This is a genomic window from Enterobacter cloacae complex sp. 394F7 (assembly GCF_057320385.1).
Genome location: NZ_JBXWCS010000001.1, coordinates 170,561 through 225,756, shown reverse-complemented (window position 1 = coordinate 225,756; position 55,196 = coordinate 170,561). Strand labels below are relative to the sequence as shown.

General features: G+C 55.8%; 56 protein-coding genes, 1 tRNA gene and 1 pseudogene (1 of these 58 cut by a window edge). 21 read left to right on the top strand and 37 right to left on the bottom strand.

Annotated elements, in window-relative coordinates:
- Nucleotides 1–249, bottom strand: the 5' portion of a protein-coding gene (locus AC2FAK_RS01140) for an antibiotic biosynthesis monooxygenase family protein (RefSeq protein ID WP_023620659.1). Its footprint begins 75 nt before the window's first position; only the first 249 of its 324 coding nucleotides appear in the window; its start codon is at nt 247–249; its stop codon lies off the left edge, out of view.
- Nucleotides 250–463: 214 nt separating this feature from the next.
- On the opposite strand from AC2FAK_RS01140, the gene AC2FAK_RS01135 reads away from it, so the two are divergent.
- Nucleotides 464–733, top strand: coding sequence for a type II toxin-antitoxin system TacA family antitoxin (locus tag AC2FAK_RS01135; RefSeq protein ID WP_013095428.1), 270 nt, complete (start codon nt 464–466; stop codon nt 731–733).
- Between the two features lie 12 nt (nt 734–745).
- Nucleotides 746–1,258 (top strand): GNAT family N-acetyltransferase, encoded by a 513-nt coding sequence (locus AC2FAK_RS01130; protein WP_201745556.1) that lies wholly within the window; start codon nt 746–748, stop codon nt 1,256–1,258.
- 49 nt (nt 1,259–1,307) lie between these two features.
- On the opposite strand, the gene AC2FAK_RS01125 is transcribed toward AC2FAK_RS01130, so the two are convergent.
- Nucleotides 1,308–2,723: an aldehyde dehydrogenase family protein gene (locus AC2FAK_RS01125; protein WP_095455093.1), complete on the bottom strand. Its 1,416-nt coding sequence runs from the start codon at nt 2,721–2,723 to the stop codon at nt 1,308–1,310.
- 100 nt (nt 2,724–2,823) lie between these two features.
- Between AC2FAK_RS01125 and AC2FAK_RS01120 the strand changes: the two genes are divergently transcribed.
- Nucleotides 2,824–3,726 carry a LysR family transcriptional regulator gene (locus tag AC2FAK_RS01120; protein WP_023620661.1) on the top strand — a complete coding sequence of 301 codons (903 nt, stop codon included), beginning with the start codon at nt 2,824–2,826 and terminating at the stop codon, nt 3,724–3,726.
- Here AC2FAK_RS01120 and AC2FAK_RS01115 read toward each other — a convergent pair.
- The gene (locus AC2FAK_RS01115; RefSeq protein WP_013095424.1) at nt 3,713–4,192 is read right to left on the bottom strand and encodes a carboxymuconolactone decarboxylase family protein; all 480 of its coding nucleotides are present in this window, start codon (nt 4,190–4,192) and stop codon (nt 3,713–3,715) included. The two genes, AC2FAK_RS01120 and AC2FAK_RS01115, sit on opposite strands and share 14 nt — an antisense overlap.
- 102 nt (nt 4,193–4,294) lie before the next feature.
- Between AC2FAK_RS01115 and pdxR the strand changes: the two genes are divergently transcribed.
- A complete protein-coding gene (gene pdxR, locus AC2FAK_RS01110) occupies nt 4,295–5,683 on the top strand; it encodes a MocR-like pyridoxine biosynthesis transcription factor PdxR (protein WP_047023206.1) in 1,389 nt (462 codons plus the stop codon).
- Nucleotides 5,684–5,769: 86 nt separating this feature from the next.
- Here the strand turns inward: pdxR and AC2FAK_RS01105 are convergent, their stop codons facing one another.
- Complete coding sequence (locus tag AC2FAK_RS01105; RefSeq protein WP_020687816.1) at nt 5,770–5,931, bottom strand: DUF1127 domain-containing protein; 162 nt, start codon at nt 5,929–5,931, stop codon at nt 5,770–5,772.
- A gap of 176 nt (nt 5,932–6,107) precedes the next feature.
- On the opposite strand from AC2FAK_RS01105, the gene AC2FAK_RS01100 reads away from it, so the two are divergent.
- Nucleotides 6,108–7,526, top strand: a complete 1,419-nt coding sequence (locus tag AC2FAK_RS01100; protein WP_029882201.1) for an aminotransferase-like domain-containing protein — start codon at nt 6,108–6,110, stop codon at nt 7,524–7,526.
- A gap of 313 nt (nt 7,527–7,839) precedes the next feature.
- On the opposite strand, the gene AC2FAK_RS01095 is transcribed toward AC2FAK_RS01100, so the two are convergent.
- The 3 genes from AC2FAK_RS01095 to AC2FAK_RS01085 form a co-directional block, all read right to left on the bottom strand.
- The gene (locus tag AC2FAK_RS01095) at nt 7,840–8,961 is read right to left on the bottom strand and encodes a ribosomal protein uL16 3-hydroxylase (RefSeq protein WP_013095420.1); all 1,122 of its coding nucleotides are present in this window, start codon (nt 8,959–8,961) and stop codon (nt 7,840–7,842) included.
- Between the two features lie 136 nt (nt 8,962–9,097).
- Nucleotides 9,098–9,694: an ATP-dependent Clp protease proteolytic subunit gene (locus AC2FAK_RS01090; protein WP_013095419.1), complete on the bottom strand. Its 597-nt coding sequence runs from the start codon at nt 9,692–9,694 to the stop codon at nt 9,098–9,100.
- Between the two features lie 63 nt (nt 9,695–9,757).
- Nucleotides 9,758–10,528 (bottom strand): DeoR/GlpR family DNA-binding transcription regulator, encoded by a 771-nt coding sequence (locus tag AC2FAK_RS01085; RefSeq protein ID WP_095455094.1) that lies wholly within the window; start codon nt 10,526–10,528, stop codon nt 9,758–9,760.
- Nucleotides 10,529–10,609: 81 nt separating this feature from the next.
- Here AC2FAK_RS01085 and AC2FAK_RS01080 point away from each other — a divergent pair, with 81 nt between their 5' ends.
- Together AC2FAK_RS01080 and AC2FAK_RS01075 are read left to right on the top strand one after the other, a co-directional pair.
- Nucleotides 10,610–10,996 carry a VOC family protein gene (locus tag AC2FAK_RS01080; RefSeq protein WP_029882203.1) on the top strand — a complete coding sequence of 129 codons (387 nt, stop codon included), beginning with the start codon at nt 10,610–10,612 and terminating at the stop codon, nt 10,994–10,996.
- Between the two features lie 179 nt (nt 10,997–11,175).
- Complete coding sequence (locus AC2FAK_RS01075) at nt 11,176–11,793, top strand: response regulator transcription factor (RefSeq protein ID WP_023620669.1); 618 nt, start codon at nt 11,176–11,178, stop codon at nt 11,791–11,793.
- A gap of 3 nt (nt 11,794–11,796) precedes the next feature.
- Here AC2FAK_RS01075 and AC2FAK_RS01070 read toward each other — a convergent pair whose 3' ends face one another.
- From AC2FAK_RS01070 to AC2FAK_RS01050, 5 genes are read right to left on the bottom strand one after another with little or no spacing between them, the layout of a single operon-like run.
- On the bottom strand, nt 11,797–17,379 hold the full coding sequence (locus AC2FAK_RS01070) for a trifunctional serine/threonine-protein kinase/ATP-binding protein/sensor histidine kinase (protein ID WP_095455095.1): 5,583 nt from the start codon (nt 17,377–17,379) through the stop codon (nt 11,797–11,799).
- A 9-nt stretch (nt 17,380–17,388) separates the two neighbouring features.
- A complete protein-coding gene (locus AC2FAK_RS01065) occupies nt 17,389–17,769 on the bottom strand; it encodes a response regulator transcription factor (protein WP_013095414.1) in 381 nt (126 codons plus the stop codon).
- Nucleotides 17,770–17,791: 22 nt separating this feature from the next.
- Nucleotides 17,792–18,052, bottom strand: coding sequence for a XapX domain-containing protein (locus tag AC2FAK_RS01060; RefSeq protein WP_013095413.1), 261 nt, complete (start codon nt 18,050–18,052; stop codon nt 17,792–17,794).
- Nucleotides 18,049–18,261 (bottom strand): DUF1427 family protein, encoded by a 213-nt coding sequence (locus tag AC2FAK_RS01055; protein ID WP_013095412.1) that lies wholly within the window; start codon nt 18,259–18,261, stop codon nt 18,049–18,051. The genes AC2FAK_RS01060 and AC2FAK_RS01055 overlap by 4 nt, the downstream gene beginning before the upstream one ends.
- A 60-nt stretch (nt 18,262–18,321) precedes the next feature.
- Nucleotides 18,322–19,008, bottom strand: coding sequence for a hydrolase (locus tag AC2FAK_RS01050; protein WP_013095411.1), 687 nt, complete (start codon nt 19,006–19,008; stop codon nt 18,322–18,324).
- Between the two features lie 217 nt (nt 19,009–19,225).
- On the opposite strand from AC2FAK_RS01050, the gene AC2FAK_RS01045 reads away from it, so the two are divergent.
- Genes AC2FAK_RS01045 through AC2FAK_RS01030 form a run of 4 tightly spaced genes read left to right on the top strand, consistent with a single transcriptional unit; the run spans nt 19,226 to nt 23,972 of the window.
- Nucleotides 19,226–21,097, top strand: a complete 1,872-nt coding sequence (locus AC2FAK_RS01045; RefSeq protein ID WP_095440262.1) for an amidohydrolase — start codon at nt 19,226–19,228, stop codon at nt 21,095–21,097.
- A complete protein-coding gene (locus AC2FAK_RS01040; protein WP_020687449.1) occupies nt 21,097–21,504 on the top strand; it encodes a DoxX family protein in 408 nt (135 codons plus the stop codon). Before AC2FAK_RS01045 ends, AC2FAK_RS01040 begins: the two co-directional genes overlap by 1 nt.
- Nucleotides 21,501–23,120 (top strand): MFS transporter, encoded by a 1,620-nt coding sequence (locus tag AC2FAK_RS01035; protein ID WP_038981728.1) that lies wholly within the window; start codon nt 21,501–21,503, stop codon nt 23,118–23,120. Before AC2FAK_RS01040 ends, AC2FAK_RS01035 begins: the two co-directional genes overlap by 4 nt.
- Nucleotides 23,121–23,150: 30 nt before the next feature.
- Nucleotides 23,151–23,972, top strand: coding sequence for an alpha/beta fold hydrolase (locus AC2FAK_RS01030; RefSeq protein WP_033144516.1), 822 nt, complete (start codon nt 23,151–23,153; stop codon nt 23,970–23,972).
- Here the strand turns inward: AC2FAK_RS01030 and AC2FAK_RS01025 are convergent.
- Together AC2FAK_RS01025 and AC2FAK_RS01020 are read right to left on the bottom strand one after the other, a co-directional pair.
- On the bottom strand, nt 23,935–25,356 hold the full coding sequence (locus AC2FAK_RS01025) for an MFS transporter (protein WP_095455096.1): 1,422 nt from the start codon (nt 25,354–25,356) through the stop codon (nt 23,935–23,937). The genes AC2FAK_RS01030 and AC2FAK_RS01025 overlap by 38 nt on opposite strands.
- A gap of 50 nt (nt 25,357–25,406) precedes the next feature.
- Entirely contained in the window at nt 25,407–26,495 is a 1,089-nt protein-coding gene (locus tag AC2FAK_RS01020; protein ID WP_095455097.1) for a cellulase family glycosylhydrolase, read from the bottom strand.
- 185 nt (nt 26,496–26,680) lie between these two features.
- Here AC2FAK_RS01020 and AC2FAK_RS01015 point away from each other — a divergent pair, with 185 nt between their 5' ends.
- Nucleotides 26,681–27,688 carry a LacI family DNA-binding transcriptional regulator gene (locus AC2FAK_RS01015; protein ID WP_095455098.1) on the top strand — a complete coding sequence of 336 codons (1,008 nt, stop codon included), beginning with the start codon at nt 26,681–26,683 and terminating at the stop codon, nt 27,686–27,688.
- Here the strand turns inward: AC2FAK_RS01015 and fosA are convergent.
- Entirely contained in the window at nt 27,674–28,099 is a 426-nt protein-coding gene (gene fosA / locus AC2FAK_RS01010; protein ID WP_095455099.1) for a FosA/FosA2 family fosfomycin resistance glutathione transferase, read from the bottom strand. The genes AC2FAK_RS01015 and fosA overlap by 15 nt on opposite strands.
- 199 nt (nt 28,100–28,298) lie before the next feature.
- Between fosA and trpS the strand changes: the two genes are divergently transcribed.
- Complete coding sequence (trpS, locus tag AC2FAK_RS01005; RefSeq protein ID WP_095455100.1) at nt 28,299–29,300, top strand: tryptophan--tRNA ligase; 1,002 nt, start codon at nt 28,299–28,301, stop codon at nt 29,298–29,300.
- Nucleotides 29,301–29,386: 86 nt separating this feature from the next.
- Here the strand turns inward: trpS and AC2FAK_RS01000 are convergent, their stop codons facing one another.
- The 3 genes from AC2FAK_RS01000 to AC2FAK_RS00990 form a co-directional block, all read right to left on the bottom strand.
- Nucleotides 29,387–29,650 carry a hypothetical protein gene (locus AC2FAK_RS01000; RefSeq protein WP_045141658.1) on the bottom strand — a complete coding sequence of 88 codons (264 nt, stop codon included), beginning with the start codon at nt 29,648–29,650 and terminating at the stop codon, nt 29,387–29,389.
- Complete coding sequence (locus tag AC2FAK_RS00995) at nt 29,625–30,155, bottom strand: DUF2778 domain-containing protein (protein ID WP_095455101.1); 531 nt, start codon at nt 30,153–30,155, stop codon at nt 29,625–29,627. Before AC2FAK_RS00995 ends, AC2FAK_RS01000 begins: the two co-directional genes overlap by 26 nt.
- A gap of 164 nt (nt 30,156–30,319) precedes the next feature.
- The gene (locus tag AC2FAK_RS00990; protein ID WP_095455102.1) at nt 30,320–30,787 is read right to left on the bottom strand and encodes a SymE family type I addiction module toxin; all 468 of its coding nucleotides are present in this window, start codon (nt 30,785–30,787) and stop codon (nt 30,320–30,322) included.
- A 447-nt stretch (nt 30,788–31,234) separates the two neighbouring features.
- Here AC2FAK_RS00990 and AC2FAK_RS00985 point away from each other — a divergent pair, with 447 nt between their 5' ends.
- Both AC2FAK_RS00985 and AC2FAK_RS00980 read left to right on the top strand, forming a co-directional pair.
- On the top strand, nt 31,235–32,248 hold the full coding sequence (locus AC2FAK_RS00985) for an HNH endonuclease family protein (RefSeq protein WP_095455103.1): 1,014 nt from the start codon (nt 31,235–31,237) through the stop codon (nt 32,246–32,248).
- Entirely contained in the window at nt 32,248–32,832 is a 585-nt protein-coding gene (locus tag AC2FAK_RS00980) for a class I SAM-dependent methyltransferase (RefSeq protein WP_095455104.1), read from the top strand. Before AC2FAK_RS00985 ends, AC2FAK_RS00980 begins: the two co-directional genes overlap by 1 nt.
- Nucleotides 32,833–32,869: 37 nt before the next feature.
- Here AC2FAK_RS00980 and AC2FAK_RS00975 read toward each other — a convergent pair whose 3' ends face one another.
- The 10 genes and pseudogenes from AC2FAK_RS00975 to AC2FAK_RS00930 all read right to left on the bottom strand — a co-directional run bounded on the left by AC2FAK_RS00975 (nt 32,870) and on the right by AC2FAK_RS00930 (nt 41,811).
- Nucleotides 32,870–33,304 (bottom strand): hypothetical protein, encoded by a 435-nt coding sequence (locus AC2FAK_RS00975; protein ID WP_095455105.1) that lies wholly within the window; start codon nt 33,302–33,304, stop codon nt 32,870–32,872.
- A pseudogene (locus AC2FAK_RS00970) lies at nt 33,301–34,006 on the bottom strand (hypothetical protein). Before AC2FAK_RS00970 ends, AC2FAK_RS00975 begins: the two are co-directional and overlap by 4 nt.
- A gap of 519 nt (nt 34,007–34,525) precedes the next feature.
- The gene (locus AC2FAK_RS00965; protein WP_311379595.1) at nt 34,526–35,395 is read right to left on the bottom strand and encodes a DNA adenine methylase; all 870 of its coding nucleotides are present in this window, start codon (nt 35,393–35,395) and stop codon (nt 34,526–34,528) included.
- 70 nt (nt 35,396–35,465) lie between these two features.
- Nucleotides 35,466–36,893: a ParB N-terminal domain-containing protein gene (locus AC2FAK_RS00960; RefSeq protein WP_141236770.1), complete on the bottom strand. Its 1,428-nt coding sequence runs from the start codon at nt 36,891–36,893 to the stop codon at nt 35,466–35,468.
- 197 nt (nt 36,894–37,090) lie between these two features.
- Nucleotides 37,091–37,396, bottom strand: coding sequence for a hypothetical protein (locus tag AC2FAK_RS00955; protein WP_095455107.1), 306 nt, complete (start codon nt 37,394–37,396; stop codon nt 37,091–37,093).
- A gap of 714 nt (nt 37,397–38,110) precedes the next feature.
- Complete coding sequence (locus AC2FAK_RS00950) at nt 38,111–40,444, bottom strand: primase-helicase zinc-binding domain-containing protein (protein WP_095455108.1); 2,334 nt, start codon at nt 40,442–40,444, stop codon at nt 38,111–38,113.
- A gap of 14 nt (nt 40,445–40,458) precedes the next feature.
- Complete coding sequence (locus AC2FAK_RS00945) at nt 40,459–40,779, bottom strand: DUF5375 domain-containing protein (protein WP_058681597.1); 321 nt, start codon at nt 40,777–40,779, stop codon at nt 40,459–40,461.
- Nucleotides 40,776–41,003 (bottom strand): hypothetical protein, encoded by a 228-nt coding sequence (locus AC2FAK_RS00940; protein WP_032983269.1) that lies wholly within the window; start codon nt 41,001–41,003, stop codon nt 40,776–40,778. Before AC2FAK_RS00940 ends, AC2FAK_RS00945 begins: the two co-directional genes overlap by 4 nt.
- Nucleotides 41,000–41,548: a host cell division inhibitor Icd-like protein gene (locus tag AC2FAK_RS00935; protein WP_032983268.1), complete on the bottom strand. Its 549-nt coding sequence runs from the start codon at nt 41,546–41,548 to the stop codon at nt 41,000–41,002. The genes AC2FAK_RS00940 and AC2FAK_RS00935 overlap by 4 nt, the downstream gene beginning before the upstream one ends.
- Entirely contained in the window at nt 41,545–41,811 is a 267-nt protein-coding gene (locus AC2FAK_RS00930; RefSeq protein WP_032983267.1) for a helix-turn-helix transcriptional regulator, read from the bottom strand. Before AC2FAK_RS00930 ends, AC2FAK_RS00935 begins: the two co-directional genes overlap by 4 nt.
- A gap of 539 nt (nt 41,812–42,350) precedes the next feature.
- Between AC2FAK_RS00930 and AC2FAK_RS00925 the strand changes: the two genes are divergently transcribed.
- From AC2FAK_RS00925 to AC2FAK_RS00915, 3 genes are read left to right on the top strand one after another with little or no spacing between them, the layout of a single operon-like run.
- Entirely contained in the window at nt 42,351–43,094 is a 744-nt protein-coding gene (locus tag AC2FAK_RS00925; RefSeq protein WP_095455109.1) for a capsid protein, read from the top strand.
- A gap of 2 nt (nt 43,095–43,096) precedes the next feature.
- The gene (locus AC2FAK_RS00920) at nt 43,097–43,315 is read left to right on the top strand and encodes an ogr/Delta-like zinc finger family protein (RefSeq protein ID WP_014830132.1); all 219 of its coding nucleotides are present in this window, start codon (nt 43,097–43,099) and stop codon (nt 43,313–43,315) included.
- 28 nt (nt 43,316–43,343) lie between these two features.
- A complete protein-coding gene (locus AC2FAK_RS00915; RefSeq protein ID WP_095455110.1) occupies nt 43,344–43,907 on the top strand; it encodes a phage polarity suppression protein in 564 nt (187 codons plus the stop codon).
- A gap of 381 nt (nt 43,908–44,288) precedes the next feature.
- Here the strand turns inward: AC2FAK_RS00915 and AC2FAK_RS00910 are convergent, their stop codons facing one another.
- The 7 genes from AC2FAK_RS00910 to rraB all read right to left on the bottom strand — a co-directional run bounded on the left by AC2FAK_RS00910 (nt 44,289) and on the right by rraB (nt 50,049).
- Nucleotides 44,289–45,086, bottom strand: coding sequence for an endonuclease (locus AC2FAK_RS00910; RefSeq protein ID WP_095455111.1), 798 nt, complete (start codon nt 45,084–45,086; stop codon nt 44,289–44,291).
- The gene (locus AC2FAK_RS00905; protein ID WP_095455112.1) at nt 45,073–46,329 is read right to left on the bottom strand and encodes a DNA cytosine methyltransferase; all 1,257 of its coding nucleotides are present in this window, start codon (nt 46,327–46,329) and stop codon (nt 45,073–45,075) included. Before AC2FAK_RS00905 ends, AC2FAK_RS00910 begins: the two co-directional genes overlap by 14 nt.
- Before the next feature lie 95 nt (nt 46,330–46,424).
- On the bottom strand, nt 46,425–47,711 hold the full coding sequence (locus AC2FAK_RS00900; protein ID WP_095455113.1) for a tyrosine-type recombinase/integrase: 1,287 nt from the start codon (nt 47,709–47,711) through the stop codon (nt 46,425–46,427).
- A gap of 163 nt (nt 47,712–47,874) precedes the next feature.
- Nucleotides 47,875–47,959: transfer RNA gene (locus AC2FAK_RS00895), tRNA-Leu, on the bottom strand.
- Between the two features lie 106 nt (nt 47,960–48,065).
- Entirely contained in the window at nt 48,066–48,788 is a 723-nt protein-coding gene (locus AC2FAK_RS00890) for a topoisomerase II (RefSeq protein ID WP_095455114.1), read from the bottom strand.
- 30 nt (nt 48,789–48,818) lie between these two features.
- Nucleotides 48,819–49,577: a tRNA isopentenyl-2-thiomethyl-A-37 hydroxylase MiaE gene (gene miaE / locus AC2FAK_RS00885; protein ID WP_095455115.1), complete on the bottom strand. Its 759-nt coding sequence runs from the start codon at nt 49,575–49,577 to the stop codon at nt 48,819–48,821.
- Between the two features lie 46 nt (nt 49,578–49,623).
- Entirely contained in the window at nt 49,624–50,049 is a 426-nt protein-coding gene (gene rraB / locus AC2FAK_RS00880; RefSeq protein ID WP_006810300.1) for a ribonuclease E inhibitor RraB, read from the bottom strand.
- Nucleotides 50,050–50,148: 99 nt separating this feature from the next.
- Here rraB and argL point away from each other — a divergent pair, with 99 nt between their 5' ends.
- The 3 genes from argL (at nt 50,149) to xynR (ending at nt 52,115) form a co-directional block, all read left to right on the top strand.
- Nucleotides 50,149–50,244: a putative translational regulatory protein ArgL gene (argL, locus tag AC2FAK_RS00875; protein WP_213014347.1), complete on the top strand. Its 96-nt coding sequence runs from the start codon at nt 50,149–50,151 to the stop codon at nt 50,242–50,244.
- Complete coding sequence (argF, locus tag AC2FAK_RS00870) at nt 50,214–51,218, top strand: ornithine carbamoyltransferase (RefSeq protein ID WP_095455116.1); 1,005 nt, start codon at nt 50,214–50,216, stop codon at nt 51,216–51,218. The genes argL and argF overlap by 31 nt, the downstream gene beginning before the upstream one ends.
- 138 nt (nt 51,219–51,356) lie before the next feature.
- Complete coding sequence (xynR, locus tag AC2FAK_RS00865) at nt 51,357–52,115, top strand: DNA-binding transcriptional repressor XynR (RefSeq protein ID WP_095455117.1); 759 nt, start codon at nt 51,357–51,359, stop codon at nt 52,113–52,115.
- Nucleotides 52,116–52,119: 4 nt separating this feature from the next.
- On the opposite strand, the gene AC2FAK_RS00860 is transcribed toward xynR, so the two are convergent.
- Nucleotides 52,120–53,730 carry a glycoside hydrolase family 43 protein gene (locus AC2FAK_RS00860; RefSeq protein ID WP_095455118.1) on the bottom strand — a complete coding sequence of 537 codons (1,611 nt, stop codon included), beginning with the start codon at nt 53,728–53,730 and terminating at the stop codon, nt 52,120–52,122.
- Nucleotides 53,731–53,741: 11 nt separating this feature from the next.
- On the bottom strand, nt 53,742–55,124 hold the full coding sequence (locus AC2FAK_RS00855; protein WP_013095375.1) for an MFS transporter: 1,383 nt from the start codon (nt 55,122–55,124) through the stop codon (nt 53,742–53,744).
- Between the last annotated feature and the right edge of the window lie 72 nt (nt 55,125–55,196).

Here is a 55,196-nt window from a genome sequence, read left to right as displayed (position 1 = left end):
AAAAATCGACTCCCGCCCCTCGGCCTGCGCGGCCTGATGAAAAACGTTCTGCTTCCAGTTGCGGATAGCCTCTTCGTCCCGCCACCAGGAGAGCGAGAGAATTTTGCCGTCGGTGGTCAGGCTCTGGAAACGTTCGATATCGATAAAACCGTCAATATCCGCCAGCAGGGGTTTAAGTTCGGCCGCGAGCTGCAGGTAGCGCGCCTGATGCGCCGGCGCGGCTTTGGCTTCGAAAATGACTGCGATCATGAAGGTCTCTCCGTTGTGATGGTGTGGAGAGAATGCAGGACAGATGACAAGGATGCTTCGGTATGGAGCGAAGTGTTGTGCCGGATGGCGCTGCGCTCAATTTCCCGTTGAAATCCGATGATGACAGACATATGATTTATGTACGGTAAATTTCCGTACATAATATTACTATGCAACCGGGGCATGAACCCCAGGTCACGATGAAGAGCGAATCATGTCAGCACTAAAGAAACAGCGCATCGATCTACGCTTAACCGAAGACGACAAAAGCCTGATCGAAGAAGCAGCGGCAATGACGAACCAGTCAATTTCACAATTCATGGTCAGTACGGCCTCCGAACGCGCAGCAGAAGTGATTGAACAGCACCGCCGCCTGATCCTCAACGAGGCATCATGGAACCAGGTGATGGATGCGATCAGTAACCCGCCAACGCCAAATGAACGACTGAAGCGAGCAGCCAGGCGTCTCCAGGATCTGGAGTGATACGTGAATAACATGAAAATAGGGATTTTTTCAGATGACGTTGAGTATGATCTAAGCCATTTCGATTGCGGAGAAGAGAGCCTAAACACCTTTCTGACGGCGCACCTGAAACGCCAGCATCGTGGGAAATTTTTGCGGGGTTACGTTCTTGTCGCATCCGGGGAAAAGCCGCGGGTGTTGGGTTATTACACGCTGTCCGGGAGCTGCTTTGAAAAGGCGTACCTTCCTTCTAAAACCCAGCAGAAGCGAGTGCCTTACAAAAATGTTCCCAGCGTCACGCTAGGCCGCCTGGCGATAGATAAACGCTTCCAGGGGCAAGGATTGGGGGAGTTGCTGGTCACCCATGCTCTGAAAACGGTCTACCTGGCGTCTTTTGCCGTGGGTATCCACGGGATATTCGTAGAAGCGCTGAACGACAGCGCCAAAAACTTTTACCTTAAACTGGGGTTTATCGCCCTTCAGGCAGAGAATGAAAATACTCTCTTCCTGCCGACTAAAACCATTGAAAGACTGTTTGCAGATTAAGTCTGTTACTCACGCCCCGCGAACCGGGCGTGAGTAACACGTAATGGGTTTAACCCACAATCGACTTCGGCTCCATAAACGCCCCAATTCCCCATTCGCCCATCTCGCGTCCCACGCCGGAGTGTTTAAACCCGCCAAACGGGGCTTTTGGCTCATGCGCGAGGGTGTTCACCAGCACGCGCCCGGAAACAATCTGCTGCGCCACGCGACGCGCACGCCCGGTGTCACGCCCCAGCACCATCGCGCTCAGGCCGTACTCGGTATCGTTGGCAATCGCGACAGCCTCCGCCTCGTCCTGATAAGGAATAATGCACAGCACCGGGCCAAAAATTTCCTCACGCGCGATAGTCATCTGGTTGTTCACATCAGTAAACAGCGTCGGGCGCACAAACCAGCCGTCCCGCGTCCCGTCCGGTCGCCCTTCGCCGCCCGCCAGCAGTCGCGCGCCTTCGTCGAGTCCTTTGCGAATATACCCCTGTACCCGCAGCCACTGCTTTTCGCTGACCATTGGGCCAATCTCTGTCGCGCTTTCGCGCGGGTCGCCGGATTTCACCGCCGCCACCGCCTGCGCGAGGACGGTTTCCATCTCGGCCTTGCGCGACTGCGGCACCAGAATACGCGTGCCGGCCACGCACGCCTGACCGCTGTTCATAAACCCGGCCTGAATCACCAGCGGGATCGCCCGTGCAAGATCGACATCATCCAGCAAAATCGTCGGCGATTTACCGCCTAACTCCAGCGTGACGCGCTTAAAACCCTCCGCCGCGTTACGCAGGATCGCTTTGCCGGTATTCGTCGACCCCGTAAACGAGATTTTTGCCACGTCCGGGTGGCGGCTAATGGTCTCCCCCACCGTCTCGCCGCGCCCGGTGATGATATTAAACACGCCCGCTGGCAATGCGGCATCACGCAGCGCCTCGGTGATGATCTGCGTTTGCAGAGCGCTCATTTCGCTGGGTTTGATCACCGCCGTGCAGCCCGCCGCGAGCGCCGCCGCCAGTTTGCCGCAGATAAACCCCGCATCGCTGTTCCACGGCGTGATCAGGCCCGCTACGCCTAGCGGCGTCATCTGCACCGATGCCGCCCCCGCTGAAAATGAAAATTCAAACGCCTCCAGGGCCTCAATCGCCTGGGCAATGACATCGGCCGGATAACTGGCCATCCACGCCGAGCGCGCAGCCGGTGCGCCGTACTCTTCGATTATCGCCTCCAGCAGCTGATCATGACGGGCGGCAACAGCGGCATGCATACGTGTTAACGCAGCAATCCGTTCCTGTGTTGTGGTTTGCGACCACGCCGGAAATGCCGCTTTGGCGGCCGCAATGGCGCGTTCAGCGTCGACCTCATCTGCCAGACGCACCTGCCCTATGACCTGTGCCGTCGCTGGGTTGTATAAATCAAAACGCTCGGTGCCATGCGGGGTAACAAATTCGCCGTTGATAAAAATCTGTTCGATGTGGTGCATATAAACCTCCTCAGGCTGTGTGGACACAGTCTGGCACGACTACTCCGTTGCGATAATCCACGCTATGCTGCAAGGGTTGTTTCGATTTTCAGGATAATCTATGCATCGTTCAGGTTTGACAGAGCTGGAAGTGGTGATGGCGGTGGTACGACGCGGCAGCTTTCGCGGTGCCGCCCAGGAGCTGGGTATGTCTGCCACGGCGGTGAGTAACGCCATCGCCGGGCTGGAGAGCCGCCTCGAGACGCGTCTTTTTAACCGCACTACCCGCAGCGTGGCGCTCACCGACGCCGGGCAGCGTTATGTGGCGCGCATCGGTCCGGCGCTGCAGGAAATTCGTCAGGCCGGGGAAGAGATCCACAGCGACACCGGCGAACCCGCAGGCACCCTGCGCCTGAACGTGCCGAACAATATTGGCTCCCTGTTTCTGGACCAGCTGCTGATCGACTTTATGATCCGCTACCCGAAAATGCGCGTGGAAACGGTGAGCGAGGCGCGAATGATCGATATCGTCGCCGAAGGCTACGACGCCGGGATCCGCCTTGAAGAGGCGGTGCCGCAGGATATGATCGCCGTACCGCTGACCGGAGAGATCCGCCAGCTCGTGACCGCCACACCGGACTATTTTGCCCGCCACGGTATACCGCAAACGCCGGAGGATCTGCTGTTGCATCAGGGGATCGGGATGCGCATGGCCCACGGTGGGATCTACCGCTGGGAGCTGGCCCGTCGGGGAGTCCAGTATGCGCTGGCCGTGCCGCCGCGTTTTGCGACATCCGATCTTTTTGCCTCGATCCGCGCGGTCAAAGCAGGGCTGGGGATTGGCTTTTTACCGGAACTCTATATCCGTGACGAGCTGAAAAGCGGGGAACTGGTGAGCGTGTTAAACGACTGGACGCAGCCGTTTGCCGGGCTGCGTCTTTACTATCCGGGCCATCGCCACGTCCCGCCGGGGTTGCGGGCGCTGGTGGCGATGATCCGCGAGCGCGGGATTATTCCAGGTTAGCCTTGTTCAGTCCGTAAGCTGCGTCCAGCGAGCCGGGTGCCATGCGCGAGGTAATGCCTAAACGGTTCCAGGCGTTGATCGCCACGATGGCGAAGTTCAGCTCTGAAATCTCCACGTCAGAAAAGTGTTCCGCCACGCTGCGGTACAGCGCGTCGCTCACCCCGTGAACGCCAATCTGGGTCAACGCTTCGGCGAAGGCCAGCGCCGCTTTCTCGCGAGCGCTGAACAGCGGAGATTCGCGCCAGGCCGCCAGGTGGTAAAGGCGCAGTTCGCGCTCCCCGGCAATTTTGGCCTCTTTGGAGTGCATATCCAGACAGAAGGTACAGCCGTTCAGCTGGGAAACGCGAATGTCGATCAGGTGCTTCAGCGCCGGGTCGATAGAGGTTTTCGCCACTTCCATGCTCAGGGCGGACAGCGCGTTGGCAAGGGCTGGAGTAACTTTATGGTGGTTTACGCGAGTGCTCATTGTCTTTCCTCTTATTTACACGGTATGTGTCATGCGATGAGGACAATCTACGCGGGTCATGACATAGTAAAAAGATACAAAAAACATAAAATGAGGTAGGACATGAAGCCGGGCTATCACGACATTTACACCCGCTATCGCGACAACATTACGCGCGGCGTGCTGAAGCCTGGCGATAAGGTGCCCGCCATTCGCGTACTGGCCGAAGAGCTCAAGGTAGCGCGCAAAACCGTCGAAACGGCGTATGCCATTTTAATCGGCGAAGGGTACCTGGTGAGCCAGGGCGCGCGCGGCACGCGGGTCAATCCCGATCTCTTGCTGCCCGCGACGCCAGCTCCAGCGGATCACACCACCGGTACGCTCCCGGCATCGCTTATCAGCCAGCGTGAACGAGCGGGTTTTCTGCGCCCCGGCATTCCCTCCCTCGACAGCTTCCCCTATAAAAAATGGTTACTGCTGGCAGGCCAGGCGACGCGCTCCATGCGCCCGGAAGAGATGCTCAACCCGCCGGTGCTGGGCTGGTATCCCCTGCGCCAGGCCATCGCCCGCTATCTGAATATCTCCCGCGGGCTCTCGTGTACCGCCGAACAGGTGCTGATCACCAGCGGCTACAGCGGCAGCCTGCGCCTGATCCTCGATACGCTCGCCAGCCGCAGCGACAAAGTGGTGTTTGAAGATCCGGGCTATTTTATGGGCCAGCAGCTGCTTAAGCGGATTGTGCCACGTCTGCACACCGTGCCGGTCGATCGCTGCGGCATCGACACGGAGTACCTGTTGCACCATCATCGCGACGCCCGTTTTGCTATCGTGACGCCCTCTCACCAGAGCCCCCTGGCGGTAACGCTCTCTCTGCCGCGTAAACAGCAGCTTCTCGACTGGGCGAGCCAGAACGGGGCGTGGATTATTGAAGATGATTACGACGGAGAATTTCACTATACCCGCAAGGTGCTGCCGTCGCTGAAAAGCCTCGATCGCCATGATCGGGTGATCTTTATGGGCACTTTCAGTAAAACCATTATGCCCTCCTTACGCATGGGCTACATCGTGATGCCCGCCAGCACGGTTGAGGCATTTACCGACTGCGCGGACATCGTCGCCAGCGGCCAGCCGGTATTGACGCAAAAAATCCTCACCACCTTTCTCAACGAGGGCCATTTTTTCCGTCATCTTAAGAAGATGCGCGCGCTGTACCAGACCCGCCGGGAGTGGATGATTGCCGCCCTGCGTGAGGTATATGGCGATCTGTTTTTCACCGAGCAAAACGACGGCGGAATGCATATCGTGGCGTTTCTGGCGAAAGGCAGCAACGATCGGGAGGTGGCGTGCTGCTGGCAAGCGCAGCAGCTGCAGGTGAATGCCCTTTCAGAGTGGTATCGCGGGTCGGGCAAACGTTACGGGCTGGTGATGGGCTATAACAACGTGCGGTCATATCAGGAGGCGGTGGATTTGCTGGAAAGACCGAAGCGGCAGACACTTACGCTGTTGAGCTAAACATCGCCCGGTGGCGCTACGCTTACCGGGCCTACGGGATCGAGTAGGCCGGGTAAGGCGCAGCCGCCACCCGGCGGCGACGTGTCTCACACATCATACCGCGACAATCCAACGTCCTTGAGCTGCTCGTCGCTCATCTGGCTCAGAATGCGGCGGGTACGGTTGACGCGATACCAGTTACGCAGCGTTTTCGCTACCCACACAAACGCGATAAACGGACGTTTTGAACGATTTTCGTAGAATTCCATGATGCTCTCCTCACCGTGTCAGTGGGGCTATGATCGTGGAAAACGGCTTTAGCAATACAGACTCAAAAACAACTTTTGTTTAACATACAGATCCGCTAAAACGGTATCTGCATGCCGTTTTTTGCGGCAATCTGTACTGGTTTTGTAATCTGTATGGTGACAACAAAGGATACAGCATGACGCGCTACCAACATCTGGCCAATCTACTGGCAGAACGCATTGAACAAGGGCTGTATCGCAGCGGTGAACGTCTGCCGTCGGTACGCGCGCTGAGCCAGGAGCACGGCGTGAGCATCAGCACCATACAGCAGGCCTATCAGATCCTCGAAAACCTGCAGCTCATCACTCCCCAGCCGCGTTCCGGCTATTTTGTGTCTAAGCGCAAGGCCCAGCCGCCGGTGCCGGCCATGACGCGCCCGGTGCAGCGCCCGGTGGACGTCACCCAGTGGGATGAGGTGATGATGCTGCTGGATGCCCGCGCCGACAAAGAGATGATCTCCTTTGGCGGCGGTTCGCCAGACGTTAACCAGCCGAGCCTGAAGCCCCTGTGGCGTGAGATGAGCCGCATCGCACAGCACAACCCCGCCGAAATGCTGAGCTATGACGTACTCGACGGGCGCCTTGAGCTGCGCGAGCAGATCGCCCGGCTGATGCTCGACGGGGGCTCGACCGTGGCGGCGAACGAGATTGTGATCACCAACGGCTGCCACGGCGCGCTCTCCATCGCCCTGCTGTCGGTCTGTAAACCAGGAGACATTGTGGCGGTGGAGTCGCCGTCGTTCCACGGCACCATGCAGATGCTGCGCGGGTTTGACATCAAGGCGATAGAAATTCCGACCGATTCGCAAACCGGGATCAGCATTGAGGCTTTAGAGCTGGCGCTGGAGCAGTGGCCCATCAAAGCGGTCATCCTGGTGCCCAACTGCAATAATCCGCTTGGGTTTATCATGCCGGAGTCGCGTAAGAAGCAGGTGCTGGCCCTGGCCCAGCGGCACGATATCGTGATCGTCGAGGATGATATCTACGGCGAGCTGGCGGCGGAATACCCGCGCCCGCGGACCATTCACTCCATGGATATTGATGGCCGCGTGATCCTCTGCAGTTCGTTTACCAAAACCGTGGCACCAGGGTTACGCGTCGGCTGGATTGTGCCGGGACGCTACTACGACCGGGTGATGCACATGAAATACGCCGCGGGCGGGTTTAACGTGCCGGGCACGCAGATGGCGGTGGCGGCGTTTATCCGCGACGGCCATTATCATCGCCACGTGCGGCGTATGCGCCAGATTTATCAGCAGAATATGGAAACCTATACCTGCTGGGTACGGCAATATTTTCCGGCAGACATATGCGTGACGCGCCCGCAGGGCAGTTTTTTGCTGTGGGTGGAGCTACCGGAGAAGGTCGACATGGTGTGCGTCAGCAAGCAGCTGTGCCGCCTGAAGATCCAGGCCGCGGCCGGGTCGCTGTTTTCCGCCTCCGGAAAGTACCGCAACTGCCTGCGGATTAACGTGGCATTACCGCCGACGGATAAGCATCGCGAGGCATTGAAGAAGATGGGTGAAGCGATTGTGATTGCGATGGAGGAGGGCTAGTGCGGCCTGATGCCCTCACCCCGGCCCTCTCCCACAGGGCTGAGGAATCCCCACTAATTTTTTATTAGTGGTTTCAGAGGATTAGAATGAATATTTTGCGAGCAGTTAGATTCACTCAGCTCGTAGACAGACAGAAAACGCTCATAAATGTGCATCTTCTGTCGAGTTATCGGTTGTTTTTAGCTCCATTTTTGAACAATAAACAACCATTTATCCATATCTAATTTTCTGGGGATTCCTCAGCCCACAGGGAGAGGGAGAAAACCGCCGTTGTAGGCCCGGTAAGCGCAGCGCCACCGGGCAACAGGCCGCACTACTCGTCGAAATACCAGTACCCCTGGTTAATCAGCCCGGTGAGCTCCTCGACAAACGCCGGGTTGTTCAGCGCATCGCCCAGCTCGGCCTGGCCCAGCTCAGTGTAGCGGCACAGCGCGTCCGCCGCCTTCGCGTCGACTGTCTCGAGCTGTTCGCTGTTGATGAAGAAACTGCCGTTGATATTCAGCACGCGCAGGCCGCTCAGGCGAGACAATCTCTCTCCGCCCTGCAACGCGTCCAGCACCTCCTCGGGCGCATACGGCGGCTCGGCGGCGGCGATATCCAGCTCGTGACGTGGCGTGGAGACAAAGCTGCCGAACCATTTTGTGAAATCATCCGGCTTACCGATCATGTCGATCATCATCTGGCGAATGCGATCGAGCTCGTACTGCTCAATGCGCCCAGGGTGTTCGCGGCAGGTCAGATCCGGATCGCTGTAATGCTCCCCGCCCAGATCGTTTTCCAGCGCGTAATCGGCAAAGCTGCTGATCAGATCGCGGCCGTTTGGCCCCCGGAAACCCACTGAGTAGTTCAGCGCGGTTTCATGGGTGAAGCCGTCGTGCGGGAATCCTGGTGGAATGTAGAGAATATCGCCGGGCGCCAGATCTTCGTCGATGATCGGTTCAAACGGATCCACATGCAGCAGCGCCGGATGTGGGCAGAACTGACGCATCGGCAGCTTGTCACCCACGCGCCAGCGACGGCTGCCCATCCCCTGAATGATAAACACATCGTACTGATCGATATGCGGGCCCACGCCGCCGCCCGGCACGGAGAAGGAGATCATGAGATCATCCAGACGCCAGTCCGGCAGCACGCGGAACGGGCGCACCAGCTCCGCCGCCGGCATGTGCCAGTGGTTCACCGCCTGCGCCAGCAGCGACCAGCCGGTTTCGCCCAGGCCGTCAAAGTGCTCAAACGGACCATTGCTGGCCTGCCATTTGCCGTTGAAATGGCTCACCAGACGGCTATCGACCTCCGGCTCCATCGCCAGGCCTGCCAGCTCGTCCGGGGTAATCGGGTCGACAAAATTCGGGAAGGCATTTTTCAGCACAACGGGTTTTTTTTGCCAGTATTTCTCAAGAAATTCCGGCCAGTTCAGGTTCAGTTGATACGCCATGGATAGCACCAGTGAGAGGGGAAACAGGCGCGATTATAGGCAAGAAGGCAGAGGGGGAACTTGTCATGGGTCAAACCAGCACGCGTAGGTCGGGTAAGGCGTAGCCGCCACCCGACACGTACACGGCGTTAAAAACTTAATCCAGCTTCAGATCGTCATAATGGGTAATCAGTTTACCCACAATGCCGTAATCCAGCGCTTCGGCCGGAGACATCCAGAAGTTGCGGTCGGTGTCTTTTTTCACTTTTTCCAGCGGCTGGCCGGTGGCGTCGGCGATCAGTTTGTTCACGCGGTCCAGCATGCGGATGATCTCGCGCGCTTCAATCTCAATATCCGTCGCCTGACCGCGCACGCCGCCCAGCGGCTGGTGGATCATAAAGCGGGTGTTTGGCAGCGAGTAGCGATGCTCTTTTTTCGCCGCCAGGAAGATGGTGATCCCGGCGCTCGCCACCCAGCCGGTACCGATCACGTGCACGTCCGGGCGGATGAACTTGATGAAGTCGTGAATGGTATCACCGGCTTCCACGTGACCGCCCTGGCTGTTGATGTACAGTTTGATCGGATCGTTGCTCACGCTTTGCAGCAGGATCAGCTGGGTGATGACTTTCTCTGCCAGCGCCTGGTTGATTTCACCGGAGATAACAATCGAGCGGGATTCCAGCAGCTTCTGCTGCAGTGCGCTCTGTGTTCCTTCCGCTTTATCCTTATCGCCGTCTTTCAGTGTGTAGTGCATTGTTATGTCCTCAGCATTTAGCGCTTAAAACCAGAGTGTAGCCTGTTTTACACGTGAAAGTCCTCAGGCGCACACAATGCGAATGTCCTGGGCCGCAAACGCGTCGACAACGCCCTGTTCCAGCGCCTCTTTTACCACCAGCACATCAATGTCCTGACACGTCGCCACCACAAAGCGCGCCACACCGGGAAGTTTGTCTGCCGTCAGGGCCACGATGGTCTGGTTGCTCTGGGCGATAACCGCCTTTTTGAATTCGCAGTCGGCAAAATCAAAGCCAGTGAGTCCCATCTGCGGATCCATCGCGCAGCCGCCAATAAAGGCCTGATCGAAGATAATGCCCTGGATCTGACCCGCGGCCGTGGCGCCCACCGACCCGCCGGATGCCCGCTGGATCTGCCCGCCGATGATGATCACCTCGCACAGGGGATGGCGCAGCAGTTCCGTGGCGATGGCCGGGGAGTTGGTCACCACCGTGACGTTGAGATCCGCCGGGAGGGCTTTCGCCAGCGCCAGGTTTGTTGTCCCCGCGTCGATAAAAATGCACCCGCCCGCCTGAACCAGCGTTGCTGCTTTCTGCGCGATTGCGTGCTTTTCTGCACTTATTTTCTGCTCGCGGCTTAAAAAATTACCCGCATCCGGAAGCTGAAGCACCGCGCCGCCGTAGACCTTTTTGCAATACCCCTCTTTGCTAAGTTCATGTAAATCACGGCGAATCGTGTGCTCGGATACGTTCATCTGGCTCGCCAGCTCGGTACAGACCACCCTTCCGCTCTTCTGAAGGATCTGGCGGATCCGCGCTTGTCGCTGTTCAGGAAAAGCTGCATAATCGAGCATTGAAAGTCCTTTAATAATTCTAATCGAGTATCAATGCGCATAATGTTGCATAACCGCGCAACACAAACAACGAGGGTTACAATGAATATTGCACATGTCGCACTCTGGACCCGCAGCCTTAACGCCCAGGTTCAGTTCTGGGAAACGGTGTTTAATGGCCGCAGCAACGCACGCTACGTCAGTAAAAATCGTCCGGGTTTTGAATCCCATTTTATTACCCTTGATGAGGGGCCGACGATTGAGCTGATGACCATTCCGGACCTGCCCGACGCGCCTGCCCACCCGGAATTTATCGGCTGGGCGCATATCGCCATCAACGTCGGCGGAAAAGCACAGGTGGACAGCATGGCGGCACAGGCCAGGGCAAACGGCACGCTGCTTAGCGCCCCGCGGATGACCGGGGACGGCTTCTATGAAGCGGTAATCGCGGACCCGGACGGCAATCGCATTGAGCTTGTCGGTGCATAAAAACAGCGTTTCGTTCCTTCACCGCCCCTGCTCCGGCTCGCTATACTTCATATGGTTATCATATTGTTAAATGATAATGATATTTAATGTGTTAAGATGAAAGTCAGCATAAACAGTCTCTTACGTAACCGAAGGGACGGTTTGCATCCTCGACCTTTAAATCAGCACCGGGGCGGTGAATGGAACACATTGTGTATGTGGTTGATGACGATGACGCCGTCAGGCAGTCCGTGACCGGGCTACTGGAATCGGCAGACCTGAACGCTATCGGCTTTTCATCGGCAGAAGCATTTCTTCAGCACCGCTTCGAGGATCTGCCTTCGTGCGTGATCCTCGATATGCAAATGCCCACCATCTCCGGTTTTGAGGTGGCTGATGCCCTCAGGGACAGCGGGCGTGAGATCCCGATTATTTTCCTCACCGGCCACGGCACCATCCCGATGTCGGTTCGCGCCATCAAAGGCGGGGCCTACGAGTTTCTGACCAAACCGGTTGAATCCGCCGCGCTTATCGACGCCATTGAATCCGCACTCCGGCTGGCGGAAAACAACGCCGTGCGTAACAAAGAGCACTACGCCCTGAAGCAGCGCCATATGTCTCTTACCCCGCGCGAACATGAAGTGCTCCAGCTGGCGATAAGCGGCCTGCTGAACAAGCAGATCGCCGCCGAGCTTGGGGTGAGCGAAATCACGGTGAAAGTCCATCGCCGCCGCGTGATGGAGAAGATGCAGGTGCGCTCCGTGGCAGAGCTGGTCAGGGTCGTGGAACGCCTGAGCAAAAGTCTGCCAACGGAATAGCCGTTACCCTTCCTGTGCCGCAAGCGGCAGCGTAAAGGCAAAGACGGTGCCGTGCGGCTCCCGGCGGCGCGCGCTCAGTTTTCCGCAGTGCCGCTCAATGATGCTGGCGCTGATGGTCAGCCCCATCCCCATGCCCTGCGCTTTGGTGGAATAGAACGAGTCAAAAATCTTCTCCAGCCGCTCAGGCTCTATGCCGCTGCCGGTATCGGCTATCTCCACCAGCACTCTCCCTTCTGCATTGCTGGTGCTGATGGTGATGGTGCAAGAGCGATCTTTCACCTCGGCCATCGCCTCTACCGCGTTCATCACCAGGTTGAGCAGCACCTGCTGGATCTGCACGCTGTCGCCAGTGATAAAGCTATCCTGTGCCTGCAAAAGGTAATCGACGCTAATGTGTCGCTGCTCAAGCTCGCTGCGCGACAGCGCGATGATATGGTGGACCAGGTAGTGCAGATCGATGCGTGAGAAGGTCGGATCCTGCTTGCGCGTCAGGGACTGAATGCTGCGGATGATCTCCCCCGCCCGCGCCCCTTCAGCGGCGATCTCCTCCAGCCCTTCACGCACTTTATCCAGCCGGGCTGGCTCCCGGTTGAGCCAGCGCAGGCTCGCCCCGGCGTTGGAGACGATCGACATCAGCGGCTGGTTGATCTCATGGGCAATGGAAGAGGTCAATTGCCCGACGGTGGTCGCCCGGGAAACACGCGCCAGATCTGCCTGCGCCACCCGCATCGCATCTTCCGCCGCCCGCTGGCTGGTAATGTCGGTGATGATGCCGTAATACTCGTTCACCTCGCTGCCCACGCCCACCGGATCGCCAATCCCGAGAATATAGCGGGTTGAGCCATCGGTACGGTTAATGCGGAACTCCGCCCGCATGGAGAGCCCTTCGCGTACGCTTTGGGTGACGATGGTACTGATCCGGGCGTAATCATCCTGATGCACAAAGGTCAAAAACTCCGCCATGGAGATCTTCTTTTGCTGTTCAGGCAGGCCGAGGATGCGGGCGTACTCCTCGGAGATAAACATCAGATCCTGCTCCAGCTCCCAGCGCCAGCTGCCGGTGTGGCTGATCTGCTCGCCCAGCATCAGCGAGGTCTGGCTGGATCGCAGCTCTTTCTCCACGCGACGACGCTGGATGTTTTCCGCCAGCAGCTCGGCATACAGGCGCGCCGTCTCCAGCGAAACCGCCGCCTGCGCCCCCAGCAGGCTCACCACGCGGGAGTGCTCGGCGGTAAAGACCTCCGGCATCAGGCGATTTTCCAGGTAGAGCACGCCCACCAGCCGCGCCTGTTTGAACATCGGGACGCACATCACGGCCGCCCCCGAGGTCACGAGATAAGGATCCTGGCTAAAGGGGTGGAACTCTTCCGGCTTGCCGGTGCGGATCTCCTGTCCGGTGCGGATCACCGCCGCCAGCACCGACAGCGGCATATCGGTCGCCATCGGGACCTCTTTCAGGATCCGCACCCGCACGCCGTCGGTACTGGTCCACGCGCTGGCCTCGATCTCCGGGATATGGTTGTCGCTCACGCGCAGCAGCAGACCGCGCTGCGCCCCGGCCCGTTCAAGCAGCAGCGTCATCAGGTTTTCAATCAACCGCTCAAGGTTAATTTCTTCAGACAGCGCGCGTGACGCCTTGATCACGCTTTGCAGATCGCGAATCACTTCATTCTGCGCGAAAGCCACCGTGTCGTACGCGCTGGCCTGAGCGGAGCTCAGAAGATGCGGAAAATCCTGCTCAAGCTGGCGCACTTTTGCCTGTGCACCGGCGCGGCCCCAGGCGGCGATCGCCCCGCGGAAGTGGGCGTCCGAGGCGGTCGGATAGCCGCAGGCAAGGGCAAAGCGCCCTGCCAGCTCGTGGGCCAGCGCGTTCAGCGGATTAAAACCGCCCTCCCGCGAGAGGCGCACCGCTTTCTCATACTGCTCAAGCGCAATGCTGTTCATCCCGTCCAGACGCACGATTTCGGCGTAAATCAGCGCCTCTTTGTCGGCAAACGTGCCCGGATTAATCCGCGCCCAGAGGGCGATTTTGTCGTAGTGGGCGTGAATGCTGCGACGGTGATTCGCCGAGAAGGTCTCCGGCGTCAGCTGTCTGGAAAGCGACAGGGCGCTGTAGAGATGGTAATCCAGCAGGTGAATGTGGCCTGGCGCAGACCATGCGAACCAGCCCGCCTGCTCCAGCTCCGCCTGCGCGGCGGCATACTCCCCGCAGGTAAAGTGCGCCATCCCACGGTACAGCCAGTACCAGAACAGCATGGTCGAGGTCTGCTCCGGGGCCTGCTCAGGCGCCGCTGGCAGCATCGCTTCAGGCAGCACCTGCGCGGCGCTCCAGGTGCCGATGACCGGCGTACGCAGAAACTCAACGTAGCCGCGCTGGAGCATCAAAATCGTTTCGATGTCCTGGAAGTGGGTTTTACGGACAAAGGCCAGACCGCGATCGATGCTGGTCAGCACCCCGTCCAGATGATCGCCCCGCGAGAGGAAGTTGATCACCTGATGGCAGGCCGCAAAGCAGGCCACCGTCATATCACCGTGAGTGACGGCGGCGGTAAAGCAGGCCTTAGCGCACTCGATGGTGAACGACAGCGGCTGGGTCCAGACGCTGAGCTGATCGAGCGGCAGCAGGGTTTTGGCTTCAAAGGCATCGTAGCCGTGACGGTTTACCAGCTCGCGGGCCAGCGTGCCGTACTGGAAACCAAGGCGATACTCGGCGTAGCGTTGGCCAATCAACACCCCAAACCAGGCCATCGCCGTGGTGGAGGCGCCGGTGATACCGTGGTCGAGGGTCAGGTGCATCATGCGACAAAGCAGCAAAAAGTGCAGGCGCGGACAGATAAAACTGGCGCAAATGCTGGCGCTATACAGCAGGTTCATCACCGCTTCGGTTTGCGGGTTGTCCATTTGCGAGAGCTGGACAAATTGCTGTTGCGGCGCGTCACCCACTCGGTTGCAGAAGTGTTTCCAGGCTTCGTCGCACTCACTGTCTTCCGGGTAGTGGCTGATCTGGATACCAAAAATCCCCAGCCAGCACAGCGCCGCCTCCAGCGCCAGACGGCTGTCGGACTGGCGAATGTAGACTTCCACCAGCAGGTTAGCCGCCAGCGCTTTTTCAGTCAGCCCGCCGGGGCAGCCGAGGATCGCGTCACAGAGCTCGCGGGTTCGCTCCAGGTGGCCGAGCGCAAATTCACAGCCCGCCTCTTCGATGTCGAGCATAAAGTCAGACACCGTCCCGGCATTGCCCAGCGCTCTGGAGGTCTGAATGTAGCTCAGGGCCGAATGATAATCGCCGGTGCGCTTCGCCCGCCGTGCGGCCAGCAGGCTGAGCTCGCGGAACATCTGGCGCTGCGGCGCGGGCTGAATGCTGTCCAGCGCGGCCGTCACGTGGTGCACGGCGCGGAACAGCAGTTCGTTCCCTGCCGCCTGACGCGCGGCCTCGGCCAGCAGGCTGGCGGTGGTCAGGTGCAGGTGGCTCCTCTCACGCTGATCCAGCAGCGCGAAGGCTGCCTCCTGCACCCTGTCATGGGTAAAGGCATACGCTTTTTCCGTCAGCACAATCAGCTGCGCCATCACCGCCGGGTGGAGCGCATAACGGATTTCCGCCACCGACATCCCGACCACGCGGCACAGCATCTCCAGCTCGCCCGTGCCGCCAAGACAGGCAATGCTGCCCAGCAGACGACGCGTCTCGTCGGGCATCTCTTCGAGCTTTTCCAGCACCAGGGTGACGACGTTTTCGGTGTAATGCCGGGCGCGGATCGCCTGCAGATCGTACTGCCATTTGTCCTGATACTTGTTATGCACCACCAGCCCGTCATCAACAATGCGGCGGAAAAACTCATGCACGAACAGCGGGTTGCCGCCGGTTTTTTCGTGGATAAGCGTGGCGAGGTCGGTTGTTGTGGCGCTGCGCACGCGAAACAGCGTGCCCAGCCAGCGTGCTACCGCCTTCACCGTCAGCGGCTGCGGGATAATCTCGATGGCGTGTTGCGCCGACGCCGGCAGGCTCGCGAGCTGCTGCTGTAGCGCGGGATCGGACAACGAGGCGATGTCCCGGTGCGCCACCACCAGCAATAGCGGAATGGCACCGCAGGTGCCCAGTAAATGCTTCAGCGTTTGCAGGCTGGCGGCGTCGCTCCACTGCAAATCGTCAAGCAGCAAGACCAGCGGACAGCCCTGCGAGGCAAAGGTTTTAACCAGCACCAGCACCATATGGCTGAAGCGGGCCCGGGCATCAATGGAAAATGTATCTGCCGAGAAGCGAGGTTTACTCTCCAGCAGCAACCCCAGCTCGGGCACCAGGCTGACGGCCAGCTCTTCATATCCTTCCAGGGCGCGCGAGAGGCGGATTTTCCACTTCGCCACCTCTTCCGCAGGCAGCCCGAGCAGGTGCAGCGTCAGGGTGCGAAACGCCGAGCTTAATACGCCGTAGGGTAACGTCGGCGAAAACTGATCGACCTTGCCCACCGCCAGCAGCACCCTGCGCTGCTGCAACGTTTTTAGCGCCGTGGCGATAATCGAGGATTTACCGATCCCCGACGGCCCGCCGATCGTCACCAGCTCCGGCACAATGTTTTGCCCCACCCGCTCAAACGCGGCGATGACGTCGTTTGCCTGCGGATGCGCCGCAAACAGGGAGTCCGCCAGATGGATCGCCGGCGTCCGGTCCTGCTGGCCGGGCGTAAAGGCGACGATCTCGCCTTCGGAGGTTAACGTCGCCTGACAGCGTCGAAGATCGGCAATCAGCCCGTCGACGGTCTGGTAGCGGTTATCGGGTTGCTTCTCCAGCAGCTTGAGAATGATGGTCGACAGCATGCCGGGCACATCCGGGCGCAACACGGCGGGAGAAAGCGGCTCAGAGGCAATGTGGTAATGCGCCCAGTTGGTCTGCTCGTTCTCGCCCAGCTCAAACGGCAGGCGTCCGGTCAGGAGCTCATAAAGCACAATGCCGAGACTGTAGAGATCGCTGCGGCAATCGACGGCCCGCTGTGTGCGGGTGGTGTGCTCCGGGGACATATAGGCGGGCGTACCGCCAGAGACGGCCAGCCGGGTCTGGGAAAAAGCCCCGGAGATACTGCATGAGAGGCCAAAGCTGCCCAGACGGCAGGTTGAATCGTGATGAACAAAGATATTGCCGGGCTTGATATCGCCGTGGATCAGGTTCTGCAGGTGCATCTGACGCAGCGGCGTGCAGATCTGGATCGCCAGCTCGATAAACCGGGCGATCCCCGAGATCGCCCTGCCCGCGCGTCGCGCCAGCAGCTCAAACGAAAACGGCGCATACACCAGTGCAAAACGCCCCCGGTACTGGGTGGAGGCCACGGCTCGAATGGCCCAGCTGTCCTGCAGGTGATCGCGCAACGCAAACTCATTTTTGAGCAGCCGGGTGGCCCGCTCTTCTTCTTCGTCGCTGACCGCGGTGGCAATGATAAAGGAGCCGCCAGAATGGGGATGTCGGGCGTTCATCCAGGAGATCCCGCCCTCCTGCGCCAGCACGGTAAAAATGACATCCTCTTTAAGGACAAAAACCCGCCCATCATGGAGATTTCCCTGGGCGGGCCAGAATGCAGGCAGCTCGTTTTCGTTCATCCGCGATCCTTATTGTCGGCGGGCCAGCTCCCGCTGAATATGATCCAGCAGAATATCGATGTTAATAGGCTTACGCAAAAATGCAGCGGCGCCCAAATCAAGAGCGTACCGCTGCATATTTTCATCAGCATGACCGGAGATAAAGAGTACGGGGGGAGGCGGGGCAGCCAACAGCCGCAGCTTTTCAAACAGCTCCAGGCCGTTCATGCCCCGCAGCTTGATATCGGTGATCACCAGCGCCGCGCCGGACAGGGCGAACGGGTGGCTCAGAAACACCTCTGCCGAATCAAACGTGTCGGTCGCATACCCTTCCGACTCCAGGAGGTTACTCAGCCCGCTGCGGACAGAACGTTCGTCATCAATGATGGCAATGCGCCACGGCAGCGTCATGCTGTTATTCCTCAAAAAATCATTAAACGTCGCGGTTTTCCTTCACGGGCGCGGGAGGCGCCGTGCCGCTGATTTTCGGCACACACTCGTGACGAAACCAGGCCAGAGTCAGCGGTTCGCGATTCAGTATGCGACGTCCCACCGGGATCAGCTGTTCGCCCACCAGCATACCAAACAGGCCAAGCAGGGCGACAACCGGCGGTGCCGGAGAGTGGACGTTGAGCAGAGCGTAAATTACCCCAGCCAGCACGCCGCACACCAGCGAAATTATCCAGGCCTTCATGATGACTCTCCTGCCGGATGGTGAACCACTGCCGGAACGCTCACCACGCTGTCGCGGGCTAACAGATGGCGCGTCGCCTGCTCCCCGGCCAGCATCCCCAGCAGGCCAATCAGCGCCAGCGCGGGCGGCGCGGGGGAGCGTACCTTCAGCGCGGCATACATCAGGCCGATCAACACGCCTGCCGCAAGGGATATCAACCCTGTACTCATAGAGAACTCCAGAAAGCAGTCAGTGGCAGGCCGGATGAGGGACCAGCCTGCCACCGGGACTTAGCGGGCCGGGACCGGCGCTAAGGTACGGTGCTCGCTCTTCTGACGAGACGGCGCTTTGTGCACCATGGTGTAAGCGTAATCCACGCCCATGCCGTACGCGCCGGAGTGCTCGCGCACGATATCCATCACCGCGGTGTAGGTCTCTTTACGCGCCCAGTCGCGCTGCCACTCCAGCATCACCTGCTGCCAGGTCACCGGGATCACGCCCGCCTGGATCATGCGCTGCATGGCAAAGTCGTGGGCTTCTTTGGTGGTACCGCCGGACGCGTCCGCCACCATATAAATTTCGTAGTCACCTTCCAGCATTGCGCACAGGGCAAAGCTGTTGTTGCACACTTCGGTCCACAGACCGGCAACCACCACCTTCTTCTTGCCGTTGGCTTTCAGCGCGTCGCGCACCTTCTGGTCATCCCAGGAGTTCATGGAGGTACGCTCCAGAATGTCCTGGCCCGGGAACACGTCCAGCAGCTCCGGGTAGGTGTTACCGGAGAAGCTTTCGGTCTCTACGGTGGTGATGATGGTCGGGATGTTGAACACTTTGGCCGCTTTCGCCAGCGCCACGGTGTTGTTTTTCAGCACCTGGCGGTCAATAGACTGCACGCCAAACGCCATCTGTGGCTGGTGGTCGATGAAAATAATCTGACAGTTCGCAGGGGTTAATACTTCGAGCTTTGAAGAGGTCATAGCATTTTCCAGTGGTTAAGGGTGAAATCGCCGTGAGTGCCACGCCGATAAAGTCGCCCCCATCCTGCGGCCTTCTGCGCCTGTGCGTAATTATCTCTTCGTATAGTTAACCTTAGGTATAGTTATACTTTGGTATACCTATCCTATTGTATAACTGGATCTTTGCCGAAACCGGTTCCCATAATCCTGACCATTCCCCTCTCAGTCAGGAGCAGTTATGGTTACCCTTGGAAAAGCCGATCTCATTCTGGTTAACGGCCAGTTTCACACCGTCGATCGCGAGAATCCTGTGGCGGAAGCCGTCGCCGTGCGCGACGGAAAATTTCTGGAAGTGGGTACCGTCGCCGAGGTGATGCAACACCACTGCGACGGCACTAAAGTGGTGGATTTAAAAGGCCACACCGCCATCCCCGGCCTGAACGACTCCCACCTGCACCTCATTCGCGGCGGGCTGAACTACAACCTCGAGCTGCGCTGGGAAGGCGTGCCGTCTCTGGCCGATGCCCTGCGGATGCTGCAAGAACAAGCCCTGCGCACGCCATCGCCACAGTGGGTGCGCGTGGTGGGCGGCTGGAGCGAGTTTCAGTTTGCCGAACGCCGCATGCCAACCCTGGACGAAATCAACGACGCCGCGCCGGACACCCCGGTCTTTATCCTGCACCTCTACGACCGCGCCCTGCTCAACCGCGCCGCGCTGAAGGTGGTTGGCTACACCAAAGACACGCCAAACCCGCCGGGCGGCGAGATCCAGCGCGACGCCAACGGCAACCCGACCGGGATGCTGATCGCCCGTCCGAACGCCATGATCCTCTACGCCACGCTGGCCAAAGGGCCGAAGCTGCCGCTGGAGCAGCAGGTTAACTCCACCCGCCAGTTTATGCGCGAGCTGAACCGTCTGGGGCTGACCAGCGCCATCGACGCGGGCGGCGGCTTCCAGAACTACCCGGAAGATTACGAGGTGATTGCCGAGCTGCACGAGAAAAAGCAGATGACCGTCCGCATCGCCTACAACCTCTTTACCCAGCGTCCGGGCCACGAGCTGGAAGACTTTGAAAAATGGACCGACATGCTCACGCCGGGCCAGGGCAGCGACTTCTTCCGCCATAACGGCGCGGGCGAGATGCTGGTCTTCTCCGCCGCCGATTTTGAAGATTTTCTCGAACCACGCCCTGACCTCGCGCCGGGTATGGAGGATGAGCTGGAGCGCGTGGTGCGCCATCTGGTTGAGCACCGCTGGCCGTTCCGCCTGCACGCCACCTACAACGAGTCCATCAGCCGCATGCTGGACGTGTTCGAAAAAGTTAACCGCGATATTCCGTTTAACGGCCTGCACTGGTTCTTCGACCATGCGGAAACCGTCACCCAGGCCAACATCGACCGCATCAAAGCGCTCGGCGGCGGCATTGCCGTGCAGCACCGCATGGCCTTCCAGGGCGAATACTTTGCCGAGCGTTACGGCATTGAAGCCACCCGCCATACGCCACCGGTGGCAAAAATGCTGGAGACCGGCGTACCGGTGGGCTTAGGCACCGATGCCACCCGCGTGGCGAGCTACAACCCGTGGACCGCCCTCTACTGGCTGGTCTCTGGCCGTACCGTCGGCGGGATGCAGATGTACGATCACAGCGCCCGTCTGGATCGCGACACCGCCCTGATGCTCTGGACCCAGGGCAGCGCATGGTTCTCCAGCGAACAAAACCAGAAGGGGCAGATCAAAGTCGGCCAGCTCGCCGACCTGGCGGTGCTGAGCAAAGACTACTTCCGCGTGCCGGAAGAGGAGATCAAGGGCATCGAATCCGTCCTGACGGTGGTCAACGGCGATATCGTCTACGCCGCAGGCAGCTTTGGCCCGCTGGCCCCGCCTGCCATTCCGGTCCTGCCTGAGTGGTCCCCGGTGGTGAAGGTGCCGGGCCACTACCGCAGCGCGCCGCCGCAGGCCACACGCGTGGGTATGAACGCCGTCCACCACTGCAGCGGCCCGTGCGGGGTGCACAGCCATCAGCATGATTTTGCGCGCACGTCAGAGATACCGGTGTCGGACGATAACGCATTCTGGGGGGCGCTGGGCTGCAGCTGCTTTGCATTCTGATGAAAAACACCTTTGCTCCGCCCCGGGTCGACCTGGGGCTGTTTTTCCTGCGCCTGACCGGCAGCCTGCTGTTGCTGTACGTGCACGGCCTGCCGAAAGTGCTGCACTTCAGCGAAGAGCTGACGCGCATTGAAGATCCGTTCGGCTTCGGGCCCTGGGCGAGCCTGATCCCGGCGATTGTCGCCGAGGTGATCTGCCCGCTGTTTATCATTGCGGGCGTCTACACCCGCCTGGCGTGCCTGCCGATTATCGCCGTGCTGCTGGTGGCGATGCTGGCGGTACACCCGAACTGGTCGATTGCCGAAGGGCAGTTTGGCTGGCTGCTGCTGATTATCTTCACCACCCTTGCCCTGACCGGGCCGGGCCAGTGGCGGCTGCAGCGTAAGGTAACGGAGAAATTTGCATGACCCAGGTTAACGACGTTCGTGACGCCCACGTCGAGACGACGCCCGCACCGACGGTTTCGCCCTGGCAGCCGCTGAGCCAGCCGGTATTCCGCATGCTGTGGATCGCCACGGTGGTCTCTAACGTCGGCTCATGGATGAGCGACGTCGGTATTAACTGGAGCATGCTGAGCCTGAGCGCCGATCCGCTGGATATCGCGCTGGTACAGGCGGCCAGCAGCCTGCCGATGTTCCTCTTCGCCCTGCCGTCCGGGGTGATGGCGGACATCGTCGACCGACGTAAATACCTGCTTTTCTCCCAGCTGTGGGTGTTCATCGCCGCCGCCGGGCTGGCGGTGCTCTCCTTCACCGGCCACGTCACGCCTGCGGTTCTGCTGGTGACGACGTTTCTGCTGAGCGTGGGCGCGGCGATGAGCTCGCCGCCGTTCCAGGCGGTGGTGCCCGACCTGGTGAGCAAGCCGGAGCTGGGTGCCGCCGTGGCGCTCAACTCGCTCGGGGTGAACATCAGCCGGGCGATTGGCCCTGCGCTGGGCGGTTTTCTGCTGTCGCTGGCCGGGCCGTGGATGGTGTTTGCCCTGAACGCGCTCTCCGTGGTCGGCGTGGCGTGGGTGCTGTGGCGCTGGCGTCCCGCACCGACAGTGCAGCGTCTGCCGCCGGAGCACTTCTTCTCGGCGGTGCGCTCTGGCATCCGTTACGTGCACGCCGCGCCGGTGCTGCGCAACGTGCTGGTGCGCACGGTGGCCTTCTTCGTTTTCGGCAGCGCGGGCTGGGCCCTGCTGCCGCTGGTGGCGCGCCGCGAGCTGGGCTTAGGCCCGGCAGGCTACGGCGTGATGCTGGCGTGCATTGGCCTGGGGGCAATTGCCGGGGCTATTTTGCTGCCGCGGCTGCGCCAGCGGCTGAACGCCGACCGTCTGATGGTGGCCGCCAGCCTGACGTTTGCTCTTACCATGCTGGCGCTGGCGTTCGTGCGCCACTTCTGGCTGCTGAACCTGTTTGAGTTTTTCACCGGCTTCGCGTGGATTGCGGTGCTCTCTACCCTCAATCTCGGCGCGCAGCGCAGTGCGGCACGCTGGGTGAAAGCCCGCGCGCTGGCGGTTTATCTGACGGTGTTCTTCGGCTCGATGACCGCCGGCAGCGCCCTCTGGGGACAGATCGCTTCGCAGTTTGGCACCCCGACTTCGCTGGTGGTCGCCACGCTGGGAATGGTGCTGGCGAGCGCGACGGTGTTCCGCTGGAAGCTGGAGAAAGATCCTGATTTAAATCTCGACCTCAGCGGCCAGCCGCTGGACGGCATCGAGATCGACCTGCCGAACGAGCGCGGCCCGGTGCTGGTGTCGCACGAGTACATCATCGACCCGCACAACGCGAAAGCGTTTTTGCAGGCAGTGCACGAGCTGCGCCGGGTGCGCCGCCGCGCCGGAGCGATGAGCTGGGCGGTATACGAAGATATTGAGCGTCCCGGCCTGTTTATCGAGACCTTCCTGATGGGCTCCTGGATTGAGCATCTGCGCCAGCAGGAGCGCCACACCATGAATGACCTCCTGCTGCAGAGCCGCGTTCTGGCTTTTCATCAGGGCACAACATCACCGGCTATTCGCTACCTGGTCGCGCCGGTATAACCATCATCATCACCTGCACAGGAACACACTATGGCAACGTTTAAGGCAAAAGACGGCACGCAGATTTACTACAAAGACGGCGGCGCGGGCAAACCGGTTCTCTTCAGCCACGGCTGGCCGCTGGACGGCGACATGTGGGACAGCCAGTTGAACTACCTGGCCGAGCGCGGCTTTCGCGCCATCGCCTTTGACCGTCGCGGCTTTGGCCGCTCGGATCAGCCGTGGAACGGCTACGACTACGACACCTTCGCGTCCGACATCAACGACCTGATCACCACCCTGGACCTGCAGGACGTGACGCTGGTGGGCTTCTCCATGGGCGGCGGCGATGTGACCCGCTACATCAATAACTACGGCAGCGCACGCGTGGCCGGTCTGGCGCTGCTGGGCGCGGTCACGCCGATCTTCGGTAAATCCGACTCCTTCCCGCAGGGTGTGGATCAGAGCGTGTTCGACGGCATTCGCGACGGCCTGCGTAAAGATCGCGCCCAGTTCATCAGCGACTTCGCCACCCCGTTCTACGGCATCAATGCCGGGCAGACCGTCTCTGCCGGTGCCCTGACCCAGACGCTGAACATCGCCCTGCTGGCGTCACTGAAGGGCACCATCGACTGCGTGACCGCGTTCGGCGAAACCGATTTCCGCCCGGATATGGCGAAAATCGACGTGCCGACGCTGGTGATTCACGGCAGCAACGACCAGATCGTGCCGTTTGAAAGCACCGGCAAGCTGGCGGCGGAGATGATCAAAAACGCCACGCTGAAGGTGTACGACAACGCGCCGCACGGCTTCGCGCTGACCCACCAGGACCAGCTCAACGAAGATCTGCTGGCGTTTGTGAAGTCGCTGTAATTTTCTGTAGGCCGGGTAAGGCGCAGCCGCCACCCGGCGCTTTCGCAGACGCGTTCCGCTCCGCCAGCAGCCGACAAATCTCCGCATGCTTCTCCTCGGTAAAGGTAAAGCGCGACATAAAGCCCATGCGGATCAACGAGCCAATCGCCGGTAACAAACAAATCCCGAAGAACAGTCCCGACAGCACGCCTTGGCTCTGGAGTTGCGCCTGCGGCACGTAACCGATCATCGTCAGAAACACGCCGATGAGCCCACCGCCCACTGCCACCGACATCTTGCCGGTAAAGGTCTGCCCGGAGAAGGTGATCGCCGCGCAGCGCTTGTGGGTGTGGTACTCCGCGTACTCGATGGTGTCGGCAATCATCGACGAGGTGAGGATGTTGGTCATCATCACGAACAGCGTGCTCAGGCCGAGCAGAATAAACAGCATCGTCACCTGCTGATAGCCGATGAACCACATCACCACGCGCACCGCCACGTCCAGCCCGCAGAGGATCATAAACAGCTTCCGCTTCTGCATCCGGCGCGTCAGCATCGGGGCGACCAGGCACAGCACCGCCGCCACAATCCCCATCACGCCAATCGCCATCTGCAGGCTGCCGTCGCCCAGATTATTGATAAAGAAGTAGATATACAGACCGCCCGCCACATTGTGGAACACGCAGAAGAAGAACGACAGCAGGACGATAAACAGCGGCTTGTTCTGGCGCAGGTTGTGGAAGGTGTCGCGGATGGTCACCTTTTCCGGGCTCGGCGGCACGCGCTCTTTGATCTGCATAAAGCCGTTAAGCATCAGCGGCAGGCCCACCAGCATCATCACCAGCGCCGCCATAAAGTAGCCTTTGTCATTGCTGTACTGTGCGAAGAACACCGCCAGCTTCGGGAAGAAGATGTTGGCGCAGGCAATGCCCGCGTTCACCCCAAGCATCGCCGCCGTCACCGCGCGGGTGCGCTGGGCGGAGTCGTTGGTCATCACCGACGACATCGACCAGAACGGGATATCGGAGATGGCATACAGCGTCCCCCACAGGATATACGTCACCCCGGCGTAGAGGATTTTGGTGGTCATGTCTGCTTCGATTTTATAGAACGACAGCAGCGTGACGCCGGTGATCAGCAGCGGCGCGATCAGCAAAAAGTGGCGAAACTTGCCGAACCGACTGTTAATGGTATCCATGATGCTGGCAAACAGCGGATCGTGAACCGCGTCCCACGCGCGGGCAATCAGGAAGATGGTACTCGCCGCCAGCGCCGAGATCCCCAGCACGTCGGTGTAAAAATAGTTAATAAACGAGCCCACTAAACCAAAGCTAAAACACTGACCTAAACCATAGCCAAAATAAGACCACAACTCGCGAGACGGTATTTTCATTGTCGTTGCCATTGTTATATGCCTGCCTGGTTGCCCGGCGGTCGGCCGCCGGGTCGATATTATTAGCCCTGCGCCTGCGGGGCGATCTTGCGCAGCTGCTGCATCAGGGCGATTTCACGGCGTGAGAACGGAATGCCGTTCTCCTCGAACACGTCGTGGAACCAGAGGCGGCAGTAGTCCGTGGGCTCTTTCATCACCACCGGCCACGGCAGCCACGTCTGGGTTTTGCCGCGCACCAGCCCCCACTGGTACGGCGCGACCTTCGCCGCATACATCAGCGGAAGCTGCTCTTCCATCGTGCTGCCCACGTGGCGCGCCAGCCATTCGGTGCAGAACAGCGGTCGACCGAGCTGTTGCAGCTGCTGGATAATCGCCGTCATACGGCCGGTGTGGGTGTAGGCGTGGAAGCTCACCACGTCCGAGAGTACCAGTGCGGTCTGGTCCAGCGGATGCTGGAAGAACGTCTCGCCCTCCTCTTCCGGCGGCAGACGCCACGCGCAGACGGTGAGCGGCTGGGTCGGGTCTTCTTCACGCACCCACTGGAACGCCAGCTTCATCAACTCGTGCGCGCAGGTCTCCAGCTTCGCGTCGTACTGCACCTCCTGCGTGCCCGTCGCGAAAATGCCGCGGTTGCCCGGCTCGTTATAGAGATCCCACAGCAGCACGCGCTTATCGTCGCGGAACTGGCGGACAACGTCGCGGATATAGCGTTCAATGTTTGCCCAGCAGTCGGGATCGCACACCTTGTCGCGCCCCGGGCTCGCCGCCGCCTGGCTGTTGTGCTTGCCCGGTACCGGCGGCTTTTGCGGGCCGAGGTACGGCTCGTCGCCGGAGAAACCGCAGTCGTCCATCAGGGTCAGCATGGTGCTGAAGCCGCGACTGTCGGCAATCGTCAAAAAGCGGTCGATGCGCGCCATCAGCCCGTCGCGGTCGTGCTCCCAGACGATAAACGGCAGGTTGATGCGCAGGGTGTTATAACCCGCCTCCGCCGCCCAGCCCAGCTCGCGCTCGATGGTTGCGGCATCGAAGGTCTCTTCCTGCCAGATATCGGTCCAGTTCACCGCCGTCGACGGCAGATAGTTAAACCCGCACAGCCAGCCTTTTTGCTGATACCACGCCTGTGCCTGCTCCCTGCTCCACTGCTCTTTCATTACGTGTCCTCTTACTGATAATATTTAGCTAATAAATATTAGTTGCGGGATAAATGCGCAAATCACGGCGTTTAGAAAAGCGACGGCCCTCACAAAGTTCACGCTTCGATGAATGAGAAACGTGATCGACGGCGCTAAAGCGTGCGGTTAGGGTATGATGCGAAATCGCGAAAGGGAGAGGACGGATGAAGCGAAAAACGAAAGTGACGATGAACGATATTGCGCGGGCGGCAGGGGTGTCGCAGGCGACGGTATCGCTGGTGCTTAACCAGTCCCGCAACATCAAGCTCAGCGACGACACCCGCCAGCGGGTGATTAACGTGGCCACCGAGCTCGGCTACGACCGCCTCCCCGCCGTTCACGCCCCGCGCAACCAGGAAGAGATCGCCCTGCTGGTGAGCTCCATGCAGAGCTTCGACCCGTTTATCGACGCCATCAGCCAGGCGCGGGAAGCCGCGTGGCGCAACGAGACGCTGCTCACCGTCTACGACTACGGCGACGACATCGAGCTGGCGCTGAACATCATCCGCCAGCTGGAGAAACGCAACTGCATCGGGATTATTCTCGCCTCTCCGGTCACCACGCTGGTGGACATGACGGCGTTCCAGGACTGCACCCGCATCCCGCTGGTGCTGCTTAACCAGCGCGACCCCGGCTCGCCGCTGCTGCCGTCGTTTATCCCGGACGACTACGCCAACGCCTTCCAGGTGACAAAACATCTCATCGCCTGCGGGGCCACGCGCATCGCCCACATCACCGGGGAGAGCTGGATGGAGGCCTCCCGCCAGCGTCTGGCAGGCTACCAGGCGGCGCTGCAGCAGGCCGGACTCGCGTGCGACGACGGCCTGGTGCGCCAGACCAACTGGCAGTTCAGCGAGTCCTTTACCGCCACCACCTCCTTGCTGGAACTGGCCGAGCGCCCTGACGCCATCTTCTGCGCCAGCGACTGGCTGGCGATTGGCTGCTATCAGGCGCTGGCGGTGAACGGCGTGCGCATCCCGCAGGATATGCTGCTGGCGGGTTACGACGACCAGAAGATCTCCGAGCAGCTCACCCCACCGCTGACCAGTATCCAGCTGCCCTACAGCGAGCTGGGACGGCTGGCGGTGGAGTACCTGTGCAATCAGGAAGATGCCGCCACGCACGTGACGCTGGCGGGCAGGCTGAAGGCGCGCGCCTCAAGCCCCGTCTGAGGTAAACACCATGCCCGCATAGGGCTTCTCGCGACACGCCGCCAGCCGCGCGGCGAGGCTGCCCACGTGCAGCTCCAGCTTGTGCCCGTCCGGGTCGAGAAAATAGAACGACGCCCCCTCGCTTTTGTTCTGCTTCCAGACGGTGACGCCCGCCTGCTCGAGCCTTTGCGAGAACGGTTCAAAATCCGCTTCCGCCACGGTAAACGCATAGTGGGTGTAGTCGCTCTCCTGCGGCGGCACGTACTGGCGCGCCTCGTCGTACGACAGGCAGACCCACAGATCGCCGCAGGTGAGATAGGCCCCGGTATTCCAGCGGGCGTGCAGCGCAAGCCCCAGCAGCTCGTGCCAGAAGGTGACGCTTTTTTGCAGGTCGCTGACCGCGAGGGTCAAATGGTTGAGAGATTGCAGCATGACGTGCCCTTTTGTTTTTCGCGCCGGACGTGGTACGGTAAAAGCATGAACATAAACCACGCCGTGCTCACCGTAAACCGCTGGTGGCTGCCTTCTTAAAGGCGGCACGGAGTTGTTTTCCCCATTTTCAGATAGCCGCCGAAAGGCGGCTTTCACTTTTCTAAGACCCCTTTCGGCAACTGCACATTAAGGAGTCTTTATGAACGCACCCACCATCCTCACCGGCGACCGCCCAACCGGCCCGCTGCACCTCGGCCACTTCGTCGGATCGCTGCGCCAGCGCGTGGCGCTCCAGCAAACGCACAGCCAGTTTGTGCTGATTGCCGACCTGCAGGGGCTGACCGACAACGGCAGCAACCCGCAGAAGATCCGCGACAACATCCCCGAAGTGCTGGCCGACTACCTCGCCGCGGGCATCGATCCGAACCTGACCACGATCTGCCTGCAGTCTGCCCTGCCCGCCCTCGCCGAGCTGACGATGCTGTATATGAACATCGTCACCGTCGCCCGCGTGGAGCGTAACCCGACGGTGAAAAACGAGATTGCGCAGAAGGGTTTTGCCCGCTCGCTGCCGGTCGGGTTTATGGCCTATCCCATCAGCCAGGCGGCGGACATCACCGCGTTTAAGGCCGAGTGCGTGCCCGTCGGCGACGACCAGCTGCCGATGATTGAGCAGACCAACGAGATTGTGCACAAGATGAACAGCCTGCTACCCGCTCCGGTGCTGCGCCACTGTAAGGCGATGCTGAGCGACACCAGCCGCCTGCCCGGCATCGACGGCAGCGCCAAGATGTCGAAATCGCTCGGCAACACGCTGCACCTTTCGGCCAGCGAAGAGACTATTCACCGTGCGGTCAGCGCCATGTACACCGACCCGAACCACCTGAAGGTGAGCGACCCGGGGCAGATTGAGGGGAACGTGGTGTTTACGTACCTCGACGCGTTTCATCCGGACAAGGAGAAAGTGGCGGCGATGAAGGCGCATTACCAGGCGGGCGGGCTGGGTGACCGGGCGTGCAAGAACGAACTGGAGGCGTGCCTGCAGGAACTGATTGCGCCAATGCGGGAGCGGAGGGCGATGTATATGCGGGATAAGGGGGAGCTGATGGCGATGCTGAAGCGCGGGACCGAACGGACGCAGGGGGTGACGCAAGGGACGTTGAGGGAGGTGAAGGTTGGGCTGGGGGTGCCAGTGTTTTGATGAGGTGAGTTGACTGAGGTTGGGCGGCGGAGTGTGGGATTGGCATGACGCCGCTTGATTGTTTTAGAAAGCGGCTATGAAATATTTCATCCCTGCTTCAGGTTGCATATCTTTCTGATGATGATCATCAGTAGTACGGTAACGACGACCATCATCCCCCCCAACACCCACAGGAATGATGGGTCTGCTTCACCATCAGCAAACCCCAAACCGGTGCGATTTAAAAAATCATTGCTGGCGTGAGATAAGTAATCGAGCAAGCCTCCCAGAGGAAACAGGACGATAAAGAAGGAAGCAATGAGGCATGCCAGACCAATCAGGATATTATTTTTTAACTTTGCATGAAGCATAATCAGCCCTTCCTGTCACATCAATACGTCCATATGCCATCAACCCTTTACCACCAGGAACACGAATCTTCTTACGTGCAAGCAAAGATTGTCTGACCAGTTGAAAATCAGGGATATTATAGAACGTTATGCATCCCCACGACTCTCCCTCACCATTCGGCCTCAATGGATGAAGTCGAAATGAGCCTCTGTCGACCCCATTCACAAATACGTTATCAGCCATGGTCGAAGCATTAAACAAGCCGAACCATTCAGAATGGTCGGTCCCGTTCTTGAAGTCTTTTACAAACCGCTCAACCCGATTAGCAATACTGCCTTCCGGTGCATCAACGATCCAGTACGTACCCACCGGTAATGCAGCATTCCTGATAAAGGCACACTCAGCAATATTGGTTACGGGTTCTATCCCTGAAAAAACGGGAAATGTCCCAACGCCATAGACGTGTAGTTTCAGCTTTCTTCCATCGGCGGAGACATTATTATAATCCATCCTACAAATCTGCATAGCAATCCTCCCTGTCGCTTTGCGGAGAATGTTACAACTGATTTATTGAGTGCACCAGCAGAGTTAGATAATTCATTTAAAAAAGGAAAAATACGGACATGCGTATTCATGTCCGTATTAATTTACCCTTTTACAGGAATAATGAAGGGAGAATTAAGATATTATTATTCAGCCAGACCATTTCCGCGCTTCACCATAGGTATATCTCCCGTATCATTCAACGCGCCCGGAAACGTTTTTAACCACTGCGCGACTTTCTGCTTATTTATATTCACCACACTCATCCCTTCCAGGCACCCCCATAATTCTCTTGTATGCTGTGGCGTAATCACAATGCAGTCTTTCATAGCACGGATTTTCACGGGCATACCGTTGATAAAGCCTGCACGGGTTAACCAGTCGCCGCCCAGAAGAAGGTATTTCATGTCTATGCGCGCATACAGTTCACAACAGGCGGCACTGTCCTGCGGCGTTTCCGCACGGGGATGGACTGGCGCCGCGTTGGGCTGGTTGCCGTGCAGACGGCGGGCGCTGTTTTTGCGTACCAGCTCGCGGTTTTCAATCATGCCGGTGAAAGCGTCTGATTCTGTTTTGCAAACAGTAAACTCTGGCTTAAAATTCGTCGCAGCCATTTTCAACTCCCTTATAGTTGGTTGTGGTTAGCGGTATGGGGGTGTTGCAGCACCTTCATATCGCGAATTCTCGGTTAAATTCTCTTTGATACTTCCTTTGCCGTTCGGCGTAATTTCTGGTGCTCATTATACAGGGCTGAATATAAATACAGCGGTTTTGGATTGGGGAAATTTGGAATTTGCGAGGGGGATTCAGGAAATACGGTTTTAATTCGAGAAATGACAACGCTTCGGCTGGAAACCTGTTCAACTCACCTCTTCCAGATATCTGTTCGTTTATAAACCTGCGCTAATGCCGTATCGGTTGTCCCGATAACATCCTCTCAGACCTCTCAAAAATTCATCAAACCGATAGATTAACGATTTACATCACCCTGATTTTGTTATGTGATCCTGTTACAGGCTTTAGTAACGCCCTGCCCAGCCAACCGAAACAGGACTTCATCGATGGAATTTTATCAGGCCGATCCGACGCTTGAGAACTACTGGCGTGGTGTGATCCTCTTTGGAAGGAACGTCGCATCTTACAAGTTCGCGCTGGCGTCAGCGTTGTATGAAGTGGATAAGACGGGCAGCGATTTGATTACGCTCGACCAGCTTGCCGTGCCGTTCAGCCGCTATCTTTGCGAGCACCTGAAGCATGCGCCAAAACAGATCACCTCACGCAGCAGTCAATTTCTGGAAACCTGCCTGAAGTTCAACAGAGGTGAAATCACCCACGCTCAGCTCATTGAAGCGACGGTGCGCCTTGGCTTTAACAACGTGATTGATGCCTTTCACTACGTGAACCAGGGCGAGATCGATAAACGTTTTTTCCTTGATGAGCGCAAAACCAACAACGGGATCCGCCTGACGGATAACTTCTTTTTACTTGGCGAACGTCTGCAGTATAAAAACCTCGCCTTTGAAACAAATGCCCGCTGGAACCTGGTGGAACAGGCATGGTCGATGGGGATTTCACGTAACCTTGTGGGCGTGGAGTTCGACGAAGATAATCAGCTGCTCTTTACAAGGGTAAATGCGCGTCGCGTAGACATCACCAGCTGTCGCGACAGCCTGAATGGTTACCAGAAAGGACGGTGTTTTTACTGCTTCAGACCCATCAGTCTGGTACCGGGAGACGCAGAACTGGCGGACGTCGACCACTTTATTCCCTGGGCTGCCCGAAAAGAAGTGAGCAATATTAACGGCGTATGGAACTTAGTGCTGGCCTGTCGGTGCTGTAACCGTGGCGTTGAAGGCAAATCTGCACGCATTCCCGAGCTCAGGCTCCTGCAGCGGTTACACACCCGCAATGAGTATTTTATTCAGAGCAAACTGCCGTTACATGAGACGATTGTTCTACAGACAGGGCAGCGTCCTGAAGCACGGAGAAGCTTTCTTCAGCGTAACTGGCAGGCCGCGCTGGACAAGCTTATCCATACCTGGAAACCCAACGCGGAAGGCGAGGCAACGTTTTAATGACACTTCACTACTATCAGAACCACGCACAGGATTTCTTCGATGGCACGGTCAATGTCGATATGACCCCGCTTTACGAGGCCTTCACCCAACATCTGGCTCACGGCGCACGGGTTCTGGATGCGGGCTGCGGTTCTGGCCGGGACGCAAAAACCTTTCATGAGATGGGTTATCAGGTGGATGCTTTTGATGCCTCTTCCGCGATGGTGGAGCTGGCAAAGCAACATACCGGGTTACCCGTGCAGTTGATGACGTTTTCAGAGATCGCCGGTAAAGCGCAGTACGATGGGATCTGGTGCTGTGCATCATTGCTGCATGTCCCCTCTTCTGAGTTACCTGCCGTGATGCAGAAGCTTGCGGATGCGCTTAAACCTGGCGGCGTCTGGTACGTGTCCTTTAAGTATGGCAACGGTGAGCGGGTGCAGGGTGAAAGACGGTTTACGGATCTGGATGAAGAGGGGCTGCGGGAGTTGGTGAAGGAGGTTCCGGGAATAGAGATAGCATCTCTGTGGGCGACTCAGGATAACCGCCCTGACAGGGATGAGAGATGGTTGAATGGGATATTACGAAAAAACGCCGCTTGAGCATCAGGCGGTGCTAATCGACATGGAGTAAGTGAGTTCAGTAATTCATCACCTTGGTCAGCTCAACGTCACCCGTAGCGGCATTAAAGTACAGATAAAAAATATCCCCTTTTGCCTGATCGGGTTTTGACCAGATTTCCTTATCCCCCAGGCGACGCTTTTCCTTCGTGTATCCCAGCGTTTCGAGATACGCACGCAACGGTGCAGCCCCGGTAGCCCCTTTAAAAAAGATGCTATTTGAAGGGGCATAACCATCGCCGGGATGCGCCTCGAAATAGTAGTCGTCCGTTACACGCGGAGCGTTTTCAATATCCTTGTCAGTCAGCGTATGGTAGTGGAAAAAGTCATTTTCGGTGTAAACCGTCGTTTCATCCGAACCCGATGCCACGAGCCAGACAAACAGCCATCCAAGGATAAAGACGGTGGCAACCGAGAGTGCACACCACTTCAGGACTTTTAAAAGGATTTTCATAGCTTAGCTCCCATGAATGAGAGCGATGTTCCATCATTTGTAATGACCTTCACCACTCCGGATGCGAAATCGTCCCACGGCCGAAGCCACGTCATAAAATGCGGAAGATTGACCGTATACGGCTGGTGCCGCACACACTGATCCTCAGGATCAGGAAAGAGAATCGGGCGAAAGCCATGGTTTTTATGGGAACCGATAGCGCCGTAGTAATCCCAGCGGCGAACGGCTGATTCATAGCTCACGGGTTTAAGACGGTAGCCGTACCGGCCAGGAATGATTGCCCGATAGAACCCGAACAGATCGGAGACCAAATCCTCACCGCTAAAGCCGCTGTCCGTATACCACGAGAATGATCGCAGGCTTTGCAGACCTTCGAATCTGGATGCGGTGTTCATCATCATCGCCAGCATGATTCTGTTAATGTCGTCGGTGCTCCGACCACGCTTAATTTCCCAGTGAGAGAACTTCCCGACGCCGAGCCGCGATTTGAATTTTAAGACGCCCATATCTTGCCGATACATGACGGAATAAGATGGTTTTCCGCTACGCTCTCCCTCAACGAATTGACGTTTGAGCGTTGCCACGTCATTGCCACGGGCATGTCCCATATCAAGCAAGCCAGCCTAACGCCTCGGTATAGACGATCCCTCTGTCGATAACGTCAAAGAGTGCCCCATCCTTTATCTCTCTTCTGGTGCTCATGCTTACATCTCCATATGTAGTCTAATTGGCTATGTTATAGACGATTTATCAGACAGTCCAGATAACAGGTCACGGTAGGGTTTGACGAAAAATAATATGTGTTGGTGAGCAAATAACTGAACGAATCACTCCCCGAACAATTGCGCTAGGTTCATGATCCATTATTAAGCCAGCAAGTACTGCTAACCTATAATTTTGAGTATGCAACCTGAGGAACCAGAGTCCAGTATGATAGCACCCTAGGTGAACTCGAAACAGAGCATATTATATGGAAGTAGTGTGGTGGTCAATTTGAGGATCCAAATGAACTGACGCAGTGTACGAATGAATACAGGGCATTTTATTAGGGAGCAATAAGACTTTAAGTATATATGCGGGTATTGGTCTCTGAGGTTGTTGTTATATTTTTAACCGAGAAGCAAATTGCCATTCTTAAAATCCCAATCAAGAACCATTGCAATGATTATATTACTGGCATACAAAATAAGTCTCTAAATCCGGAAGAATCCTATCGGCGAATTACACCTTCTTTTCAAAGAAGGTATTTAAAAAATCATCAGGAATATTCATGCCTTTATGAACAAAAAGCTCAGTGCCTTTTCTTTTTTTTGCTAAGCTATAATTTAAATGAAATTCGTAGCAAAACTCATCATTATATAACTCTTTGATCTCTGGAGCGTTATCATAAGTAAGCATCCATTTACTTTGCAGAGATTTAATGGTCTTAGCAATTTCAGCATGATCCTCTTTTTCATAGAAATTTGTATACAAACTTGCACCTTTTTCAAAATAAGGAGGATCTATAAAAAAACAGTTTTCATGTACTGTTTTTGTGTCTAATTCACGAAGAAAAGCCATAGCATCCATATTATAAAGATTGATTTTACTCTTAAAAGATGCAATTTTTTTGATCTTCTGAATCAAATCCACTTTATTGAATCTACAGTGAAGCGGGTACTTTTCATTTAATTGTAACAAACCACCGATAACACCAGCCTTTAGAATAATCCCAGAGCGATTAGTTCTGTTCAGAAAGAATGTTGAGAATGCAAGTTGCAAATTATCATATTTATGACGATTGCTTTGAATTTCTTTTTGTATATGCCATTCATCAATTGTAATTGGTGTTTTATTAATTAATTTAATCAATTCATCAGTATTATTTAACATAGCATCCCATAATGACCAGATCGATTTATCAAGGTCATTAAGGTGTATTTCTTTGACATCCTCAGAAAACAGTAAAGCCAGAGCTAATCCTCCTCCTCCAGCGTAAGGTTCATAGTACCGGCAAGGTTCAGTAAAAGTCCCTTTGATTATTGATGAAACCATAGGGTAAGTAGATGACTTACCCCCTGGATAACGCAACGGTGAATATGTTTTTCCCATATCTTTCTACATGTATTAAATTATAGCTATACTTATAAACATAATACACTATACTCGACCGATATGAAAGTTATTCTTTAGCCTTGTTAAGGTTTGATTCACAACACATAGAAATTAAAGGAGTAATGATCAATCTTAGCTGTTTGAGCATTTCGCGATCAGGAAGAGTGTATTCACCATGTGCATATCTATTAAGTGAATCTAGTGAATTCCAGCTTGCACTGTCTTTAGAAATAAATCGTGTCAAGTCGGATAAATATGCTTTATCTGAAAACCAAACTTCCCTTTTTACTAATGCATTGATATTCTCAGACAAGTTTTTGATTCTGCCATTTCCATTCATGCATTGTTCTTTTTTGCCATGAATATCGAAAATCCGGATAACAGCTATTTCAATTATTGACCTTAATAACAATGCAGCTGCGTTTTTATAAGTATCCAAAAGCATTCCTTGGGCCTCCTGGATAAGAACATCCAATTTATCGCTTCCAGTGTGGTAATTAATGTTTCTAGTTATAAGAAACTCTTTTCTGCTAGTTCTTTTTGTACCATTTTGCTGGCCTTCATCATCTTGACTAGGATTGTTATTCCCTTTACCAGGATTAAAGTCCACCTTATCGTTTAATTCACCATCATCGATCTTATTCATGCTCGCTAGAAGATAAGAATCCAACTCTTTAGCTGTATTTAATATACGAGAGTTAATCTTTTGACCTACGATATCCGTAACAATTTGGCGTAGCAAAGTATTAAAGAAACTCTTAGAACAAGTAGTAGTTAAGGTTCCATTAATAATTTCAAACCCAGTTCTATCCTTGAAAATTTTTCTGTTCACTAATCGTGAAATAGTGGACATTTGGAATTTTGCTTTTAGAGCTTTATCTTCTATATCTGTAGGTAAATCTAGCTCGGTAAAATATCTTTCAAGGATATACTCTTGTACAGAGTCTTGAATTTCAGAAACTTTAACATTGAATCGCTCAGCAATATCCTCAAGTGATTCACCATCTTCTATACCAACACCCGCAATGAATCTATTTTTTTGCTGCCTACTCCATTGCAATTTGCCTTCGGCATGTAATTCATAAAGCACGTTTTCTACAGCTCGACGAGAAGGCGCTACATAAACTTCTACTTTTTCTATAAGCTCACTACCTAGGCTATTCTTAAGACGTTCTAATTTTCTCTTTTTACTGGCAGAAGGGGCCATACTAGGATCAAGTAAACATTTCAGAGCGGAAACACGCCTATTACCTTCAACAACAATATAAGCATCACCCTCTTTAACTACATAAATAGGATCATGTGCTATAAATCCTTTATCTACAATTTTTGCAGCTAAGCGCTCTATCTTTTCATTATTAAATAAATAGTTAAAAATATCTTTCTGATTCCTGGTAAATACATAACTAGGAATTCTTGGGTTCATTTTATCTAATTTTAAGTTAGCAACAGATAAACTTAGCCGTTGCCATGAACTATAATCAATTCGTTCCATGTATCAATCACTTATGCTATTTAAGGTAGCACAAACACCTACCACAGAATAAATAAAAAATCAACAAAAAAAGTCTTTCACTTTGAACATTATCAAAAAAACCTACTATTTTTGGTATAAAAACTGACGGAAGCTATTTAAACTTCCCTCCGTAATTGAGTGGAATAAAACAATCATAAATTGGATGAATCATTCCTTTATAACAACCAATGTTCAGGAATATCAAGATCATAGATACTACTGATATTTTTCAGCATAGTTATAATTTTAGAGTATTCTCCTGAATCAATTAAAAACCCTTTTTTATTTTCATCTAAAATTACTTCTAACTCTGAAAGCCCAAACATTCCCAGCTTATAAAAATTACCCCAAGAAGGCACCCCAAACAAATTATATATAACTTCTGTTCCATCTCTCTCACTTGCAAGTCTCTTTTCACCAGTTATTAGTACTAATGCTTTTTCAGCCTCATCTTTACATTCATAACTATTAAGTAATTTCATTTATAACTCTCATAAATAAATATATAGCCACAATAAATAAGATAATAATCAAGTTAAAGACGCTAGCGAAAAAGGGCTTTCGCTTGCATAAATTTTAACAAACTGGGTTTTTATAACAAAAAAAGCCGCCTTTAGGCAGCTTTTTATGTCTAACATCACAATCGTTTTGGTGCGAAGGCCGGACTCAAATCACAACTTAAACAACTGAAATGCAATAACATTCACAACAATCATAAGAAATATGCCCCCTTTTGTGCCCCCAACGATTTTTTTGAGCATATCAAACTTAGCTATCTGATATTGCTACCAAATTAAAGATTAACGCCCTATTCGGTTAGGATCCGAAATCCGGATCCTAACCGGGACTCAATGCCCACAAAAAAAGTTTTTTTGCATTTTACTGTTCACACTGTTCACCTCAGTTATTTCTCATTTTATATCATGAAGTTAAGTGGTGATGAGTTGGTGAAGGGTGAACAGTCGACTCTTCACCTTTGTTCGTTTTGCTCGTTCTGGCTGCGCCCGGTCAGGCGATACACGGGGGGGGTAAAAAGTTTTTTTGGGTTTTACTGTTCACACTGTTCACCTTTGCTTTTTTATCAATAATTTCATATTGATACAGGGTGAATATACGGTGAAGGGTGAACAGTGGAGTGTTCACCTTATGGCTATTGCCGGAAAGAAAAAGACCGGCTGTTGCCGGTCTGGAGTTGGTTATGTCGCTGCGGGGTCATCGCATTTCGGCAGCCAGTCGCCGTAGCTTTCCTCTTTCAGTGACAGGTTGGTCTGTATCCCCTGCTTCGTGTGCCGCTTCTCATAATTCAGGCCGTACTCTTTCAGCATCATGGGCAGCCCCAGCCCGAACATTTTCAGGCTGAGCACGTTTCTGTACCCGTTGGCCTCCATATAGGCCAGATACGCGTGATAAAGATATTTACGGTAATTGCGCGGGACGATGCTGGCATTACCCATAAACATCCCGTTGGTCTGCGGCAGCATTTCCAGATAGCCGCAAAAATCAAACGTCGGGTCAGCATCGCGCTTGATGCTGAGCGCCTCGTCGGAATTCTGCTGCGACTGGAGCAGTGCGCGCGCGGCCATCGGGTCGCTGAATTTCTGCATAAGCTGGCGCACGATAACAGCCAGCTCGCGCGCAATTTTATCCCTGAGCTGCGGGTCGCGTTCCTCCGGGGCAATCTGCTCCGGGAAATGAATAATCACCCGGCGACGCGACACACCGCCACTGCGGTCGGTGAAGCGCATCGGATTATTGTTCACGGCCAGAATCACCGCCGGGATATGCGTTGAATACGGGTTCTGGTATTTCGGGTCAACCGAGACCGCATCACCGCCGGTGATGGCCTTCAGCCCTGCACCGTCACCGCTCCATTTTTCCTGGTCAGGCAGACGGATAAGCGAGAAACCAATCAGGGAGGCACGCTTGCGCGGGTCTTCCAGCGTGTCGATGTCGGCCGACGTGGCGTTATCCTCCCCGGCGAGCAGGGTCGCGATTTCGGTCAGAATACTTTTCCCGCTCCCGCCGGGACCGGTGACTTCGAGAAAGAGCTGCCAGTCGTAGCGGTTTGCCAGCACCATAAACAGCGCGGCCAGAATCACGTCGCGTTTTTCTGGTCTGCTACCGGCAGCACGGTCGAGCCAGCGCCAGAAGTTCGGTGCGTGAGTCTCCAGCATTTCCCCCTCAACAGGCGGAGTAAAATCCACGTCGCACAGCGTGCGCAGCCAGTACGATTTGCTGTGTGGGCTGAACAGGCCGCTCCGGGTATCGAGTACCCCGTTGCGAAAACCAATCAGACGGCGTGCCGGTGCGGCCTGCTGAGGAATAATCAGCTTCAGCGTCTCCACCACTGAGGTGATTCTCCCCGACGAGAACGGAGCGCGCAGGCGCTGGAAAAGCCCGGCTACGTCGCGTTCGAAACTGGACGGCTGAACGACTTTCCATATCCCTGCTTCATAACGGGACAGGAGCTGGCCGTTCGCATCCACCGCCAGCGCTTCACCGTAATGCTCATGCACCCGCAGAGCCTTGTCGCTGGCGCTCATGGCCGTAAATTCCGCCTCGCTCATGGTATCGAACGGACTTTGTACCGGTGGCCGGATGGCATCATAAATCGCTTTTCGCGTGGCCTCCCCGCCATTCTGCATAAACGCATCATTCCAGTCACCGAACACCGGAGGCAGGGCGACAATGCCCTCACAGGCTTCTGCGGCCGCGGTGGCTTTTGTCTGGCCATCGCCATTAAGGTCTCGGTCAGCAGCGAGGACAATCTGACAGGTCGGGTGTTTCTGACGGGCAAGGCTCGCCAGAGAAAGGAGGTTCACGGACGACAGTGCCACCATGACGGTTTCGCCGGTCAGGTGATGCACGGTGAGCGCGGTTGCATAGCCCTCCGCTATCCACAGGCGTTTTCCGGCCTGTTTTTTTCCTTCGATGGTGTGACACGCTCCTTTTACCGCCCCGCCTTTCAGGGTGCGTTTGAGCCCCTCAGAATTGATAAGCTGAAGGTTAACCAGTGCGCCGGTATCGTCATACAGCGGGACAACCACATCACCGGCGCGGAACGTCAAGCCGCCGGTTTTATGCATGACCGACAGTACCGGACATTCCCGGTCAGGGAAGCCCTTGCGGGTCAGATAGGCGTTGCCACTGGCCGTGCGGGTTTTCTCCATCAGTCTGACGGCCAGCGCGGCGGCCGCTTTACGGTCAGCTTCGGTTTCAGCCTCTGCGGCCGCAATCACTTCCGGGGCAACCGGCGGCAGGTTGCCGGTCACGGCATTCACCTTTTGGGCTGCCTCTGACGGTTTTACACCGAAAACCTTCTCAACCAGCTTAAGCCCGTCACCCGCACCGCACTGGTTACAGAACCATGTGCCGCGCCCCTCTTTATCATCAAAGCGGAAGCGGTCAGAGCCGCCGCACACCGGACAGGCCTGATGCCGGTTTTTAATGACCTTCACCCCCAGCGCCGGGAGAATGCGCGGCCAGTGGCCGCACGCCTGTTTTACGGTTTCCGTTACATTCATTTTCATCGTTATTTTCTCCCTCAGTGCATAACAGGCGATGTGATATGACGGGCACAGAGTTCATCCATCACCGCAAGCCCGAGAAAGGACAGCGACGGGGTGGCCTTGAGCGGTCCGGCTTCCATTAAATCTTCCAGCAGCGCACAGGCAATCTGGCGGCCTTTTTCCTCGCCGTGCTGACGCAGGTAAAAGCCCTCCAGCTCGGCGGCAATGGCGCTTTCCAGCGCGTCGAGGGTGAGGTGTTCGTAGCGGTGCTGACGCTCGCATACCGTCAGCCATGCACAGGCCACGGCGCGGCGATAGAGCGCGGCGCGTAATACGGGTGAAAGAGGCTTTTTCATACGTTGTCCTCCCCGGTCAGCCAGCGCTTTTTGCAGCGCTCGACCACGCCGTCGAGCTGGGCGGTCATGAGGTAAATCACGGAGGTGAGCTGCAACTGCTGCGCCGGGTCGCGACAAACGGAGGTTGAGTCCTGCACCTTCATCAGCTCGTCAACGAGCTGGCCGAGATTACGCATATGCTCAAGGCACTCGATATCATGAGGGGTGATAAGGGTCTGTTTCATGGTCGCACCTCCGCAACCGGCAGGCGGCCAGCGAACGACAGAACGTAGTCGCGAACGAGGGACAGGCGTGCGGCGTGTTCATCACCGGCAACGGTGCGGAGCATACAGATACGGGGTTTACGGTCTGCGCGACGAACGGCGGCAAACACAAAGACAAACTGCGAATGTGACGGGGTGAGGGTCGTAGCCATGATGGCAGCCTCCATTGAGTAGCGGTTAACACCACCACCGGAGTTCTCACGCTCGGGTGGTAGCCCAGACGGGGGTGAGAAACCGGCCTCAATGGGTACCGGCCAGCCCGAAGGCTGCCCCGCCTGAGCCACCATTACGCAGATACAGCAACGGCTCAAGAACCGATGCGTAAACAACAGGTGCACATAGGCATAGACACAAAAAAAGACGCATGGCGCGTCCGGTGTCGCCACTGAGTAACTCGGGTTCTCACGCCCGGCTGCCGATTTTGCGACAGCGGGAAAACTATACCTGGAAACAGCGACAGGAAGCAAGCCAGAAAAAGGGGCTGTTTGCTGAACGGTCATCATCATGCGTCATAGCCCCGGTTACGCTCGGCAATGCGATCTGCCATCCATGCCGTGATTTCAGACTGCGCCCACGCCACGTTTTTTCCGCCGAGAGAGATTTGTTTCGGGAAAGCCTCCCGGCTGATGAGGTCGTAAATGGTCGACCGGGACAGACCGCAAAGATGCATCACTTCGGGCAGGCGGATAAAGCGTTCCTGAACGGCATCAGAGACCGGCATCATCGGGGCGGCAGGGGCAGAAGACGGGGAAGAAAAAGCGGTGTGCATCGGGCTACCTCATAAAGTCCATACTGTGCCGGTCGTGTCCGTCCGGCCTCGGGTAGCTCTCTATTTTGTGAATATTTATCCTCAGGGCAACAAGTCTTTTACGGACAATTTTGCATCCAGACCGTTGATTTATCGAATGTGGCAAACCCATGGCAACTGCTGGCAATCAGTGGCAATTGATGGAAAACCCATGATTACTTTTACTGATTAATACCTCCTGCATTGACCGGAATAAAATATAAAAGCCCCAAGATAAGCCAGAACGGCAGGTGAACAGTGGTGAACAGACGGTGAACAGTCAGACCTGCAACTGTTCACCCTTTAACTTACTGTATTATTTATACTTTTATTTATGGTGAACAGTGGTGAACAGTTATCAGTAAAAAAACAAACGATGAGTAAGGTTTTGCTGAGACCTTTCTCTGGCAAGCCGGGTTTTGAGTGCTGTTTGTGCCAGAACTGCCACAACTGCAATGAATCGAGATGTTGTGTGATGAAGGGCAGAATCATTTCAGGTTGAACACACGGAGAGCCTGAACATGAAACCCGAAACAGTCATTACCGCCCTGCAGAATGCAGCCGCTCAACAGTCAGCAGAGAGCAGCCAGCGCATCACCGACAAGCTGAGCGCATTCACTGCGGCCAGAGACACCCACGCGGCCAGCATGCAGGAACTGAAAGAGATTGATACATCCATTGAACGCTGTAAGCAGGAGCGGCAGACCGCCCTCAGTGAGAGTGCAGAGGCGGAGCAGGACTGGCGCAGTCGCTTCCGCACCCTGCGCGGCAATCTCACCCCTGAAATGAAAGCTGAGCACAGCAAGCGTATCGCCAGTCGCGAGCTGGCCGACGAGTTCACCGGCCTGATTGCGGAGCTGGAAACTGACCGGACACGCGCCATGCTGAATGCCTGCTCGACCGCCAGTAAATACCTGTCAGCGCATGATGATGCCTTTACCACTTATGCCGGTGCGGAATGGGCTCAGGCGGTCAACACGCTCCCCGCCGTGCTCATTCGTGCTTTCCTGCTGCGCATTCGCGCCCTCGAAATGCAGGGTGACAGTGCACCCCAGTCCGTGGCCACCGGCGAGCTGCGCGATGCGCTGAGCCGTCAGGGCAGCCTGTATCACTTCGATATGAAGCAGGAGCCGGTATTGTCCGTGACGGGCATGCACCGGCCGCAGATTAGCGGTGTGGATATGGAGCTGTTACGCAGCCCGGCGAAGAGAATGATGCTCGCCAGAAAACTGGCTGATAATGGCGAGACAAAAGCGGAGGTATAAGCATGTTTCACTGCCCGTTCTGCAAAACCAGTGCGCACGCCCGCACCAGTCGCTATCTGTCTGAGAACGTCAAACAGCGCTATCACCAGTGCGTGAACGTCGAGTGCTCGGCGACCTTCCGTACGCTTGAATCCGTTGACGGGATTATCCGTTCACCGGTTACTGAGCCGGTTATCCCTGTACCCGCACCGGCGGCCACCGTTAACCGTGCCGGTGCGTGAGCACGGCCAGACATCAGGAGAGACATACGTGACCACACTGACGCTACAGAAAGCCTTTGAGGCCTGTCAGGCAAATAAATCCGCCTGGCTGCAACGCCGGGATGAACTGAAGCAGGCCGAACAGGCGTACCGCGAACAGCTTGCCGGTGACGGCCACAGCGGCCGGAGCCTGCAAACCCTGCGCGAAATTATCGACGTGAAAAAGTGGGAAATAAATCAGGCTGCCGGGCGTTATATCCGCTCGCATGAGGAGGTGCAGCGAATCAGCATCCGTAACCGGCTGAATGATTTTATGCAGGCGCACGGCGCGGAGCTGGCCGCCGCCCTTGCCCCGGAGCTGATGAATTATTCCGGGCAGCATTCCGCCATTCAGCGCTGCGCCATGCAGCACTCACTCGACTATCTGCGTGAGGCGCTGCAGGTCTGGCTGGCCGCCGGTGAAAAAATTAATTATTCGGCGCAGGATAATGACATTTTAACGGCCATCGGATTCAGGCCTGACGCGGCTTCGCGCGATGATAATCGTGAAAAATTCACACCCGCACAGAACCTGAATTACACCCGCCGACGCGCAGAGCTGGCCGCGCAGTAGTCCTTTCAAAAATTCCCGAAAATCCCGCCTTTTTCCCGTAAAAAAGCCATGCATGCATAAGGTGCATGGTTTTGCATGCGTTTTACCGACACTGGATCCCCCGCCAGCGCCAGCACTGGCGCGCCCTGAGGCCGGTCATGCACCTGCATTAAAAGCGCCCCCTTAAGCGGGCAGGCGTGGCGGGGAGAGCATTGCGCGCTAGCAACGTATTATAATTTTTCTTTCAGCACGCTGAAACGACAGCAATCAATATAGGAGATGATTAAGCGGGTGTGTTATCCGGGATATCTGTTGCTTCTCTGATAATTCTTGTAAAAAATGCCGCGAGACGACGGCATTTCTGGCATGGGGGAAAAGTCATTGTGTACATCAGTCAGAAACCTAAGGTTTTGCTAGTTGACTATATTGAATAATATCACCATCCGTTATGCTAGAAGCAGAAACAAGCAGGTAATGTTTCTCATCAACAATTTTGACCTCATCATCCTGAACAACCAACTCAAACATTGCGATTTTATTATTTGCCATAAACTGAGCAGAAACAGCCTTACAAATTAATTGAGGAAATTTTTCAGCACAACACAGAATATCCTGTTTCGTCTGAACAACGGCGTGTTTATCATTCCCGCCTTTAGCTTGAACAGGGATAACATACTGCCTACCATATTTATCTACCGCAACATATATCTCGTCTATTTCAATTTGACCAACACCTTTGACAGTAGTCCTTAGGTGGTTTTGTAACGAAGATGCCGTAATACCAAGAAATGTGTCAATTAGCCTGTTATAGCGGACTTTTGCCAACAACGCTTGCTCATCACTTAAAGCATAACGCTCTATAATCTCAGGTGTTGCATCAGGTATTTTTATCGTAACAAGATCATCTCTTGGTACGACTCTGTTCATTCTAACTTGATGGAATTTATAACCAGCCCTTTTAACACCACTTATTATCCATTCGTAGCCTGGCTCAGCTGTATTTGAGATTTTCTCAGGAAGATCAATCCTATACCTTACCGAATAGATAACATCGCCAACGTTTTTGGGGATATCAATCCCCAATTCAGCAGCCATGGCCGCGATTTCTGTTCTATTGAACTCAAACTCACGCATCCCAACTTGATAATGCGAGAAAAATATTCTCTCAATAATAGCGAGATAATTATTACTCTTGCTCATAGACTACTTCCTTTTTTTCTTTCCGAGTTCTTTGAGCGATGGTATCTGCTGGAACTTCAAAGAACTTAGCAGCAGTTTTCATATCAACCGTTAATAACCACTCATCGCCAAGCTTGAGAACCTTCTTTGGCTTTTTTGGAGTTATATTCAATTTATCTATAATCACTGAAGCAACCGCCCGAGCCAAGTATGGGGGGACACTATTACCTAATTGCCTAAAACCATGCCATTTAGTGCTATGAAATCTAAACCAATCCGGATATGAGTGTAAACGGGCAGCCTCACGTACTGTGATAACTCGTGGTAATGTTGGATGAATTGGACGAGGCGAGGTAAATGCACCACGAGCGCTATCAGTCCCTGCTCGTAAAGTGTTACAGAGGCCATTCAAATCAAGCTTTCTAAACCTACTAACCGGCTCTGTTTCACCATTTGGCGTTGACATAAACCTATCTTGAGATAACTGTGTATGTTCTGTTCTTAAGCTTGACGTTAATAAGCTATAATCAAAATCACGATCATAGCCATAATCACTTTTATCTTGCTCAAGCCCACGAAGTATCCGAGCATATTTCGATTTTGTTGTCCAAGAAGTTTGAACAAAGTCTTGCTTTTTAAGCTCTGAAAATGTATCAGCATCAGGAAGATCTGATATTGCGTCCCCAACTGTAACAGAATGCTCTAATGGTTGTGGATAAGAAGGCAACTCTTGTCCGCGCTTAGCCGCAATTAAAAATAGTCGTTCTCTACTCTGAGGAACTCCAAATTTAGAAGCGTTCAAAACTTTATAGGGCGTTAGAACGTTATAACCGGCGTCATTCAGCGATTCGATAATTTCACTAAGAAATTTTGCATGTTTTCCGATGGTTAACCCTTTAACGTTTTCAAAAACGCAATATTTTGGAGACAACTCCTTTACCAATCTCACAAAATGTGAAACGAGTTGGTTTCTAGGATCATCTAAAGCCCTTTTACCAATTAATGAAAAACCTTGGCAAGGCGCACCACCGAATACAACATCTATTTCCTTTCCATCTAAACCAGCTAATTTTCTAATATCGTCGCCCGATAAGTTTTCAACGCTGGCGCAAATGGTTGTACAGAGGGGGAAATTATATTTATGCGTAGCACAATGGATCGGATCTATTTCTACAGAAGCTGCGATATCAAAGCCTGCCTTTTCGAAGCCCAAGGACATTCCACCCGCACCAGAAAAAAGATCAATACCTATTGGCCTAACCATAAAAACCTCAATAAATTCAATATATTTGATAAAAAATCAATACTCAGTTCAACTACTGTATCATGAACATACATGTACATAAACACAGTTTCTCATCACTTTTGAGCTGTACGTCTCGACTCCTCAACATACTGTTTTGCAAAATCATAAGGAGTTACATAGATGTGTCGATTTATATTTAGATAGTCGGCCCACCACTGAACCATCAAACGACGCTCGTCCAAATGTTCTGACGTGTGGATATAGGCCGCGCGTACATTGTTACGTTCTGAATGGCTCAGCTGGCGCTCAATAGCATCATCACTCCATAAACCCGACTCACCTAAAGCACCACGAGCCATCGTTCTAAATCCATGCCCACAAACTTCGGTTTTCGTGTCATAACCCATGGCACGCAGCGCACTGTTAACTGTGTTCTCACTCATTACCTTAGTTGCGTCATGATCCCCAGGAAAAAGTAACTCATTATCACCACTAATCTGTTTAAGCTGCTCTAACAAAATCATCGCCTGCCGACTAAGCGGAACGATATGCTCCTCTTTCATCTTCATGCCACGGTACGAGTAACGCACGCCTTTAATCTCTTCTCGTTTTGCAGGTACACGCCAGAGAGATTTATCGAAGTCAAACTCATCCCAACGCGCGAAACGTAATTCACTGGAACGCACAAAAGTTAGTAAGGAAAGCTCGACCGCGATCCGTGTCATTACGCGGCCACGATATGCAGCAAGACGTGCAAGAAACTCGGGGAAGCGGCTAGATGGTAAAGCTGGATAGTGTCGTGCTTTGGTTGTAGATAACGCACCGGCCATGTCACTGGCTGGATTAGAGTCGATGTAATCGTTCTGTACAGCATAACGCATAATGGCCGTAACACGCTGTTGCAGACGCTGAGCGACGTCGTGTTTACCAGTGGCATCAACTTTTTTAATCGGGGCTAACAGGTGGCTGGTTTTGAGCTGGCGAATGTCGGACGAGCCGATGTGAGGGAAGATATAAAGCTCAAGATAGCGAAGAACTCGTGATCGATGGTCTTCACTCCAGCGCTTGTTGCTGGCATGCCATTCACGAGCAATTGTTTCGAAAGTGTATGCTCCCGAACTCTCAGCCTGAGCTTCTTTCTGTTCGGCTTTTGGGTCAATGCCCTGCACTAAGAGCTTTTTAGCCTCGTCACGCTTTGCTCTTGCCTGAGCAAGCGTCACAGTAGGCCAAACACCAAAGGCAAGGCGATCCTCTTTTTTGTCAGAGGGGCGTCGGTATTTCATGCGCCAGTATTTAGAGCCCTTGGCCGAAATCTCAAGATACAAACCGCCGCCATCGGCCATTTTGTAGGTTTTGTCTTTTGGCTTTGCGGTCTCGACCTGTCTGGCGTTGAGCTTCATCTGGGGGCACATTTCTTATCGAAGTTAAGATGCCCCCAATTATGCCCCCAATGACATCCGGATTTCAACGGACTACCACGGACAACTCAGGACGTAAAAATCGCTGCAAGCGTTGATTTTAAAGGGTTTGATGGACTTTCTCGGATGGTCTTGGATGTACTAATGGTGCCGAAGGCCGGACTCGAACCGGCACGTATTTCTACGGTTGATTTTGAATCAACTGCGTCTACCGATTTCGCCACTTCGGCACTGAAGGGGATGCGGAAACGTTGTGGATTATACCTGTCGCGCGCCGCCATGCAAGCGACGACGCGCGAAACCCGCGCTAAGTGCCCAAAAAACCAGCGCCCTTCGTCAGTCCAGCTCAGACACCGCCAGCCGAATCACCCTCGCCGCCTTCTGCTCCGGCAGCGCCAGCACCTTGGCCCACATCTCCTGCACCATATCGCAGGAGAGCTTCTCTTTGCCCACCGCCTTCTCCGGCATCTGCAACAGCTGGATGTCCTCGCCGTACTTGTCGGCAAGTTCCTTCATAATCGGCCGAACATCCTCGACAGCCGCCTCACGCTCGGCCGGGGTTACGGTGTGGCGGTTTTTGCCGTAGGCCGCGCGCATCATGTCGGCGTCGGCCTGCATGCGCCGCGCCATCAGGTCTTTATCCAGCATGCGCATCGGGTTGATGCCGCCCTTCACCATCGGATAGAGGAAGCGGAAGCAGGCGTCGTCGCTCACCTTCTGGATGGCGGCGGTCTGCTCCATGTTGATGGTCATGTAGTTCACCACGTTGGCGTCCGGGGCGTTTTGCAGGCGCGTCATCTGCAAATGCAGGATCTGCGGCTGGATGGTGTCGATAATCTGCTGCTCCGGCTCGCCCGCTTTTTGCAGGGCGGCCATCTGGTCGAGGATGCGCTGATGCAGCGCGGGCTCCTGCTCCTTAATCACCTGCCAGGCGGGCATCGCGTTGAGGGCGTTATCCATCTGCCGTTCCGGGGCGCGCTGTCTGTCGAAAAACACCCAGAACGCCACGGCGGCAGCCGCAATGACGACAATCACAATACGGGTCCACGTTTTATTCATCTCGCATCCTTATCCTTGAGTTATGCCGGTTTACACCGGCACGCCGCTGTGGAAGCGAAACTCGTTGTCCGGTGTCGAGATAAGTGTGGCTTCAATTTCGCCAAAAAGCTTTATGCGCGGTGAGATATCGTCGTCGCTCACCTGCTGGGCTAGCGTCAGGTAGTCCTGATAATGGCGCGCTTCCGAGCGCAGCAGCGAGAGATAGAACTTCTGCAGGTCGTCGTCGAGGAACGGGGCCAGCGCGGCGAAGCGTTCGCAGGAGCGGGCTTCGATGTAGGCGCCGCAGATGAGCTTGTCGATCAGCGTCAGCGGCTCGTGGGTGCGCACGTCCTTCAGCATCCCTTTGGCGTAGCGGCTGGCGGTGATTTTGACGTACGGAATGTCGCGGGCCAGCATCGCCTCGCGCACCTGCCAGAAGTGGTGCAGTTCCTCTTTAATCAGCAGCACCATGCTGTCGATGAGCGTCTGGCCCCACGGGTCGTCGGTTTTGGGCATCACGCTTTTGCCAATCTGCCTGTGCAGGGCGATGAAGTCCGGCTCCGGGCCGTCGCGGAAGGTAAACAGTTCGTAGGGCTTGAGCCAGTCGAGCAGCGCGTCGGCACCGCTTTCGTCGACGACGTATTTACGCACGAGTAATAGCGCGGTCTGGGCGGCCTTGAGCTCGCACACCATGTGGTCGGTGAGCAGCAGCGGCAGGTTCGCCGGGTCGCGGGCTTTATCAATCCATGCTTGCGGGGTCGGGCACTGGAGGAAGTTAAGTACGGGGGAGAGTATCTGCGGGTAATCCATGGTTCTGCCTTGAAAAAGCGGTGGCGCGCGCCACCGCCTGAAACGCTTAGTGACGCACGCCGTCGTCGTCTTCGTCGACGTAATCTTCGTCGTCGCCCTCTTCGCCGTCTTCACCGTTCGGATCTTCGAAGTAGGTTCCCCAGCCGTCGTACTCCACATCAAACTTCTCGGCCAGGTTCATCAGCTGTTCTACCTGCGCGTCGATCAGCTCCGCCTTCAGCGCGCCTTCGCTCAGGATGTCGCAGCAGATGACGGTATCGCCCTCTTCCACTTCCAGCTCTTCCGGCTCGGTCACTTCGTAACCCAGTTTAAAAGCTTCCACCGCCATTTTTTCCAGCGCGTCGAAATCATCCGCAGAGAAATGGTGCTCGATGGTGTACAGCGCGTCCGGATCGCTACCGTCTTCCAGCAGCTCTTCAATAATCAGACGCGTCTCTTCGCGTTGTTCTTCCAGGTGTTCCGGGTTTGCCATGGGTCATTCCTCTTTAAAGTGCGGCAGATACTTCTATTTTCACACACGGACGTGTTTGCCTCCACCTTTGTTGGAAAGATTTGTTAAACGGGGTTGCAAATGAATAATTACACATATAAAGTGAATTTTAATTCAATAAGTGGCGTTCGCCATGTGAGGATAAAATGTCTGATCTGTACAAGAAACACTTTCTGAAATTGCTCGACTTTACCCCTGCACAGCTCACTTCTCTGCTGACTCTTGCCGCACAGCTCAAAGCCGATAAAAAAAATGACAAGGAAGTACAAAAGCTTACCGGTAAAAACATCGCGCTCATCTTCGAAAAAGACTCAACCCGTACACGATGCTCTTTCGAAGTTGCCGCATTTGACCAGGGCGCACGCGTCACCTATTTAGGGCCGAGCGGCAGCCAGATTGGGCATAAAGAGTCAATTAAAGATACCGCACGCGTGCTCGGGCGGATGTACGACGGCATTCAGTATCGCGGTCACGGCCAGGACGTGGTCGAAACGCTGGCGCAGTACGCGGGCGTGCCGGTGTGGAACGGGCTGACCAACGAGTTCCACCCAACGCAGCTGCTGGCGGACCTGCTGACCATGCAGGAGCACCTGCCGGGCAAGGCGTTTAACGAGATGACGCTGGTCTACGCGGGCGACGCGCGCAACAACATGGGCAACTCAATGCTGGAAGCGGCGGCGCTGACCGGGCTGGATCTACGCCTGGTGGCTCCGAAGGCCTGCTGGCCGGAAGAGAGCCTGGTGGCGGAGTGCAGCGCACTGGCGGAGAAGCACGGCGGGAAGATCACCCTGACGGAAGACGTGGCGGCGGGCGTGAAGGGCGCAGACTTTATCTATACCGACGTGTGGGTGTCGATGGGCGAAGCCAAAGAGAAGTGGGCGGAGCGGATTGCGCTGCTGCGCGGGTATCAGGTGAATGCGCAGATGATGGCGCTGACCGGCAACCCGGACGTGAAGTTCCTGCACTGTCTGCCGGCGTTCCATGATGACCAGACCACGCTCGGCAAGCAGATGGCGAAAGAGTTCGATCTGCACGGCGGGATGGAAGTGACGGACGAGGTGTTTGAGTCGCCGGCGAGCATCGTGTTTGACCAGGCGGAAAACCGGATGCATACGATTAAGGCGGTGATGGTGGCGACGCTTGGGGGTTGATTGGATCCTCTGCGCGCTGGTGCCCTCACCCCGGCCCTCTCCCACAGGGAGAGGGAGAACACCGGCTCCATTTCATTGATTTTTCACCCCGAAAAAGGTACGTTTTCGCCTTAATTCCAGCGTGGACATGCCAGCATTATGCCGATTATTCAGTCTGTTGAACGTGCGTTGCAGATCCTCGACCTGTTCAACGAGCAGGCCACCGAGCTTAAGATCACCGACATCAGCAAACTGATGGGGCTGAGCAAAAGTACCCTCCACTCGCTGCTGAAAACCCTGCAGCTTCACGGCTATATCGATCAGAACCCGGAGAACGGTAAGTATCGCCTCGGCATGAAGCTGGTCGAGCGCGGTCATTTCGTCGTGGGCTCCATCGATATTCGGCAGAAGGCGAAAGGCTGGCTGACGGAGCTGTCCCGGCGGACCGGGCAGACGACCCATCTGGGGATCCTGGACGGGCGTGAAGGGGTTTATATCGAGAAGATTGAAGGCAAGCTGGCCGCCATCGCCTATTCACGCATTGGCCGCCGTCTGCCGGTTCATGCCACCGCCATCGGCAAGGTGTTGATTGCCTGGCTGGGCGAGACCGAGCTGAACGCCCTGCTGGAGGGCTATCAGTACACCACCTATACCCCTTCCACCCTCGCCTCTCGCGAAGCCTTAATGGCCGCCCTGGCGCAGACCCGCGAGCAGGGATACGCCCTGGATAGCGAAGAGAACGAGCAGGGCGTGCGCTGCGTGGCGGTGCCGGTGTGGAACCATGAATCCCGCGTGATTGCCGCCCTGAGCCTGTCGACGCTGACCTCCCGCGTGGACGACGAAGAGCTGGCTGATTTCCGCGAGCAGCTTCAGCAGGCCGGGCTCCAGCTCTCACGCGCGCTGGGCTACCCGACCTAAGCCGTTATGCCGGCTCGTAGGTGAAGTAGTCGAAGTCCGCGTGGCAGCCGTCGCCGCTGATGTCCTCGCAGTGCAGCCCCACAAACGCGCCGGTGAAGAAGCCGCGCCCGCCGATGTAGTCGTCCGACAGTTTCCACGCCTCATACGTTACCGGCACGGTGTGCCACGTCTCGCCGTCGAACGAGTAGCTGTAGCGGTAAACCAGCGTATCCACATCCACCCGCAGCCAGACGCTCTCCGCACTCTCCGGTACCGGAATGGGCTGCTCGTGCAGCGGCCACGACGGTACGTTGTGGTCGAGCTGGATCACCTTGATGGTTCTCCCCTGCCCCTCCTCGTAGTCCACAAAGCAGTAGCTCCAGTTTTTGCTGTTGTAGTAGCAGGTCAGCCCCGCGCTCTGCTGGAAGTGGACCGGCGAGAACTGCATCCGCGTTTCGGAGCGGAAGGCGAAGTGCTGCCAGCGGCGCGCCACGGTCGACTGGGTAAAGGTCGAGTTGAGCGAGTCGTTGCCGTAGAGCCGTAAGTAGCCGGGCCGCGCGGTGAGCGAGCCGAGGGTGTCGTCGAACGGGATGCGCAGGGTCTGCAGTTCCGGGCCAAGCGTGCTGCCGTCGAAGTCCTCCCGCCAGTTGCCCTGAATGGATGCAGGCTGTTCCGCCACCTGCGGGCCTTTCACGGCTAGCTGCGCGTGCTTGCCGCCTTCCACGTACGGCCAGCCGTCGCGCCATTCAATGCGGGCGATACCGGTCTCGCGGCCCAGCGGACAGTATCCGCGTCCGCCGGAGGCCAGCAGCGGCACGCCGGGCAGGCGCAGCGGGCGGCTGGTGAGATAGGCCATGTACCACTCCCCGGTGTGGGTCTGCAGCAGCGAGCCGTGGCCGCTCTTCTGCAGCGGGTTCTCCGGCAGGTGCCAGCTGGTCATCATCGTCACCTCCGGGTGCAGCTCGTACGGCCCATCGAGGTGTTTTGAACGCAGCACCACAACCGCGTGCTCGTAGCTGGTGCCGCCTTCGGCCACCATCAGGTAGTACCATCCCGCGTGGCGATACAGATGTGCCCCTTCGGTGTAGCAGAGCGGCGTGCCGGTAAACAGGGTTTTGCGCTCGGGCGAGAGGGTGCCGGTTTGCGGATCGAATTCCTGCATCACGATGGTGTTGTGCGGGTTGCTGTGGTGGCGCGGCCCCCACGGACGGTAGAGGTAGTACTTGCGGCCATCGTCGTCGTGGAACAGGGACGGGTCAAACCCGCCGTTGCCCATCGGGATCGGCTCGCTCCACGGCCCTTCGATGGACGGCGCAGTGACGAGGAAGTTACGGCCGTTTTTCCACGGCGAGTCGACAATCTTCACGTCGGTGTAGAGCAGCCAGAATTTGCCGTCGGCGTAGCTCAGGCACGGCGCCCAGATGCCGCCGGAGTCCGGGTTGCCCTTCATGTCCAGCATCGACACGCGGTCCAGCGGGGTGCTGACCAGCGACCAGTTTTTCAGGTCACGGGAGTGATAGATGCGCACGCCCGGGAACCACTCGAAGGTCGAGGTGGCGATGTAGTAGTCCTCGCCCTGACGGCATAAAGACGGGTCCGGGTTGAAGCCGGTGAGTATTGGGTTGGTGATTTCCATATTGCCTCCGGTTAATGGGATGCGGCTGTCGCAGCGTCGGGAACGGCCTCGCCCTGCGCCGCGCGGTGCTTGATCAGCTGCTGGCTGATGGCCTCCACGCGGGCATCGGTGAGCTTATAGAACGACAGCATGATGAACATGCCCACGTAGAGCACCACCGGCACCACGCAGAACAGAATTTTGATGGTGGTCAGCACCTCAACCGGCTGCACGCTGCTGCTGGCGGAGTAGTTGACGTACGCCAGGATCCAGCCCACCACCGCCCCGCCAATCGCCAGGCCAATCTTCAGGCTGAACAGATAGGTGGAGAACACCAGCCCGTCGAGGCGTCGCCCGCTGCGGCTCTCCTCGTAATCCACCACGTCAGAGGCCATCAGCCACTGCAGCGGCGTGGTGGTGTTGAAGACGAACAGGAACAGGATGTTGAGGGCGAAAATCAGGGCAATATGCTCCGCCGGGGTGACGAAAATCAGCAGGCTGATCAGCGAGTAGGCGACGATGATCCACTTGAAGGCTTTTACCCGGTCGAAGCGGCCCAGCAGACGGGAGGAGCAGAGCGAGCCGAACATGGTGGCGAGGCTGCCGTAGAGTAAAAACTGGGTCGCCATCTCCGGGTGATCCATCACGTATTTGACGAAGTAAAGCGTCGCCCCGCCGCGTACCACGTTGGAGCAGGTCGCCATCATCTTGAACGCGCACATGATCCGCCACTGGCCGTTGCCCAGCAGCAGCTTAAGGTCTTTCGCCACCGACGAGCCCGGCTGAACCTCAAAGGTGTAGCGCTCTTTGGTGGTAAAGAAGCAGACGTAGAGCAGCACCACGCCGGTGAGCCCCAGCACACACATGGCGCCGAAATAGCCCACCTGCTCGTCCCCTTTGCCGATGATGCTCACCAGCGGCAGCGCGATGCCGCTAATGGCAAGCGAGCCCGCCGCCGCCAGGAAGAAACGCCACGACTGCAGGGCGTGACGCTCTTTCGGGTCGGCGGTAATGACGCCCGGCATGGCACAGTACGGCACGTTAACGAAGGTGTAGACCAGGGTCAGCAGAATGTAGGTTACGCAGGCGTAGATGATTTTGCCCTGCGCAGAGAAATCCGGCGTGTAGAAGGTCAGCATGCAGACGATGCCAAACGGGATCGCCCCCCACAGCAGGAACGGGCGGAACTGGCCGTAGCGCGTGCGGGTGCGGTCCACCAGCAGCCCCATCAGCGGGTCGGTCACGGCGTCGAGCACGCGGGAGACCAAAAACAGCGTGCCCATAATGCCCGCCGACAGGCCAAACACGTCGGTATAAAAGTAGGCCAGCAGGAACATGGTGGCCTGCCAGACAAAGCCGCAGGCGGTGTCACCCAGCCCGTAGCCAATTTTATCTTTCATGGTTAATTGCATCATCATCGCACCTTTATTTTCGTATGCTGATTTCACAACATCGTGTTAATGGAGTGTAATAAGCTGCTCAATTAA

Bases quoted from the DNA above. Each gene is read 5' to 3' on its own strand.
- AC2FAK_RS01045 (WP_095440262.1), top strand. From the start codon at position 19,226: ATGGTTACCCTTGGAAAAGCCGATCTCATTCTGGTTAACGGCCAGTTT.
- fosA (WP_095455099.1), bottom strand. From the start codon at position 28,099: ATGCTGCAATCTCTCAACCATTTGACCCTCGCGGTCAGCGACCTGCAA.
- AC2FAK_RS01085 (WP_095455094.1), bottom strand. From the start codon at position 10,528: ATGCTCGATTATGCAGCTTTTCCTGAACAGCGACAAGCGCGGATCCGC.
- rraB (WP_006810300.1), bottom strand. From the start codon at position 50,049: ATGGCAAACCCGGAACACCTGGAAGAACAACGCGAAGAGACGCGTCTG.
- AC2FAK_RS00995 (WP_095455101.1), bottom strand. From the start codon at position 30,155: ATGCAGATTTGTAGGATGGATTATAATAATGTCTCCGCCGATGGAAGA.
- AC2FAK_RS01090 (WP_013095419.1), bottom strand. From the start codon at position 9,694: ATGCACTACACACTGAAAGACGGCGATAAGGATAAAGCGGAAGGAACA.
- AC2FAK_RS00980 (WP_095455104.1), top strand. From the start codon at position 32,248: ATGACACTTCACTACTATCAGAACCACGCACAGGATTTCTTCGATGGC.
- trpS (WP_095455100.1), top strand. From the start codon at position 28,299: ATGAACGCACCCACCATCCTCACCGGCGACCGCCCAACCGGCCCGCTG.
- AC2FAK_RS01050 (WP_013095411.1), bottom strand. From the start codon at position 19,008: ATGACCTCTTCAAAGCTCGAAGTATTAACCCCTGCGAACTGTCAGATT.
- AC2FAK_RS01105 (WP_020687816.1), bottom strand. From the start codon at position 5,931: ATGGAATTCTACGAAAATCGTTCAAAACGTCCGTTTATCGCGTTTGTG.
- AC2FAK_RS01000 (WP_045141658.1), bottom strand. From the start codon at position 29,650: ATGCTTCATGCAAAGTTAAAAAATAATATCCTGATTGGTCTGGCATGC.
- AC2FAK_RS00890 (WP_095455114.1), bottom strand. From the start codon at position 48,788: ATGAATAAAACGTGGACCCGTATTGTGATTGTCGTCATTGCGGCTGCC.
- AC2FAK_RS01015 (WP_095455098.1), top strand. From the start codon at position 26,681: ATGAAGCGAAAAACGAAAGTGACGATGAACGATATTGCGCGGGCGGCA.
- miaE (WP_095455115.1), bottom strand. From the start codon at position 49,577: ATGGATTACCCGCAGATACTCTCCCCCGTACTTAACTTCCTCCAGTGC.
- AC2FAK_RS00935 (WP_032983268.1), bottom strand. From the start codon at position 41,548: ATGATGATGACCGTTCAGCAAACAGCCCCTTTTTCTGGCTTGCTTCCT.
- AC2FAK_RS01020 (WP_095455097.1), bottom strand. From the start codon at position 26,495: ATGAAAGAGCAGTGGAGCAGGGAGCAGGCACAGGCGTGGTATCAGCAA.
- AC2FAK_RS01100 (WP_029882201.1), top strand. From the start codon at position 6,108: ATGACGCGCTACCAACATCTGGCCAATCTACTGGCAGAACGCATTGAA.
- AC2FAK_RS00905 (WP_095455112.1), bottom strand. From the start codon at position 46,329: ATGGTTAGGCCAATAGGTATTGATCTTTTTTCTGGTGCGGGTGGAATG.
- AC2FAK_RS00950 (WP_095455108.1), bottom strand. From the start codon at position 40,444: ATGAAAATGAATGTAACGGAAACCGTAAAACAGGCGTGCGGCCACTGG.
- AC2FAK_RS01115 (WP_013095424.1), bottom strand. From the start codon at position 4,192: ATGAGCACTCGCGTAAACCACCATAAAGTTACTCCAGCCCTTGCCAAC.
- AC2FAK_RS01130 (WP_201745556.1), top strand. From the start codon at position 746: ATGAAAATAGGGATTTTTTCAGATGACGTTGAGTATGATCTAAGCCAT.
- AC2FAK_RS00955 (WP_095455107.1), bottom strand. From the start codon at position 37,396: ATGAAATTACTTAATAGTTATGAATGTAAAGATGAGGCTGAAAAAGCA.
- AC2FAK_RS01095 (WP_013095420.1), bottom strand. From the start codon at position 8,961: ATGGCGTATCAACTGAACCTGAACTGGCCGGAATTTCTTGAGAAATAC.
- AC2FAK_RS00975 (WP_095455105.1), bottom strand. From the start codon at position 33,304: ATGAAAATCCTTTTAAAAGTCCTGAAGTGGTGTGCACTCTCGGTTGCC.
- AC2FAK_RS00960 (WP_141236770.1), bottom strand. From the start codon at position 36,893: ATGGAACGAATTGATTATAGTTCATGGCAACGGCTAAGTTTATCTGTT.
- AC2FAK_RS00920 (WP_014830132.1), top strand. From the start codon at position 43,097: ATGTTTCACTGCCCGTTCTGCAAAACCAGTGCGCACGCCCGCACCAGT.
- AC2FAK_RS00900 (WP_095455113.1), bottom strand. From the start codon at position 47,711: ATGAAGCTCAACGCCAGACAGGTCGAGACCGCAAAGCCAAAAGACAAA.
- AC2FAK_RS01030 (WP_033144516.1), top strand. From the start codon at position 23,151: ATGGCAACGTTTAAGGCAAAAGACGGCACGCAGATTTACTACAAAGAC.
- AC2FAK_RS00965 (WP_311379595.1), bottom strand. From the start codon at position 35,395: ATGGGAAAAACATATTCACCGTTGCGTTATCCAGGGGGTAAGTCATCT.
- argF (WP_095455116.1), top strand. From the start codon at position 50,214: ATGTCTGATCTGTACAAGAAACACTTTCTGAAATTGCTCGACTTTACC.
- pdxR (WP_047023206.1), top strand. From the start codon at position 4,295: ATGAAGCCGGGCTATCACGACATTTACACCCGCTATCGCGACAACATT.
- AC2FAK_RS01120 (WP_023620661.1), top strand. From the start codon at position 2,824: ATGCATCGTTCAGGTTTGACAGAGCTGGAAGTGGTGATGGCGGTGGTA.
- AC2FAK_RS01080 (WP_029882203.1), top strand. From the start codon at position 10,610: ATGAATATTGCACATGTCGCACTCTGGACCCGCAGCCTTAACGCCCAG.
- AC2FAK_RS01070 (WP_095455095.1), bottom strand. From the start codon at position 17,379: ATGAACGAAAACGAGCTGCCTGCATTCTGGCCCGCCCAGGGAAATCTC.
- AC2FAK_RS00945 (WP_058681597.1), bottom strand. From the start codon at position 40,779: ATGAAAAAGCCTCTTTCACCCGTATTACGCGCCGCGCTCTATCGCCGC.
- AC2FAK_RS00990 (WP_095455102.1), bottom strand. From the start codon at position 30,787: ATGGCTGCGACGAATTTTAAGCCAGAGTTTACTGTTTGCAAAACAGAA.
- AC2FAK_RS01060 (WP_013095413.1), bottom strand. From the start codon at position 18,052: ATGAAGGCCTGGATAATTTCGCTGGTGTGCGGCGTGCTGGCTGGGGTA.
- AC2FAK_RS00855 (WP_013095375.1), bottom strand. From the start codon at position 55,124: ATGATGCAATTAACCATGAAAGATAAAATTGGCTACGGGCTGGGTGAC.
- AC2FAK_RS01055 (WP_013095412.1), bottom strand. From the start codon at position 18,261: ATGAGTACAGGGTTGATATCCCTTGCGGCAGGCGTGTTGATCGGCCTG.
- argL (WP_213014347.1), top strand. From the start codon at position 50,149: ATGAATAATTACACATATAAAGTGAATTTTAATTCAATAAGTGGCGTT.
- AC2FAK_RS01065 (WP_013095414.1), bottom strand. From the start codon at position 17,769: ATGACGCTGCCGTGGCGCATTGCCATCATTGATGACGAACGTTCTGTC.
- AC2FAK_RS01135 (WP_013095428.1), top strand. From the start codon at position 464: ATGTCAGCACTAAAGAAACAGCGCATCGATCTACGCTTAACCGAAGAC.
- AC2FAK_RS01075 (WP_023620669.1), top strand. From the start codon at position 11,176: ATGGAACACATTGTGTATGTGGTTGATGACGATGACGCCGTCAGGCAG.
- AC2FAK_RS00860 (WP_095455118.1), bottom strand. From the start codon at position 53,730: ATGGAAATCACCAACCCAATACTCACCGGCTTCAACCCGGACCCGTCT.
- AC2FAK_RS00985 (WP_095455103.1), top strand. From the start codon at position 31,235: ATGGAATTTTATCAGGCCGATCCGACGCTTGAGAACTACTGGCGTGGT.
- AC2FAK_RS01025 (WP_095455096.1), bottom strand. From the start codon at position 25,356: ATGGCAACGACAATGAAAATACCGTCTCGCGAGTTGTGGTCTTATTTT.
- AC2FAK_RS00930 (WP_032983267.1), bottom strand. From the start codon at position 41,811: ATGCACACCGCTTTTTCTTCCCCGTCTTCTGCCCCTGCCGCCCCGATG.
- AC2FAK_RS00925 (WP_095455109.1), top strand. From the start codon at position 42,351: ATGAAACCCGAAACAGTCATTACCGCCCTGCAGAATGCAGCCGCTCAA.
- AC2FAK_RS00940 (WP_032983269.1), bottom strand. From the start codon at position 41,003: ATGAAACAGACCCTTATCACCCCTCATGATATCGAGTGCCTTGAGCAT.
- AC2FAK_RS00910 (WP_095455111.1), bottom strand. From the start codon at position 45,086: ATGAGCAAGAGTAATAATTATCTCGCTATTATTGAGAGAATATTTTTC.
- xynR (WP_095455117.1), top strand. From the start codon at position 51,357: ATGCCGATTATTCAGTCTGTTGAACGTGCGTTGCAGATCCTCGACCTG.
- AC2FAK_RS01040 (WP_020687449.1), top strand. From the start codon at position 21,097: ATGAAAAACACCTTTGCTCCGCCCCGGGTCGACCTGGGGCTGTTTTTC.
- AC2FAK_RS01035 (WP_038981728.1), top strand. From the start codon at position 21,501: ATGACCCAGGTTAACGACGTTCGTGACGCCCACGTCGAGACGACGCCC.
- AC2FAK_RS01125 (WP_095455093.1), bottom strand. From the start codon at position 2,723: ATGCACCACATCGAACAGATTTTTATCAACGGCGAATTTGTTACCCCG.